Raw genomic sequence first — 56,646 nt, forward strand, 5'->3', positions numbered from 1 at the left:
CGAAGCCGTCAAACTCCTGGTCGATCTGGTCGTCCTCCTTGAGGATGGAAACTGCAGCCGTGGTATCCAGCCGGGCGAAGGCATCGAGTGCCTTGCGCAACAGACCGGACGCAAGATCTGCCGCCACGCCCAACTCAGAGGCTGGCAGCAAGCGGGCCGAGCCGCTGAGAATGATGGACTTGACCATTCGTGCGATTTTTGCAGCCTCATCACCAACCCGCTCCAGGTTGGCTGTCGTCTTGGAAATGGCAATCAACAGGCGCAGATCCCGGGCCGTAGGCTGGCGGCGCGCAATGATGGAAGACAACTCGCGGTCAATGTCTATCTCCATCATGTTTACACGCGCCTCGGTCTCGGCGACCTGGTCAGCGCTTTCCGCATTGAACTGCGACAGCGCGTGAATGGCCAAACGAATCTGAGATTCCACCAATCCGCCCATCTCCATCACGCGTGAAGACACGCCGTTGAGTTCGCTGTCAAACTGGGTGGACAAATGTTTGTCAGGCATACTTTGTTCCTTGATCCTTTTCAGCCGAAGCGGCCGGTAATATAGTCTTCGGTCTCTTTGCGCCTAGGCTTGAAGAAAAGATCTTCCGTCGCGCCGAATTCAACCAGATCCCCCAAGTACATATAGGCTGTGTAGTCACTGCAACGGGCAGCCTGCTGCATATTGTGGGTCACGATAACCACCGTATATTCACTTTTTAACTCGGCGATGAGTTCCTCGATCTTGGCTGTAGAAATCGGATCCAATGCCGAGCAAGGCTCGTCCAGCAGCAGCACTTCCGGCTTGATGGCGATGCCACGCGCAATGCAAAGCCGCTGCTGCTGACCGCCCGACAGGCTGGCGCCGCTCTGATGCAATTTGTCCTTGACCTCTGTCCAAAGAGCGGCCTTGCGCAATGCCCATTCCACCCGCTCATCCAGGTCTGCAGCGTTCAGGCTGTCAAACAACTTTACGCCAAAGGCGATGTTGTCATATATCGACATCGGAAAAGGGGTCGGCTTTTGAAAAACCATGCCTACTTTCGAGCGAATCAGCGCCACGTCCTTTTTGGACGTCAGCAGATTCTCGCCGTCGAATATGATTTCACCTTCCGCGCGCTGCTCCGGATAAAGCTCGTACATACGGTTGAAAATACGCAGTAACGTGGATTTACCGCAGCCCGAAGGGCCAATGAATGCGGTGACTTTCTTTTCAGGAATCTCCAGGTTGATACCTTTCAAAGCGTGAAACTTGCCGTAATAGAAATCGAGATTTTTAACCGATATTTTTGACTGTTGACGCTTTTCGCCAGAGCTATTCATCTTTAACCTTGTCTTATTGTGTTCGTTGAACGGCGATCAGCCTCGCTGTCAGCCTTTAACACGCGTCAACATCCGCGCAAGAATATTCAACCCGAGTACCGCCACTGTAATCAAGAACACGCCCGCCCATGCGAGCTGCTGCCAGTTCTCGTAGGGACTCATCGCAAACTTGAAAATAATCACAGGCAAGCTAGCCATTGGCTGACTTAAATCCGAGTTCCAGAACTGGTTGTTCAATGCCGTGAACAGCAAGGGAGCGGTTTCACCCGCGATACGCGCTACGGCCAGCAATATGCCCGTCACCACCCCCGAGCGGGCGGCCTTGAGCGTGATGCTTGTGATGACCTTCCACTTCGGCGCACCCAATGCGTAAGCCGCCTCACGCAGGCCCGGCGGAACCAGCTGCAGCATATTTTCAGTCGTGCGTATGACCACCGGAATCACAATCAGGGCAAGGGCCAGCACACCCGCCCAGCCAGAGAAGGAATGAAATCGGGACACCACGATCGCGTACACAAACAGACCAATCACGATCGACGGCGCTGACAGCAAAATGTCATTCACGAAGCGAGTCACCGAGGCCAGCCAACCCTTCGTGTTGTATTCAGCAAGGTAGATACCAGCCATGATGCCGATCGGCGTACCCACAAACGTAGCCAGCAGCACCATCAAAAAAGAGCCATAAAGCGCGTTAGCAAGACCGCCCGCTTCGTTGGGTGGAGGCGTCATTTCAGTGAAGGTCGCAAGCGCGATACCGCCAAGGCCCAGTCGTACGGTTTCCCACAGAATCCAGAACAACCAGAATAGGCCAAACGACATGGCTGCCAGGGACAACGCGAGGGCTACCCCATTGATCCGTTTACGACGAGCGAACTTGGCCAAGCGCGCATCACGCATCACGGCGCTCATGATTTGCTTCCTTCATTTTTCCTTAATTGGGCCAGCAGCAGTTTGGACAACGCCAACACCACAAAGGTGATGAAGAACAGAACCAGACCCAGATAAATTAATGCGGCTTGATGCAAGCCTTCAGCCGCCTCGGCGAATTCGTTCGCCAGTGCTGACGTGATGCTGTTGGCTGCCTGAAACAGGCTCAGCGAATCTAACTGGTTGAAGTTCCCGATGACGAAAGTCACTGCCATGGTTTCCCCCAGAGCACGACCTAAGCCCAGCATGATGCCGCCCATCACACCGGCTTTGGTATAGGGCAGCACCACTTTAAAAACCACCTCCCAGGTAGTAGACCCTAAACCGTAGGCCGATTCTTTCAGCAGCACCGGTGTGACTTCAAACACATCGCGCATCACTGAAGCAATGAACGGAATGATCATGATCGCGAGGATGATGCCCGCCGACAAAATACCGATACCCACCGGCGGGCCAGAAAACAGGGCACCGAGGTAAGGCACATTGCCAAAAAGATTTTGCAGGGGTTGCTGCACATAGGTCGCCAGGATGGGACCAAACACCAGCAGCCCCCACATCCCGTAAACAATAGAGGGGACGGCTGCCAGCAGCTCGATGGCTGTCCCCAAAGGCCTCTTGAGCCAAGCCGGCGACAGCTCGGTCAAAAACAGCGCGATGCCAAAACTGACAGGCACCGCGATCAGCACTGCGATCAATGAGGTAGCCAGCGTGCCATAAATCATGACCAGGCCACCGTACTCGTTCTTCACGGGGTCCCAAACGCTGCTGGTCAAAAAACCGAGCCCATACTCGCTGATGGCAGGCCACGCCCCAACGATGAGTGATGCCAGAATGCCGATCAACAGGCCCAGCGTCAGCAAAGCTGCGCCTAGCGCAGCCCAGCTGAAAAGCCGGTCTGCCAAGGGACCTCTGCGCACAGTATTTACGGGAGAAGGCTTAATCATGTCGCGTCCGGTCACTTGTGCCGGCTGGTCAATCAATGCCCGGCTAGCAGGAAGTGTAGAGGACACGTAAAAAACCTTGTAGTTGGTGGCGGAGGATGACAGCTTACTTACTTGTAGGCGATTGCTTTACCGGAGACATCCTTGATATCGCCCCAAGATTTTTCGATGATGGTTTTCACGCTGGCAGGAATGGCCACATAGTCCAGATCGCCCGCGGTCTTGTCGCCGTTTTTGTAAGCCCACTCAAAGAATTTTAGCGATGCAGCCGCTTGCGCCGGTTTGTCTTGTAGCTTGTGCATCAGAATGAAGGTTGCACCCGTGATCGGCCACGCATCTTTGCCTGGCTGTTCCGTCAGGATTTGATAAAAACTCTTGGACCACGCCGCGCCGCCGGCGGCGGCTTTGAAAGCCGCTTCGTCAGGCGACACAAAATTACCGGCAGCGTTCTTCAGTTGGGCGTAGGCCATTTTGCTCTGCTTGACATAGGCATATTCGACAAATCCAATCGAATTAGGCAGGCGACCAACAAACGCGGCCACCCCTTCGTTGCCCTTGCCGCCCGCACCCACTGGCCAGTTCACGGCCGTACCTTCTCCCACTTTGGCCTTCCACTCCGGGTTGACCTTGCTGAGGTAGTTGGTGAAAATAAAACTGGTACCGGAACCGTCCGCGCGGCGAACCGGCGCGATGGCGGCATCAGGCAAAGCGAGCGTAGGGTTCAAAGCCTTGATGGCCGGATCTGTCCACTTGGTGATTTTACCAAGATAGATATCACCGAGAACCTGGCCAGTAAGTTTGAGTTGACCCCCGGTAACGCCTTTGATGTTTACAACTGGAATAACGCCGCCGATCACCGTCGGAAACTGCAACAACCCCTTCTTGGCCAACTCGTCATCCTTGAGGGGCATATCCGATGCACCAAAATCGACCGTTTTGGTATCGATCTGCTTGATGCCAGCGCCCGACCCGACCGATTGATAGTTGATTTTGACGCCAGTGGCCTTGTTGTAGTCAGCAGCCCATTTGAAATAGAGCGGCGCCGGGAAGCTGGCTCCAGCACCCGTTACGCCTTGCGCAGCGGATAGTGTGGAAAACGACATGACAGCAATACCCATCACAGTCATCACAGAAGCTTTGGAACTCAATTTCATCAGAATACCTCTTGGGTTGGTAGGAAAGATGCGTCGACTGTAGAAGTCTTATATGACAAACATGTGACAACTGGCTCGGGATAGCCGATGATTTTCATCATTGTGCGGCGTCATAAAACATTCAAGTTTCCGTCACAAAGTTGTCATTAAGTTCTTCTACGCTTGGCGCTGTCTTAATCAGGAGCTTTATCGCATGTTCAACTGCCGTATTTTGTTTGCCGCTGCAACTATTGCCGCCCTCTCCGGCTGCGCCACCCACTCAACTCCCTTGTCGGTGGCCGACACCATCGCAGCCGAGCCACAACTGAGCACGCTCAACCGCCTGGTTGTCAAAGCCGGCCTGACCGACACGCTCAAAGGCGCAGGGCCCTTTACCATCTTCGCGCCTAGCAACGAGGCTTTCTCCAAAGTAGCGGCCAAAACCATGGACGAATTGGGCAACAACCCTGCGGAACTCAAGGCAGTCCTGAGTTACCACGTTGTTCCGGGGAAGTTCATGGCCGCCGATGTCAAAAATGGCACGATTAAAACCGTCAATGGCGCCAACGTGGCGCTCTCCAAAGCAGGCGAATTTGTCACCATTGAAGAAGCCTTGGTTCAGACTGCCGATATTTCTGCAACCAACGGTGTCGTGCATGTCATAGACAGCGTTCTGATTCCTCCAGCAAAGCACTAGGCGGATGCCAGGCTTTGAAGCCGTGCATAAATCATCTTTCAGGCCAGCATCCTTTAAAAGTTGGTGCTAGCCGCTGCAAATTGCGCAGAATTTCATATCGAACGGCAGGCGCTGCTGCGCCTGGAAATTAGTGACGTCCTTACAGAAATCAGTTTTCAGCCGTCGCCAGATCCTGCAGCATGCGAGCTTGCTAACTGCAGGCGCTGCCGCACCAAACTGGGCTCAGCCTCGCAAGTCGGTCGCCTCATCACACAGCATCATCGTGGCGCAGGTCGTTGATTTTTCTCCAGCACAGCAGGACGTGTCTAAAGATTTCTTGATCGGATCTCGCGCCGCCTGGCAGGACATCAACGCACGCGGCGGGATCCGCGGACGGCCGGTGCAACATCTCGCGCTTGAAACTGACGGCACCCCGGCCAGTTTACGGACTGCCCTGAACTCGGTTAAAGACAACTCTTCCTGCCTCGCCCTTTCGGGCAGTGTCGGCGACCAGATCGCCAGCCAGGTCGTGGCCCTTTCCCGTCAAGGGGAGATCAACATTGCTCACGCCGCACCCTGGCTGCAAAACTCCAGCCTCGAAATCGACGACAAGACCTTCCCCATTTTTGCAGCGCGCCAGCAACAAATTGCCTATGCGCTGAAAACCTTGTCGGTAATGGGTTTGAAGGAGGTGGGGGCAATTTATGGAACTGCCCAAGACCACACCGCTTACCATGTCGAGCTTGAGCGCATAGCGGCAGGCATGCATCTTCGGCTGAAGTCGTTTCACGGTTTGTGGGACCTGCGCCTGCTGAGCCAGAAGTTAAGCGCCAGTACCCCTGCTGTTTTGCTGTTTGTAGGTGGTACGCCGGAACTTGCCGAGTTCACGAAAGGCCTGGAAAAACAGGCACGCCAGCGTTATATCGTGGCACTCGCCGATGTCAACCTGCAGACCCTGCTTCAGATGGGGGCAGCGCGCCACACGCCGGTCATCGCGACTCAGCCGGTGCCGCTGGTCAAGTCCAACCTACCTATCGTCAGGAACTATCGCGAAACGCTCTCGCGTTTATTTGACGAGCCTCCAACCCCGTTGGGCATGGCTGGTTTTATTGCCGCTCGATTCACCTACGAGGTGCTCAATGAAGCAGAAGTCCCGTTGACGCGCCAGAGCGCTCTTGCTGCATTTCAGCGGCGCGCCAGTTTGGATATCGGCGGTTTTCGGGTCAGCTTTAATGCTCAGCGCAGAAGCGGCAGCTACGTCACACAAAGCATGATGACGGTCGATGGTCGGGTGATTGGTTAAACCGAAGGACGACTGATGAGGGTTTCGCGCGAATGCTATGCTGAGTCTGGAAAAAGAACTCTAGACATGCAAAATGGAACCCGCCTCGCCGCTGTAGATCTTGGATCCAACAGTTTTCGCCTCGAAATCGGGCGTCTTGACCACGGACAGATTCACCGAACAGAATATCTCAAGGAGACCGTCCGCCAGGGAAACGGACTGGACGCTGATCGCAACCTGACACCAGAGGCGATGCAGCGTGGCTGGGACTGCCTAGCCCGCTTCGGCGAGCGGCTAGCAGGCTTCAAAAGAACACAGGTCAGGGCGGTGGCCACCCAGACCTTGAGAGAGGCGCGCAATCGCGAAGAGTTTCTGGTGCGCGCTCACAAAATCCTCGGATTCCCGATCGATGTCATTTCGGGTCGTGAAGAAGCCCGGTTGATTTACCAGGGTGTGGCCCACATGCTGCCCCAGTCAGACGAGCGGCGGCTGGTGGTGGATATTGGCGGTCGCTCAACGGAAATGATTCTAGGCAAAGGACTGGATGCGACAGCCATGGAGTCCTACCGCGTTGGCAGCGTGGCCTGGTCGATGAAATACTTCTCCGACGGGCAGTTCAGCCCGCGCGCTTTCGAAATGGCGGAGATTGCAGCCAAAGCGGTGCTGGATGAGGCCGTCGATGCTTACCGCCCTGGCACCTGGGATGTGGCTTACGGCTCCTCCGGCACCATTGGTGCAGTCAGCGATGTACTGACTGCTGCCGGATGGCCCGCCGGCTTGGTCACGCGCGAAGGCCTTGATTGGCTGCTGGATCGGCTGCTCAAAGCGCAAAGCGCTGACCGCCTGAAATTCGATGGCATGAAGGATGACCGGCGTGCCGTCATTGGCGGCGGTGTCAGCGTGCTCCGGGCCGTGTTTGATTTGCTCGACATTGAACAGATGGAAGCAGCGCAAGGCGCGCTTCGTCACGGCGTGCTCTACGATCTGCTGGACCGGGAGCAAGACTTGACAGATTTGCGTTCCACAACAGTGCAACGCCTGTCCAGCAAATTCAACGCCGATGTTACGCAGGCAGAGCGGGTCAGTAAAGTCTCGCGATACCTCTTCCTGATGGCTCGGACGGGAATGCCCATCGCGGAATCAGAACGATTTCAGCGCAAGCTGGAGTGGGCGGCCCAACTCCATGAGATCGGTAGCCAGATTTCTCACAGCGATTACCACAAGCATGGCGCCTACATTTTGGACAATGCCGACGCGCCCGGTTTCGCTCTACCGGAGTTGCACCGCCTGAGCCTGCTCGTATTGGGACATCGGGGTAAATTGCGCAAGCTGGAAGTGGATTTTGAAGATCGCATCTTTGTTCAGCAGCTGCTTTGCTTGCGGTTGGCCGTCATTTTGTGCCATGCCCGGCGGGACCCCGACCTCAAGGGGTTGCAGCTCGAATTCGGCGCCGAGCCCGGCCAGCTTTTCGTGCTGAACTGCAGACCAGGCTGGGGCGAAGCCTTTCCGCAATCAGCGTATTTGCTGCACGAAGAAGTGCTGGCATGGCAAAAAACGCCTTGGACCTTGATCGTTTCCGGCCTGTGAAGCGGCCGCTTTGACGGTCTTTTTCAAATGGTATAAACTGTATAAACAGTTTAATTTAACTACTTATTTAGAAAGATTTTGCCATGACAACCACCAAGAAACCAGCCCTTTCAGCACCCTTGGTTGTAGCCGCACCAACCGCCGCAAAGCGTGATGTACCGGTCAAACAAAAGGCCACCACGTCAACTGCGGCAAAATTGCCTGTTCGCAAAGTCGCTGTCAAAAAAGCTGCTGTAGAAAAAGCGGCACCTCAAAAAGTCGTTGCTCAGGTGCCTCTTTCCAAAGCCTTTGCCTCAGCAAAGCCCGAAAAAATCCAAAAACCTAAAAAACCCAAACTGGTCCGCGACAGCTTTACCATTCCGAAAGCCGAATATCTGGTCCTGGATGAGCTCAAGCAGCGCGCGGCGACATTGACCCGGCCTGCCAAAAAAAGCGAACTACTGCGTGCCGGTATCAAAATCTTGGCCACCCTGTCAGACGCAAGCTTCCTGAATGCCCTGGAGCGGGTTCCCACCATTAAAACAGGCCGCCCTACGCTGAACAAGTAAGCGTACCTCAGAGCACCTCGGGCGACTGTACGGTGACTACGGCAGTCTGGCAACGGCCATCGCGGTCCCGGCTGCGAAGCCACCAGAGCGCGCCTTTTTTAACCGGACAGTCACTTTCCTGAAGCCCTAGAAGCTGCGCGATAGTCTGTCCGAGCGTCGGTTGATGCCCTATCACCAGAATCGGTGATTTGCTAAGGGGCCATTGCACCAGTGCCAGCAACTGCGCGGCTGTTCCACCCGGTGAAAGTTCGGAACGGATTTTGTACTTGCGTCCTAAGGCAAGCGCCGTCTGCTCGCAGCGCCGCGCTGGACTCACCAAAATACGGGCACCCTCAGGCAACTGCCGGTCCAGCCAGTTGGCCATGCGAGAGGCCTGTTTTTCCCCTCGCGCCGTGAGCGTCCGGTCCAGGTCACGGGTTCCGAGCGGATCACTTTCGAATCCCTCTTCCGCCTCTGCATGACGCCATAAAATCAGGTCCATTTTATTTCTCCCGATGGTGGGAAACCGAGTAGCGGGCCATCAAGGCCGCTTGTGCACCATGACGCTGCGCCGGGTCTGGCGGATTCACGCGCGCATAAGTGCCGTCCGGCTGCAAGTCCCAGGCATCGCAGCCATCGTGCAGATAGGCCACCAGGCATTCATCGATGATGCGCTGCCGGAGAGCGTGATCGATCACCGGCCATGCCAGCTCCACCCTGCGCAGCATGTTGCGATTCATCCAGTCGGCGCTTGAAAGGTAGAGAGCTTCTTCCTCTGCGCAGCGAAAATAAAACACGCGCGAGTGCTCAAGGAAACGGCCAATGACCGAACGCACCCGGATGTTGTCTGTGATGCCAGGCACCTGAGCCGGCAGCGTACAGGCACCGCGCACGATCAAATCAATTTTCACCCCGCGCTGGCCCGCCTTGACCAAAGCCACAATGAGGTCTTCGTCGGTTAGCGCATTCATCTTGGCCACAATGCGCGTGTCTTTGCCTTGCAGCGCGGCTTCGCCCAGAAAATCGATTTTTTCCACCAGTTTGTGTTGCAGCTCAAACGGTGCCAGCCAGAGGTGATTCAATCTCGGCAAGCGGCTTTGACTGGCCAGGTGCACAAATACATTGTCAATATCCGAAGTCAACAAAACATCAGCCGTCAGATAACTTACGTCTGTGTACAAGCGGGCCGTGCTTCGGTTGTAGTTGCCGGTTGACAAATGGGCATACCGCTTGAGCCGCTTACCCTCACGCCGCGTGACCAGCAGCATTTTGGCGTGGGTCTTCAGCCCCACCACGCCATAAACCACTTGTGCGCCAATTGACTCCAGCATTTCCGCCCAATTGATATTCGCCTCCTCATCGAAACGCGCCTTCAGCTCCACCACGACCGTGACTTCCTTGCCCCGACGAACAGCCTCCCGCAGCAGCGCCATCAATTGCGAATCAGCGCCCGTGCGGTAAATGGTTTGCTTGATCGCAAGTACTTTGGGATCGTTGACCGCCTCACGAAGGAAATCCAGGACCGCGTCGAAGCTCTCGAACGGTTGGTGGATGGACACATCGCCCTGCTTGAGCCGCTCAAAAAAAGATTGCCCGGGCACCAGTTGCGTGGGGTAGCAGGGGTAGTAACGCGGAAAAAGAAGCCTGGGATCGTTGATCAGGTCCACGAGTTGGGTCAGCCGCACCAGATTGACCGGGCCTTGCACCCGGTACAGGGCGAGAGCTGGCAAGTTGAACTGTTTGAGTAAAAATCCCGATAAATAGTCTGAACAGCCAGAGGACACTTCCAGACGAACCGCTTGCCCGTAGTGGCGCTGCTCCAGGCCTTGCCGTAAAGCGGTGCGAAGGTTTTTTACATCGTCTTCATCCACTGCAAGATCGGAGTGCCGGGTGACCCGGAATTGGGAAAACTGCCCCACATCACGTCCCAAAAACAGCTCGGTCAAGTGAGCCCGAATGACACTAGACAGCGATACAAACAAGCTACCCTGGTTCTTATTTTGGCTAGGCATGTGGATAAAGCGTGGCAATACCCGCGGGATCTTGACGATGGCAATCTCATTTTGACGCCCAAAGGCGTCGTGGCCCCCAAGCCTGACAATGAAGTTCAGGGACTTGTTGGCCACCTGTGGAAACGGATGAGAGGGATCAAGCCCGACCGGAATCAATAGCGGCCTAACTTCCCTCTCAAAATACTGCTTGACCCAACGTCGTTGCGCCGCATCGCGCTCGCCGTGAGACACGATGCGGATACCGTGTAATTCGAAGGCGGGCAACAAGTCGTCGTTATAAAGGGAGTACTGCCGCGCTACCAAGTCGTGTGCGGCGGTCGAAAGCGCCTTGAATGATTGAGCGGTGTACGGGCCTTTTTGCTCGTTAGTTTGGGCCGCTGTCAGGTGCGGAGCGGTGCGGACCTCAAAAAACTCATCCAGATTGGACGACACGATGCACAGAAACCTCAGCCTTTCCAGCAGGGGTACGTCCGGGCGTTTGGCCCAGTCCAGCACCCGCTCGTTGAAAGCAAGAATACTGTGGTCGCGGTCCAGAAACGGGATGGGTGTGTCGGCAGCGGTTAACGGGACGGGAGAAATTGGCAAAGAAGGCATTAACAATAAGAGGCATTTCGATTAAAGATAGTCATTATTGTTTACTTCGTTGATGACCAGGGCGTGACGGTACTTTTCACCAATGGTGCCTTTCTATTTGCCAACTTGCAACTGGCAGTTTTAGCGGGGCTCGTGTCTTTTCGCGCAGCTTCCAAATAGCTCTCAAACAACTGCGCCGAATGTGCCCAACTGAAATCCAGGGCCCTCACACGCGCCTCATGGCGCGGTAACGCAAGTGCGGCGTAGCAAGCCTGCTGTAAATGGGCGTTCATGACGCCACCGTGACAAGTTCCATCCGCTTTTCCCAACACCTCCAGTGGACCGTCCACCGGATAAGCGGCCACCGGCGTGCCGGTTGCCATGGCTTCCAGCATCACCAGGCCAAATGTTTCCGACTTGCTTGGAAACACAAATACATCCGCAGCTGCATACACCTTGGCCAGCTCGTCCCTGGCCAATACGCCCATCCAGAGCACCTCCGGATAGCGTTCCTTGAGCAACCGCTCCAGCGGGCCCACCCCGCAAACAACTTTGGTGCCGGGTAGGTCCAGCCGCAGGAACGCCTCGATGTTTTTCTCGTACGACACGCGCCCCACAAACAAGGAGACAGGGCGTACTAACGCCCCCATGGGAGCGTGCAAACGCGGCTCAGGCTGAAACGCAAAAAGTTGCGTATCTACGCCGTGCGTCCAGCTGCGCAAGTTGCGGAAACCCCGCTGCTCAAGCATGCGCAGCACGCCGTTCGTCGGCACCATCACACCAGAAGACGGCTTGTGAAAGTAGCGAAACAGCGCATAGCCCCACGACAAGGGGATTCTGAGTGCCGCATGGAGGATCTCAGGAAACTTCGTGTGAAAGGCAGTGGTGAAGTTCAGACCGCGTTTGAGGCAATACCGGCGTGCCGCCCATCCGAGCGGACCTTCAGTGGCAATATGGATAGCTTCTGGCTGAAAAGCGTCCAACTGGTGCGTTAGTCCGCGCTTGGGGCGAACGGCCAGGTCAATACCGGCATAGCCGGGGCAAGGCCGGGTGATAAATAGGCCGGGATGAATCACTTCGACAGAGTGCCCCATTTGCTGAAGCTCACGCACCAGTTCCACCAAGGTGGTCACAACGCCGTTAACCTGAGGCGCCCAAGCGTCGGTAATCAGGGCGATTTTCACGCGGCTAGCACCCCAGCAACCTGGCCTCGACCCTGGCTTTCATGGGATGGCGCCCAATGCACCAGTTCGAGGGTGCCATCGAAATGCTCGACCAGCGCGCTGCGGCTTTCAACCCAATCGCCGTCGTTGCAGTACAACACGCCGTTGATGTCGCGCATCTCGGCGCGGTGGATGTGGCCGCAGACCACACCCTGATGGCCACGGCGGCGCGCCTCGTTGGCGACTGCTACTTCAAAATCGGTGACGTAGTTGAGAGCGCTCTTGACCTTTTGCTTCAGATAAGCCGACAGCGACCAGTAAGGCAATCCCATGCGGGCGCGCAGGCTGCTGAGATACCGGTTAAGTTTGAGTGTAAATTCGTAGAGGTTGTCGCCCACGTAGGCAAGCCATTTGGCGCATTGCACCACCGCATCGAAATAGTCGCCGTGAATAATCCACAGCTGACGGCCATCGGCGGTGGTATGGACGGCTTCGCCGGTGACTTCGATACCGCCGAACTGGTTACCGATAAATTCACGCGCAAACTCATCATGGTTGCCAGGAACATAAATGATGCGGCACCCTTTGCGGGCACGTCGCAGCAACTTTTGCACCACATCGTTGTGAGACTGCGGCCAATACCACTTGCGGCGCAGCTGCCAGCCGTCCACGATGTCACCCACCAAGTAGAGACTGTCGCTGGGATGGGCTTTCAGAAAATCCAGCAGAGCTACTGCCTGACAACCAGGTGTGCCCAAGTGAAGGTCGGAAATAAAAATGGCGCGGTAGCGCTGGCGCAGCGCGTCCTCATCGTCGTCATGACTGTTGCCGTCTGACCCCGGTACGATTCCATTGCCAACTGATGCGATCGACCCCAAAGCGTCAAACAGCTTTCGCATCACGAACCCCCAGGTTTGCCCGACAGTGGGCTTCCTGAAAAATGCTTTAAATAGCGCGGCGGCAGGTCGGCAATACGCATCATCATGGGTAAGTCGGCCGAGTTGAAATCCGGGTCCCAGGCCGGTGCACCCAATACTTTGGCGCCCAGCCGCAGGTAGCCCTTGATCAAGGCAGGAGGCTCTACAGCCAGCGAATCATCAAGCAACTCAACCGGCAGAGCCAGCCGCGGCGTCACGCGGTACTCAATGCCAGCCAGGTGGCTTTGTCTTACCTGGCGCCAGATGCTGGCTGCTGCATGGCCGCTGGACACCCCGTTGTGCTGCATCGGAATGCTGGCGCAACCAATCATGGTGTCGAGCTGGTTGCGCGACATGAACTCTGCCAACGCGCCCCAAAGCGCCAGAATCACGCCGCCGTGCCGGTGGTCAACATGCACGCAGCTGCGGCCCAGTTCAACCATCCGCTCCCGTAGGCCCCGCAGCCGGGTCAGGTCGAATTCAATGTCGCTGTAGGTGCTGCCCACACGCTTGGCCTGCGTTGGCGTGAGCACCCGATAAGTACCAATCACCTCGCCGCTGTCCGCATCGCGCACCAGCAGGTGTTCGCAGTAGTCGTCAAACAAATCGACGTCATGCCCAGGCAAGGTTTTCGACAGCGTTGCACCCATCTCAAGCGCAAACACCTGATACCTCAGACGCTGCGCTTGCCGGACCTCATCCTGGTGCCGGGCCCAACTGACCGAGATTTTGCCCACTGAAGGCCTTTGGTCAGGGACTGCGCTGACCGCAGGACAGCTTTGATGAAGTGACCCCCGTGGCATGGCGACGGGCGACAATGCAAAGGTGGGATTGGGCAGTTCTTTCATGGCTAACTCCTTATTTGCTCACTGTTTTAAAACGTTTAAACCCTCTGCAAGCACCAACACCGAACGCGCTGTGAGAAGCTCTTTTTAGGGGGCTTTGACTTTTAATTGCCAGCGGCCCGAAGAACTGCGTTTTCGCGTCTGCCGACGACTGCGGCGGAAGGGGGCGAACAACTTGATAACTGATCGAGCCACGGCCTGCTGCCGGCTTTAAATCGCAAACCGCCCGGACTGCTGGCCATAGCGTGCGCCGTGCAGCGCAAAATGCGCAGGCGCTGCTGGTCGAGGTCGTGAGCGGCAAGGCTAAAGGCCGGACCGACCATTTTTTCTTGTTCACCGACTTGGTTTGAATCCACTCCCATCGCGTACTCCATCGTGCTGGTCATGCAGCGATTCTGAAAGGAGGGAGTGACGCGCCTGTGTCAGTTCAATGGCAGTTGTGTGACAGTGTCCAGCGGGACTCGGCGAATCTGTGTGACCCGTTAGCGCCAGACAATTCCTTGCAGCGGGCCGAAATAAAATTGTTCCTCAAGACGTAGCAAACTATTTTTATAAGTCATGCGTAACGGCGGGCAAACGCCCTCTGCCGCTTGAAGGATCTGGTTGGAAAAATGCTTGGCGCACAAGCTGAAGTGAAAGGTGCACCGACTCACTCGCCTTGATAGCACTTCGGCTTAAAAAACTCGATCGATAGTCGGACGATACGCTGCAAAAATATCACTGGTCAGCAACACGGCCGCCGCGATCATCGATGACTTGCTCGCCATCTTCCTTGGCGAAGGCACCGGTTTGCGGTAGCGCCAGGAGCTCCAGCACGGTCTCTGACGGACGGCACAAGCGGGTGCCCAGCGGTGTCACCACAATCGGCCGATTAATCAAAATCGGATGAGCCAGCATCGCGGTTATCAGCGCGTCATCGCTCAAGCCCGGGTAGTCGAGCTGAAGTTTATCGTAGGGCGTTCCTTTGCGCCTGAGCAGATCCCTGACAGGCATCGCCATCTGCGCAATCAACTCCTGCAGCTTTTCGCGCGTGGGTGGAGTGACCAGGTATTCGACGATGACGGGTTCGACGCCGGTGTTTCTAATCAGCGCCAGCACATTGCGCGACGTTCCGCATTGGGGGTTGTGATAAATCGTGATATTAGACATGTGCGTGAACTCCCGGTGAAAACACTCCCCACAGCTGTGAAGATTGCATTAATTTTATAATTCAATTATATTTGAAGTATGAAAATAATAACACCGCCTACTTCTTCGATCACACTGGATGAGGCCCCCGTCGTTAAGGCACTGGCGGCGCTGGCCCAGGCACAGCGCCTGCGTGCTTTCCGGGCCCTGGTCGTGGCCGGGCCAGAGGGACTGACGCCCAGCGTTATGGCCGAGCAGTTGGGCGTGGCGCCTAGCGCGCTGTCTTTCCATCTGAAAGAACTGGCTCACTCGGGACTGGTCAGCAGCGAGGCACGCGGCCGCTACCTGATTTACCGCGCGAACTTTGATCAGATGAATGCTCTGCTGGCTTACTTGACGGAACACTGCTGTAACGGAGGCGCCTGCAACGCGGGCACAGCAATCGCGCGCAAAGCCTGCTAAAAATCCCATGCAATTTAAGCGTTCCGCGCCAAGTAGAGCCGACGAACGCCCGTCAGTGACGACCCACCACATGACGAGTTACCGCGTCACCTCATCGCAGACCTTCCACCGCCCCAAAAAAGAAAACTGAAAATGCTCGCTGCCGTCCTTATTTTTCTCGTCACCCTGATTCTGGTCATCTGGCAGCCACGCGGCATGGGCATCGGCTGGAGCGCCACGCTCGGTGCGTTGCTGGCGCTGCTGTTTGGCGTGGTGCATCTTGGCGACATTCCCACGGTCTGGCAGATCGTTTGGAATGCAACGGCCACGTTCATCGCGGTGATCATCATTAGCCTGATACTCGACGAGGCAGGCTTTTTCGAGTGGGCCGCATTGCACGTCGCCCGCTGGGGCGGCGGGCGCGGGCGATGGTTATTTGCACTCATCGTATTGCTGGGTGCTGCCGTAGCCGCACTCTTCGCCAACGATGGCGCAGCGCTGATACTGACACCGATCGTGATGGCAATGTTGCTGGCGCTCGGCTTCAGTTCAACAGCGACGCTGGCCTTTGTGATGGCGGCCGGCTTCATTGCAGACACCGCCAGCTTGCCGCTGGTCGTGTCCAACCTCGTCAATATCGTTTCAGCAGATTTCTTCAAGATCGGCTTCAATCACTATGCCTCCATCATGGTAGGGGTAGACCTCACCGCGATCGCCGCGAGTCTCGCCGTGCTGCTGCTTTATTACCGCAAAAGCATTCCGGGACACTACGTGGTGTCTCAGCTCAAACAACCGCGCGAGGCGATCCATGATCTCGCGACGTTTCGGGCCGGATGGGTGGTGCTGGCGTTGCTGCTCGTCGGCTTTTTTGGTCTTGAGCCCATCGGCGTGCCGGTCAGCGCTATCGCAGCGGTCGGCGCGCTCGTGCTGCTGGTGATTGCGGGCCGAGGCAGCGCGATTTCCACTCGTAAAGTGCTGCGTGAAGCACCCTGGCAGATCGTCGTGTTCTCGCTCGGAATGTATTTGGTTGTTTACGGTCTGCGCAACGTCGGCCTGACGACGGAGATCGCCAAACTTCTGGACTTTTTCGCCCAAGGCGGCGTGTGGGGTGCGACTTTCGGCACCGGGGTGCTCTCCGCACTTCTCTCGTCGGTGATGAACAATTTACCCACGGTGCTGGTCGGAGCGCTTTCGGTCGAGGCGAGCGGCTCGACGGGCGTGATCCGTGAAGCGATGATTTACGCGAATGTGATCGGCTGCGATCTGGGACCAAAAATTACGCCGATCGGTAGCCTGGCAACCTTACTTTGGCTTCACGTGCTTGCGCGCAAGGGTATGACCATTACGTGGGGCTACTATTTCAGAACGGGCATCGTACTGACCCTGCCGGTGCTGCTCGTGACGCTTGCCATGCTGGCGATCCGACTAAGCACATCGTGAGCGTCAGAGGGTAAACCAACCCGAGCCAAAAAAAACGCTACTACTCTGGCAACCATCAATCCAGCCACTTATGAAAAAACTGCGCGTAGCCCATGGCGGGATCCAGTTGGTAGCCCGCGAAGCCCACGCGCTCATAGAGCTTGATCGCACTGGTGTTGCCTTGCAATACCTCCAGCGTCAACTTGCAGGCGCCTCGCTCACGGGCAATCTGGTCGACTAGCGTCAGCATCTGCTCGCCAACCCGTTGGCCACGGTGCCCAGGCAGCACCACCACGTCATGAATGTTGACCAGTGGACGACAGGCGAAGGTCGAAAACCCTTCAATGCAATTGATTAAACCGATGGGCTGTCCAGCGTCGAACGCGAGCACGCTGAAGGCCTGAGGGCGTGCGGCCAGTTCCTTGACAAGGTGATTTTTTACAAACTCACTTAGTGGCTTCCCGCCGCCCGCCAAGTCCTGCGCATAAGCGTCCAGTAAATGGACCAGCGCGCCGGCATGGACGGCGTTGTTGTAATCAGCCTGGCAAATGCGAAGCTGGGGCGTGCGGGTGCTAGCGGAAGAAGATTCAGATTCAGATACAAATTTGGTCACTCGGTGTTTCCTCGGTGCAGAAAAGATAGTGCAATTTTAAAGTCGATGTTGGCGCTCCTATTTAGCAGGGCGCCTGCACTTCTCTAGCCATCCCAGCCCCGCCGACGTACCACCCGGGTGTGCGCCTAAGCGGGGGTGATATTCGCAACCGATCCAGCCTTGCCAGCCACAGGCCTGTGATACGTCGTCAATCACCTGACACAGGTAGGCGTAGTTCAACTCGCCGACGTCCGGCTCAAAGCGTTCGGGAACGCCCGCAATCTGGAAATGCCCGACCTGGCCTGTAGGCAGGTACTGGCGGATCTTCATGGCCACGTCGCCCTCCACAATTTGACAGTGGTACAGATCCATCTGCACTTTTACGTTGGGCGCGCCGACAAGCCGGATAATTTCATGCGCGTGGTCCTGGTGGTTCAGGAAAAATCCCGGGATAGTGCGGCTGTTGATGGGCTCTATCAGCACATCAAGTCCCGCTTTGGCGGCTTCAGCGGCAGCGTATTGGAGGTTAGCGAGGTAGCTGGGCTGCACGCTCGCACGGTCCACGCCGGCCGCTATCAGCCCTGCCATCACATGGATTCGCGGACAGGCCAGCGCCAGCGCGTAGTCGATGGCGCTGGCCATGCTGTTTCGAAAGTCCGCCTCGCGGCCGGGCAGGCAAGCGATGCCGCGTTCACCCTTTTCCCAGTCACCTGGCGGGCAATTGAACAGCACTTGTTGCAGACCGTTAAGCTCGAGTCGCGCCTTGAGGTCGGCCATTGGATACGCATAAGGAAACAAAAACTCGACCGCCTTAAAGCCGTCTTTGGCGGCCGCCTCGAAGCGGTCGAGAAAGCGATGCTCTGGGTACATCATGGAAAGATTGGCGGCAAATTGGGGCATGGCTGTGTGATTCGAAACACCATTGAAAAATCAAACGGACGGCCCGCAATTGCATCACAAAGTAGATCGAAAGCGCTTGCAGCAGCTCTATCGCGTTGGCCGACAGCCTTCAGGACGGCATGCCGGCGCCGCCGCTTCCGGCTTGGACAAGCTGCTAATTTTCATACAAAACCGGCTAGAGCCTTCTAGATTCGGACCGTAAGTGCTATGGTTTTCACCAGGATGCAGGCACGAAAGCTTTACTTTACCGCATATTTACCGGGCCCTTTCAAGCCGCACACCGGCCCTCGGCAGCTTGCTGTGATAATTATTTGCAGCTGCAAAGCAGGTCGCTCGGTGAACACCGACCTCCTGCCAGCCAAGCAGGTGAGATGATCCCATCCAACCCAAAAAAAATACCCCGATCAGTCGCGGCGGCCAACAAGGACAGGTGATGGACCCGAAACCCGAAATGCCGCACACCGGCTCCAATCCGACTCTGCGGCACCGTTTAAGCCGCCGTGCGTCCATTATTGGCAGCATTGTGGCAATCCTTGCTTTGGCGGGCATGGGCTGGCTGGCCTGGTACTTAACCCATCCTTCTTCCGAAGCGGCAAGCACAGCAGCCGGGCCAGGCGGCCCAGGTGCGGCTGGCAGGCGCGGTCCACCACCCACGACGGTGGGCGTGGCGACAGCCGAGCGGGCCAGCGTTCCCATTATTCTGGAAGCCCTTGGTACCGTCACGCCGCAGGCCACCGTGAAGGTGCGCCCCCAGGTTTCCGGCGTGATGGAAAAAGTGCTGTTCAAAGAAGGCCAAATGGTGCGTGCCGGTGAACTGCTGGCCACGATTGACCCCCGTCAATTCGAGTTGGCGCAGATGCAGGCAACGGGCCAGCGCCAGCGCGATGAGGCGCAACTAGACAGCGCCCGAGTGACCTTGCAGCGCTTTAAAACTCTGCTCGAACAGGATTCGATTGCCCGCCAGGAAGTTGACACACAAGCCGCACTGGTGAAGCAACTTGAAGGCACGGTCGTGATTGACAAAGCCGCAGAAGGCACCGCCAGGTTGAACCTAGGCTACACGCGGGTAGTGGCACCAGTCAGTGGGCGCGTCGGTTTGCGCACTGTAGACGTCGGTAACGTAGTGAGCACCAGCGACGTCAACGGCATCGCATTAATTACGCAGGTCATGCCGATTGATGTGGTGTTCGCCGTCCCCCAGGACCAGGCCGGCGAGCTACAGCAGAGGACAGTCGGCGGGGCTGTGATGAAGGTCACCGCGCTCGACAGGACCCGCTCTAGCACGCTGGACACGGGCGTATTTGCCTCACTGGACAACCAGGTCGATACACAAACGGGAACGGTCAAGGCCAAAGCACGCTTTGCCAATACCAAACTCGTGCTGTTTCCGAGTCAATTTGTAAACGTGCAGCTGGTGGTGAAAACCATCGAGAACGCGGTCGTGGTACCCGTGACCGGCCTGCGCCATGGCAGCACCGGGGACTATGTCTATGTGCTGAATGGCGCTGAACGCACGGTGTCACTGCGGCCGGTTCGGGCGGGACAAATGACGGCTGAAAAGATCGTGATCGCTTCTGGCTTGCAGGCCGGCGAGCGCGTGATCACGGAAGGCGCCGATCGGCTTAAAGACGGTGCCAAGGTGGTGCTGCCGGGCGACTCTTCCAAAGGCGGAGGCGGCGCTGGGACAGCAGCTGCGGGTGGTAAACGCCAGGGCCAGAGCACCAAACCTGACGCGCCGGCAAGCCAGGCCTCCAGTCCGCAACGCCGCCGCAGCGCCTCGCAAGCCCAAGGCTCTTGAGTCAGGTAATGGCGTCTATCTCTTCAGAGCAGCACCACGCCATGAGTCCTTCGCGTCCTTTTATCCTCCGTCCGGTGGCCACGTCGCTGCTGATGGTGGCCATCGTGCTGGCGGGCTTGGTCGGGTTCAAGTTTTTGCCGCTGTCGGCCTTGCCACAGGTGGATTACCCGACGATTCAGGTTCAGACGCTTTACCCCGGGGCCAGCCCCGAGGTCATGGCGCAAACCGTCACCGCGCCCTTGGAGCGCCAGTTCGGGCAAATGGCCGGACTCCAGCGGATGAGTTCCACCAGCGCCGCCGGTGTGTCCATCGTGACGCTGCAGTTCGGCCTTGGCCTCACCCTAGATGTGGCGGAGCAAGAGGTCCAGGCGGCCATCAATGCCGGGGGTTCCCTGCTACCGGCCGACCTGCCTGCTCCACCGGTGTATGCCAAGGTGAATCCGGCAGACGCACCGGTTCTGACGCTCGCGATCACGTCCGACACGCTGCCGTTGACGGAAGTGCAGAACATCGTCAATACCCGGCTGGCCCTCAAAATCAGCCAGGTCAACGGTGTCGGCCTGGTGTCGCTCAGCGGAGGCCAGCGCCCCGCTGTTCGCATCCAGGCGGACACGCGTGCTCTGGCGTCCTACGGACTTGCACTCGACTCGCTGCGAACCGCCATTTCAGCTGCAAACGCGAATGGCGCCAAGGGCAGCATTGACGGTCCGACCCGCGCCTACTCGATCAATTCCAACGACCAGTTGCTGGCGGCAGCCGACTATAAAAACTTGATCATCGCCTACCGCAACGGCGCGGCCGTGCGGGTGTCCGATGTTGCGCAAGTGGTCGACAGTGCCGAAAACATCAAGCTCGGGGCCTGGAGCGGCCTTAAACCCGCCATCATTCTGGATGTGCAGCGCCAACCAGGCGCCAATGTGATCGCGACGGTTGATGCCATTAAGGCGCGCTTACCCGAATTACAGTCCGGCTTACCCGGCTCCATTAAAGTGGCTGTGCTGAGCGACCGCACCACCGGCATACGCGCCTCGGTGATGCACGTCGAAATAGAACTGCTGCTGGCAGTATTGCTGGTAGTGCTCGTGATTTTTGCTTTTTTACACAGCTTGCGCGCTACCGTGATTGCCAGCCTGGCGGTGCCAATTTCGCTCATCGGCACCTGTGGCGCGATGTACTTGCTGGGTTACAGCCTGAACAACCTCAGCCTGATGGCACTGACCATTGCGACCGGCTTCGTGGTCGACGATGCCATCGTAATGATCGAGAACATCTCGCGCTATATCGAGGAAGGCGAAGAACCCATGCTGGCCGCGCTCAAGGGTGCCAAGCAGATCGGTTTCACCATTATTTCGTTGACGGTTTCGCTGATTGCGGTGCTGATCCCCCTGCTTTTTATGGGCGATGTGGTGGGTCGCCTGTTTCGCGAATTCGCCATGACGCTGGCCATCACGATCTTGATTTCGGCGGTCGTCTCGCTGACGCTGGTGCCCATGATGTCGGCGCGCTGGCTCAAGCACGTTCCCCAAGCCCAAGGCAGCAAAATCGGCGCTCGGTTGCAGCAGTTTTTTGACGGTGTCATTACGCGTTATGACCGCTGGTTGAGCTGGGTCTTAAAGCGTCAAGGCGCGACGCTGCTGGTGGCGCTGGCAACGCTGCTGCTGACGGTGCTGCTGTATGTACTGATTCCCAAGGGACTCTTTCCGACGCAGGACACGGGCCAACTGCAAGCCCGGATTGAAACCGCCCAGTCGGTGTCGTATGCGCGCATGGCCGACTTGCAGCAGGCGGCGGCCAAAGCCATTCTCGAAGACCCCGACGTGGAAACGCTGAGTTCTTTCATCGGGGTGGATGCGGCAAACAACACCATGCTGCACACCGGCCGCATGTTGATCAACCTCAAGCGCACGCGCACCGGAAGCCAGCAGGCGACCATGGACCGGTTGCGCCTACGCGTGGGCCAGGTTGCGGGTGTCACCCTGTACCTGCAGCCCACGCAGGACCTGACCATCGACGCCGAGACCGGCCCGACTCAATTCCGCGTCTCTCTGGAAGGTTCGGACAACGCCACCGTGGTCGAATGGGCGACACGCCTGACGCAGCGCATGCAGCAGCTGGCCGATCTGCGTAACGTGGCGTCGGATGCCGGCGCCAAGGGAGCGGCCGCCTTCATCACCGTGGACCGCGACACCGCGTCACGTCTGGCCATCACCACTTCGTCGATTGACGACGCGCTTTACAGCGCGTTTGGCCAGCGCATCGTCTCGACGATTTTTACCGAAACCAACCAATACCGCGTGATTCTGGAGGCGCTTCCCGACCCCTCAACGACCGTGGCCACTTTGGGCGAGCTTCCTCTTAAAACCGGGTCAGGCAGCACCACGCCACTGTCGGCAATCGCCACCATCAGGGAAGTGCCTGCACCGCTGCAAATCACCCATGTGGCCCAGTACCCAGCCACCACATTGGGCTTTGACACGGCGCCGGGTGTGTCGCTGGGCAAGGCGGTAGACGATATCAAGCAGGCGGCCCAGGACCTCGCCTTGCCCGCCAGCGTGACCCTGACCTTCCTGGGTGCCGCCGGGGCTTACCAGTCTTCCCTGTCCAACCAGCTGTGGCTGATTCTGGCCGCCGTGGTCTGTGTCTATATCGTGCTCGGGGTTCTGTATGAAAGCTACATCCACCCGCTGACCATTCTCTCTACCCTCCCCTCCGCCGGTGTGGGCGCCCTGCTGGCATTGATCATTAGCGGCTCGGATCTCGGCGTGATTGGCATCATCGGCATTATTCTTCTCATCGGCATTGTCAAGAAGAACGCCATCATGATGATCGACTTTGCAATCGACGCCGAACGCAATCAGGGCAAGTCCCCGCAGGAAGCCATTCATCAGGCCGCGTTGCTGCGTTTTCGGCCGATTCTGATGACCACGCTGGCGGCCTTGTTTGCCGCCGTACCGCTGATGCTCGGCTGGGGCGACGGTGCCGAGTTGCGCCGCCCGCTAGGCCTCGCCATCTTCGGCGGCTTGATTGTCAGTCAGGTACTCACCCTGTTCACCACGCCGGTCATCTACCTCGGCTTCGACCGGATGGCCGCGAAAGTCAGGCGCTGGACCGGCCAGTCGGCTTCCGGCCCAGGGGTTGAAGAGAACGCTACGCCATGAACCTGTCCGAGCCTTTTGTTCGCAGGCCCGTCGCGACGGTGCTGCTGACCATTGGGCTGGCGCTGGCGGGTATTGGCGCTTTGTTCGTGCTGCCGGTTTCCCCGCTGCCGCAGGTTGACTTCCCGGCCATTTCAGTCAGCGCCTCAGTGCCTGGCGCCAGCCCCACTACCATGGCCAGCAGCGTCGCCACGCCGCTAGAGCGGCGGCTGGGCAGCATCGCGGGTGTCAATGAAATAACGTCCAACAGCGGCACCGGATCGACTCGCATCAGCCTGCAGTTTGATTTGAATCGCCAGATTGATGCCGCCGCACGCGAAGTGCAGGCCGCCATCAATGCGGCCCGCGCCGACCTGCCCGCGACACTTCGCAGTAACCCGACTTACCGCAAAGCCAACCCGGCTTCTTCGCCCGTCATGATCCTGGCGCTGACCTCCAAGACCCGCTCACCGGGCCAGATCTATGACGAGGTTTCCAATCTTGTGCAGCAAAAAATTGCACAGGTGCCCGGTGTCGGCGATGTGGAGCTGGGGGGCGGCTCCTTGCCTGCCGTGCGTGTCGAGCTGATTCCGTTCTCTCTGAACCGCTACGGCGTCAGCATGGAAGACGTGCGCGCAGCCCTTCAAGCTTCCAACGCCAACCGACCCAAGGGCGCAATTGAAGGCAACGGCCAGCGCTTGCAGATTTACACCGCCGCGAACACGGCCACGGGCGGCCTTCGGGCCGCAGACTATCAGGGACTGGTGGTGGCCTGGCGCAATGGCGCCGCCATACGGCTGGGCGATGTTGCCGAGGTCATCGATGGCGTCGAAAATTCCAACACCTTGGGTCTTTTTAACGGCGAGGCCGCCGTCATCGTGCTGGTCACTCGCCAACCCGGTGCCAATGTGATTGAAACGGTGGACGGCGTGCGCGCCTTGCTGCCGGAATTGCAGGCGCAGTTGCCTGCCGATGTGCAGCTCCAGGTAGCCTCGGACAGCACCAACTCTATCCGCACGTCGCTGCACGACATTGAGATCACGCTGCTAATCTCAATTGCGCTGGTGGTGCTGGTCGTCAGCGCTTTTTTGCGCAGCGCCCGCGCCACCCTCATTCCCGCCGTGGCGACCGTGGTATCGCTGCTGGGCACGTTTAGCGTCATGTATTTGCTGGGCTTCAGTCTCAACAACTTGAGCCTCATGGCACTTACCGTGGCCACGGGCTTTGTGGTGGACGACGCCATCGTCGTGCTGGAGAACACCAGCCGCCACATCGAAGCGGGCATGGACCGTTTCAAGGCAGCGCTGCTGGGCGCACGAGAAGTCGGCTTCACCGTGCTGTCCATCAGTCTCTCGCTGGTGGCGGTGTTCATCCCCTTACTCTTCATGGGGGGGCAGCTCGGGCGGCTGTTCCGGGAATTCGCCGTGACGCTGTCCGTCGCCGTACTGATCTCTCTGGTGATTTCGCTTACCACCACGCCCATGATGTGCGCCTGGCTGCTCAAGCCCCATGTCGGCGGCAAGCCACCGGATCGCCTCGCAACGGGTTTTGGAAACGCATTTAAACGCGTGCTCCGAATTTACGAAATCAGTCTCGACTGGGCGCTCGGCAGGAAGCTGCTGGTGATGCTGATATTGCTCGCGGTCATCGCGCTGAATGTTTACCTGTATGTGAAGGTTCCCAAAGGTTTTTTTCCGCAGCAAGACACCGGGCAGATCAGCGGAGGACTGCGCGCCGACCGAAGCATTTCCTTCCAGGCGCTACAGGGAAAACTCAGGCAGTTGGTCGACATCATCCGGCGCGACCCGGCGGTGGACACGGTGGTTGGATTCACGGGCGGTTCGCGCTCGGGCGGTGGGTTCATGTTTATCAACCTTAAACCGGTCGCGCAGCGCACCGACGCAGGCCAGGCTGTTATTGCACGCCTGCGTCCCCAGCTGGCACGGGTCACGGGGGTGACCCTTTTCCTCAATCCCGTACAAGACCTTCGCGGTGGTGGCCGCCAGAGCAATTCAACCTATCAATACACGCTCAAAAGCGACAACGCGGCCGATTTGAGCCTGTGGGCCACCCGCCTTGCCGACCAGATGAAACGACAGAGCGCGCTGACCGACGTAGACACCGACCAGGAAGAAAATGGTGTCGAAACCATGGTCTCAGTGGACAAGCAGAGCGCGGCGCGCCTGGGTATCAGTTCCCGGGATATTGACAACGCGCTTTACAACGGCTTTGGGCAGCGCCAGGTGGCGACCATTTACGCCGAATTAAACCAATATCACGTGATCATGGAGGTTGCGCCGCGCTTTACCCGCAGTCCCGAGTCGCTCAAGGATATCTACATTCCAGCCAAAGGCGGCACGGGCACGACGCTGGCCACTGCAATGTCCAGCGCCACGGCAAATGTGGTGAATCCGGCCTTGCGCGACCCCTCCACCGGTCAAGCGCTTAGCTCGTCCGCCACCACCATGGTGCCGCTGTCGGCTATTGCACGCTTTAGCGAAGGCGCCACCGCCGCTTCAGTCAGCCACGAGGACGGCGAACTTTCGACCACAGTGTCTTACAACCTGGCCGCGGGCAGCACCATCAGCGATGCCGAGACGGCCGTGCAGCAAGCTGAAGCCACCATCGGCCTACCCAATAATGTGCGCGGCAGTTTTTCGGGCACGGCACGCAGCGCGCAAGAGTCGCAGGGGCAACAACCGCTGCTGATTTTGGCCGCACTGGTGGTGATTTATATCGTGCTGGGTATTCTTTACGAAAGCCTGGTGCATCCAGTAACCGTGATCTCTACCCTGCCCTCCGCCGGCGTTGGCGCCGTGCTGGCGCTGATGACGTTCAAGATGGAGTTTTCAATCATTGCCTTGATCGGCGTTTTTCTGCTGATAGGCATCGTCAAGAAGAACGCGATTTTGATCATCGATTTCGCCCTCGAAGCCGAGCGTGCGCGCGACATTTCTGCAGTGGAAGCAGTACGTGAAGCCTGCCTGCTGCGTTTTCGCCCTATCTTGATGACCACGCTGGCTGCTATCCTGGGCGCCTTGCCATTGGCCATCGGGTTTGGGGAGGGTGCCGAATTGCGGCGCCCGCTCGGCATCGCCATTATTGGCGGGCTGATTGCCAGCCAGTTGCTGACCTTGTTGACCACACCCGTGGTTTATGTCTTGCTCGACAAGCTGCGTCGCCTTAGCCCATCCGAGCGCGACCTGAGCCGTCATCCAGACGATCCTTCCTCCAGCGAACCACTCGCGGGTCACACGCTCCAACTGTAATGAGTTACTCCATGCGCCCAAGCTTTCCCTCTCACTTGATAGCTTCCGCCGCAATGATCCTGCTCGCCTCGTCAATATCAGGCTGCGCGGTGGGTCCGGACTACCGACGTCCAGTGAGCACGGACGTCAGCGCTTTTAAAGAAGCCGAAGGCTGGGTGCCCGCAGTGCCCGCAGATGCGCTGGAGCGTGGGCCGTGGTGGTCGCTGTTTAACGATCCGGCGCTCGACCAACTTGCTACACGCGTTGAGGTATCCAACCAGAATGTCGCCATTGCCGTCGCCGCCTATGCCCAGGCAAGGGCGCTTGTGCGTGAGCAGCGAGCTGGGCTGTTCCCTTCGGTCAACCTGGATGGCGGCGCCAGCCGTTCGGGTAGCAGTAGCAGTAGCAGTAGCAGTAGCAGCGCCAGCACCAGCGGCGGACGCGTGGGAAATAACTACCAGCTCAGCGTTGGGGGCAGTTGGGAGCCAGATGTGTGGGGTCGCTTGGGGCGTGCGGTCGATGGCGCCTCGGCCGGCGCACAAGCCAGCGCAGCAGATCTGGCATCGGCCCGACTGGCCGCTCAAGGCGAACTCGCCGTTAACTATTTTTCGTTGCGCCAAAGCGATGCGCAAAATGCACTGCTCTCCAGCACCATCGTCGGCTACCAGCGCGCTCTTGAAATCACGCAAAACCGCTACTCCGCAGGCATCGCCGCTAAAACCGATGTGCTTCAAGCGCAAACCCAGTTGGCCAATGCACAGGCGGAAGCGGCCGGACTGGTACGCCAACGCGCCCAGTTCGAACACGCGATTGCGGTGCTTATCGGTGAGGCACCGGGCAACTTTTCTCTGGTCTCTGCGGCCTGGAACCCCGTGGTGCCAGAAGTTCCTGTGGGCGTGCCCTCCACGCTGCTTCAGCGGCGGCCCGACATTGCCGCCGCAGAACGCCGCGTGGCCGCCGCCAACGAACAGATCGGTATCGCCAGAAGCGCTTTTTACCCCAAACTCGGCCTAAGCGCATCCTATGGGTTAGGCGCCAGCCATGTGGCAGATTTGTTCAGTGCATCCAGCAGCGTTTGGTCGATGGGCCTCTCAGCCGCGCAAGTGCTTTTTAACGCGGGGGCCACCAGCGCTCGCGTTGAAGGCAGCGAGGCCGCGCACGCGCAGGCCGTGGCGCGTTACCGGCAAACCGTCCTTGCAGCCTTCCAGGGTGTTGAAGACCAACTCGCGGCCACCCGCGTGCTGCTGACCCAGCAGGCACTACGCCGACAGGCGTCGTTGGCCGCAGATCAGGTGGAGCAACAAGTCCTTAACCGCTACCGCAGCGGCCAGGTGGGCTATACCGAAGTCATCACCGCACAGGGCACGGCGCTAACCGCGCGCCGCGCCTTGGTACAGGCCATGGCGGACCGCCAGACCACCGCGGTGGCATTGATCCAGTCTTTGGGTGGCGGTTGGCAGGTCGGGCAGTGAGCTTGTTTTTCGCTCTTGAATGGCAGGTCTGAAGCAGACTTTCAGAACGAATTTTCAGAGCCGCACGGTGTCCGCGACCCGCTCGGCGCAGGACTTGGCCTGCGCGGCATCGCGCGCTTCAACCATCACCCGAAGCAGAGGCTCGGTACCGCTGGGGCGAATCAACAAGCGTCCGGTATCGCCAAGTTCGGCCTCGACGGTTTGGGTCACTGCTGCCAGCCTTGCGCTGGTTTTCCAGTCCTGTCCGGGCTTGAGTCGCACATTAATCAGGGTCTGCGGAAACAACACCACATCGCTCAGCAGGTCAGCCAGTGTCTTTTTGCCACGAACGCAAGCTTGCAGCACTTGCAGCGCGCTGATCAGGCCGTCGCCAGTAGTGTGTTTATCCAGCGCCAACAGGTGACCCGAACCCTCCCCTCCCAGCAACCAGCCGCGCTTGGCGAGTTCCTCAAGTACATAACGGTCGCCGACCTTGGCGCGAACAAACTCGACGCCCTTGGCCTTTAAGGCTACTTCCACGGCCATGTTGGTCATCAGGGTACCCACAGCGCCCGGCACTTTTTCGCCCCGCGCCAGCCGTTCGTTGACCATTAGATACAACACTTCATCGCCGTTAAACAGCCGCCCTTCGGCGTCCACTATCTGCAAGCGGTCGGCGTCTCCATCCAGCGCAATTCCGTAATCCGCTTTGTGGGCCTTGACCGCAGCAATCAGGGCTTCCGGGTGGGTGGCGCCGACCTGGTCATTGATGTTCAGGCCATCCGGCGCGCAACCGATGGCGATGACTTCGGCACCCAGCTCATGAAAGACCTTGGGCGCAATGTGATAGGCCGCGCCATGGGCACCATCGACCACGATTTTCAGCCCCTTGAGCGTCAGGTCATTCGCAAACGTGCTTTTGCAAAATTCAATATAACGGCCTGCCGCATCGTCAAGGCGTTTTGTCTTGCCGAGGTTGGGCGAATCGACCCACACCGGGGGTTCTTCAAGCGCGCTTTCCACCGCTTGTTCCCAAGCGTCGGGGAGCTTGCTGCCCAACGCGCTGAAAAACTTGATCCCGTTGTCGGAGAAGGGATTGTGGCTGGCACTGATCACCACCCCGAGGCTGGCCCGCTGGGCTCGGGTGAGGTAAGCCACACCTGGCGTAGGAAGCGGTCCCAGCAGCACGACATCCACGCCGGCCGAATTGAAGCCAGACTCCAACGCACTTTCCAGCATATAGCCGGAAATGCGGGTGTCCTTGCCGATCAGTACCGTTGGACGCGATTCGGTCCTTCGAAGGACGCGGCCCACGGCATGCGCGAGCCGCAGCACAAAGTCGGGCGTAATAGGCGGCTGGCCCACCGTGCCGCGAATGCCATCGGTGCCAAAGTATTTTCTTGTCATGGTGCTTTTCTGTGTAATGCCGCGGTACGTTGGCCTGCTGTAAGACATTTAAAACTATTTTAAATGCTCGCTAGGGCTTACTTTCGGCAAAGCGCTCGGCGTTGTTGAGGGTAAGCGCGCAGGGGATCGGCCTGACTTTATCGCGCAACCGCCCACACTTTAAGGGCCTGCACGGTTTCGCGCACGTCGTGTACCCGCACGATGCGAGCACCCCGGTCAACGGCCAGCAAGGCAGCCGCTAAGCTGGGCACGAGGCGGTCTTCGCTCTCCAGCCGGCCCTCGGCAGCCCGCGAGGAACCGCTCATGGCAGCAAGTGACGACTTGCGAGACCAGGCGGCCAGCAGCGGATAGCCAGCGGCGAGAAACTCCTTTTGCCGCGCCAGCAGCGAAAAGTTTTGGGCCACGGTTTTACCGAAACCGATGCCCACGTCGAGCACTATTCGTGCGCTGTCAACGCCAGCGCTTTGCAAATCGTGCGCAGCGCGTTCCAAAAAAGTTAGGACCTGAGCCACCACGTCACCTTCCATGGGAGCCCTCTGCATGGTTAGAGGTTCGCGGTGCATGTGCATGAGGCAGACTCCGCAACTCGGATGCTTTGCCACCACCTGCGCCGCGCCGGGCTGGCGCAGGGCCCAGACGTCATTGATGATGTCGGCGCCCAAGTCCAGCACGGCCTGCATGACCTCGGGCTTATAGGTATCTACCGACACCGGGACACCGAGCTTGACCGCATGGCGAACCACAGGCAACACGCGCGCAAGCTCCTCCGCCAGCGACAACGGCACAGCCCCGGGGCGGGTCGACTCACCGCCAATATCCAGCAAATCGGCACCGTCACTGATCAACTGGTCGCAGTGCGCGAAGACGTCGGAAAAATTTCCGGGTTGCGTGAAGTACTTGCCGCCGTCAAAAAATGAATCAGGCGTGACATTAACAATCCCCATGACGCGCGGTTGCGACAAATCAATCTGAAAACGAGAGGTTTGCCAAATCACCGTAGGACCTTCCTTTACATCTATTCACTGCGGTACAGCACAAAGCTGCACGCAAAGAAAAACCGGGGACTGGCCCCGGTTTTCATGATTCTAAAACTGTCTTACCGTCTCTTCAGGCCACCGTCGGTGCCGGATCAGTATTCACAGCGGGGGTGCCGCCACTCGGGCCGCCGCTACCGCCCACGGAGGGGTTGCGAGGTGTCCAATCCTTTGGCGGGCGGGGTGCCTTGCCAGCCATGATGTCGTCAAGTTGATCGACATCGATGGTTTCCCACTCGAGCAGGGCTTTGGCCATGGCGTGCACCTTGTCCTTGTTGTCTTCGATCAGCTTACGCGCCTCGGCGTACTGCTGGTCGATGATGCGGCGCACTTCCCCATCAACCTTCTGCATCGTCGACTCGCTCATGTTGGTGGTCTTGGTAACCGAACGGCCCAAGAACACTTCACCTTCGTTTTCGGCATACACCATGGGACCCAAAGCCTCGGTCATACCGTAACGCGTGACCATATCCCGGGCCAATGCCGTGGCACGTTCGAAGTCGTTGCTGGCGCCGGTGGTCATCTGGTTCATGAACACCTCTTCCGCAATGCGGCCGCCGAACAACATGCTGATCTGGCTGAGCATGTATCCGCGGTCGTAGCTGTAGCGGTCTTGTGCGGGCAGGCTCATCGTCACGCCCAGTGCGCGGCCACGAGGAATGATGGTGACTTTATGCACTGGATCGCACTTCGGAAGCATTTTGCCAAGCAAGGCATGACCGGACTCGTGGTAAGCGGTATTTCTGCGCTCTTCTTCAGGCATGACCATGCTCTTGCGCTCGGGACCCATCAAAATTTTGTCCTTGGCCTTTTCGAAGTCCTGCATCTCCACCACCCGCGCACTGCGACGGGCCGCCATGAGAGCAGCTTCATTGCAAAGGTTTGCCAAGTCCGCACCCGACATGCCGGGGGTACCACGGGCAATCACGCTGGCGTTCACGTCCTGGCCAAGTGGCACCTTGCGCATGTGTACGTTCAGAATCTGTTCGCGGCCACGAATATCCGGCAGGGTGACATACACCTGACGGTCAAAACGGCCAGGGCGGAGTAAGGCGGCATCCAGAATGTCAGGCCGGTTGGTGGCCGCAACCACAATCACGCCTACGTTGGTTTCGAAGCCATCCATCTCGACCAGCATCTGATTCAGCGTCTGTTCACGCTCGTCGTTGCCACCACCCACGCCGGCACCACGCTGCCGACCAACGGCATCAATTTCGTCGATAAAGATAATGCACGGCGCATTTTTCTTGGCGTTGTCGAACATGTCGCGCACACGCGCCGCACCGACACCAACAAACATTTCAACGAAGTCGGAGCCTGAAATCGAGAAAAAGGGCACTTTGGCTTCGCCGGCAATACCTTTGGCCAACAATGTTTTACCAGTGCCTGGAGGGCCTACCAACAACAAGCCACGGGGAATGCGACCACCGAGCTTTTGAAACTTTGCAGGATCTTTCAGGAAATCAACAACTTCCTTGACCTCTTCCTTCGCCTCGTCGCAACCGGCCACGTCGGCAAAGGTCACGGGATTCGTCGACTCGTCGAGCATACGGGCTTTGGATTTACCAAAACTGAACGCGCCGCCTTTGCCGCCGCCCTGCATTTGGCGCATGAAATAGATCCAGACGCCAATCAGCAGAAGCATGGGACCCCAGCTCACCAGCAGGGTCATCAGCAACGACCCTTCTTCGCGGGCTTTCACGTCGAACTTCACGTCGTTAGCGATCAAGTCTCCTACCAAACCGCGATCCAGGTAAGTCGCTGTCGTGCGAATTTTCCGATCGTCCGTAGTAAGGGCGGATATTTCGGTGCCGCCCTGGCCCTCCGCAATCGTTGCCGTCTTGATGTGCCTGCCGCGCACTTCTTCAAGAAAATCGGAGTAACCCATGTAGTTGGACCCTCCGCTACCGCGTGTATCAAATTGTTTGAACACGGTAAACAGCACCATAGCGATTACCAGCCAGATTGCAATTTTCGAAAACCACTGATTGTTCAAGGATTACTCCGATGTAAGAACCCAAAGCCTATGGGATGGCACATGAGTCTGATTTTAGGCGTTTCAAGAGCCAAAACCGCAGGACGCAGGTTGCGTCCCTAGGCTTGAAGCGGATTTAGGCAAATTTCTTTGTCTCAAGTCCCTTGTTCCCCGCCGTGATCGCGATTTTTCAGCCCCTTGCCGACCAAAAAAGTTTCCGACGAATTGGAACGTGAAGCCTTGGGCTTCATCGGTTTGACCACCTTGAACGAAGCCCGAAAGAGCTTGACCAGCTCGTCATAGCCGCTTCCATGGAAAAGTTTGACGACGATCGAACCATCCGGTTTCATCTTATTTTGGGCAAACTCCACCGCCAGTTCAACCAGATGGGCGATGCGCGCGGCGTCCGCTGATTCAATCCCCGAGAGATTGGGAGCCATGTCCGAAATAACAAGGTCAACTTTGCCATGACCCTGGTTTGCAAGCAAAGCTTGCTCTAGTTTTTGTAGCACTTCGGGCTCGCGAAAATCTCCGAGAATGAAACTCACACCTTCGATCGGGTCCATCGGCAGCATGTCCAGTCCGATGATGCGTCCATTGAGTGCGCCCGCCGCGGCACCGCCTGGCGAGAGTTTGCGTCGCACATACTGGCTCCAGGCGCCCGGCGTACTTCCCAAGTCGACGACGCAGTCACCCGGCTTGATAAGCCCTAACGTTTCATCCATTTCCTTCAATTTATAGGCGGCGCGGGCACGGTAGCCGTCTTTTCGGGCTTGTTTGACATAGGGATCGTTGATGTGGTCATGCAGCCACGCTTTATTAACTTTTTTGCCCTTGGGATTGCCTTTCGCACTCACCTTCGCGCTTACTTTCGCTGCCGTGTTCAAGTCTGGCTTTGTATTTACTTTCATCTGGCCTATTGTCCTCTGGTGGACTCCACCGATAATTGGGCCATGGCTCAAATACAACTTACCCCTGCCCAGCGCAAAGATCACCGTGCCGAGGCGCATCACCTCAACGCGGTCGTGATGATTGGCTCTGACGGACTGACTGATGCCGTCAAGAAGGAGACCGACGCAGCGCTTAACGCGCACGGATTGATCAAAGTGCGGGTGCAATCCGACGATCGAGCCGGGCGCGAGCAGATTTTTCAAACGCTCGCCAACGAGCTGGCTGCGGCCCCTATCCAACACATTGGCAAGTTACTGGTGCTGTGGCGCCCAATGCCGGAAAAAGAAAAAAAGAGCAACGAAGACCGCATGCCCGGCCCGCGAGATATAAAAGTACTGAAAAACAGTTCACGTTATGGTCAGCGGCCCGAGGTCAAAACCTTGCGCGTGCTCGGCAACCAGCGCCTGACGCCGGGTGGCACCGTAAAACGAGCCAAGCCTAAGCAGCGCAGTGTGAAGAAAAGTTCACAGGACTGAACCGTCGTCCGCGACTGACTTTCCGGCAGGTTTTGGGCTTCCTGGGTCTGCCGCCCTTTAGATTCAACCCACCCGCCCACAGTTAAACGTCATGAATAATCCACTCCTCGACTTTTCTGACCTTCCGCTGTTTGACCGTATCCTGCCTGAGCATGTTGCCCCGGCGGTGACTGTATTGCTGGGCAAGGCAGACGCCGCGTTGGAGCAGGTGACTGCGCCTGATTTCCCCGCTTCGTGGGGAGACATCGCCCGCGTGTTGGACGTCGCCACCGAAAACCTGGGTCGTGCCTGGGGCGCCGTAGGTCACCTCAACAGTGTTGCGGACACGCCCGAGTTGCGAGCCGCTTACAACGCAGCCCTTGTGCGCGTGACCGAGTTCGGGACGCGGCTGGGCGCCGATGAGCGCCTGTATGCCAAATACAAAGCCATCGACACAGGCAGCCTGAATACCGAGCAACGTCAGGCACACAAGAACGCCATCCGCAACTTTGTGCTGTCGGGGGCAGAGCTCACCGGCGACGCCAAGGAACGATTTGCAAAAATCCAGGAGCGTCAAGCCGAACTGAGTCAGAAATTCAGCGAAAACGCACTGGATGCCACAGATGCCTTTGCTTACTACGCCACAGAAGATGAAGTGGCAGGTATTCCCCAGGACGTCCTTCAAACGGCACGGGAACAAGCACAGGCCGAAGGCAAGACGGGCTATCGGCTCAGCCTGAAAATGCCGAGCTATCTGCCCACCATGCAATTCGCGAGCAGCAGCGCTTTGCGCGAAACGCTTTACAAGGCCTACACCACACGTGCCAGCGACCAGGCGCCGGCAGAGTTTTTGCAGTTTGACAACAGCCCCATCATGCGGGAGATTCTTGCGCTGCGGCTGGAAGAAGCGCAACTGTTGGGCTATCCCAATTTTGGAGCCGTGTCCGTGGTGGCCAAAATGGCGCAGTCGCCCGAAGACGTTGTCACGTTTCTACGTGATCTGGCCAAACGGGCCCGTCCTTATGCAGAAAAAGACGTGTCTGATTTGCTCGCTTTTGCGGCTGAAAATTTGCACCAGCCCAGCCCCCAGCCCTGGGACTTCGCCTACATTGGCGAAAAACTCAAGGAAGCCCGTTACGCCTTCAGTGAGCAGGAGGTGAAGCAGTACTTCACGGCGCCCAAAGTGCTTGCGGGCCTTTTCAAGATTGTTGAAACCTTGTTCGAAGTGGCGATTCGCAACGACTCGGCCCCGGTCTGGAAGCCCGGCGTGGAGTTCTACCGCATTGAACGCAACGGTGAGCTGGTAGGTCAGTTCTACCTCGACCAGCCCGCCCGCACGGGTAAGCGCGGCGGCGCCTGGATGGATGACGTACGGGCCCGCTGGCTGCGCCCCGACACAGGAAAACTCCAGACACCCGTAGCACATTTGGTCTGCAATTTTGCAGACGGTGTGGGCAACAAGCCTGCATTACTCACCCACGACGACGTAACCACCCTGTTTCATGAATTCGGCCACGGCCTGCATCACATGCTTACCCAGGTGAACGAGCGCGATGTCTCGGGCATTAGCGGTGTTGAATGGGACGCGGTCGAGTTGCCGAGCCAGTTCATGGAGAACTTCTGCTGGGAATGGGATGTCCTCAAGCAGATGACAGCCCATGTCGACACGGGAGAGCCGCTCCCCCGCGCTTTGTTTGAAAAAATGCTTGCCGCCAAAAACTTCCAGAGCGGAATGCAGACACTTCGCCAAGTGGAATTTTCACTCTTCGACATGCTCTTGCACACCTCGCACAACCCAGCGGACGACTTGATGGGCTTGCTGCGCACGGTGCGAAATGAAACGGCGGTGATTTCTGCCCCGGCTTATAGCCGTACACCGCATACTTTTAGCCACATCTTTTCGGGCGGGTATGCGGCAGGGTATTACAGCTACAAATGGGCCGAAGTGCTGTCTGCCGACGCTTATGCCGCGTTTGAGGAAACTGCCTCCGATGCAGGGGAAGATTCCGGTAAAACAACCGTGACGGTGGAAACCGGCAGAAAATACCGGCAGGCCATTCTGGAAGCAGGCGGTAGCCGCCCGGCCATGGAGTCGTTCAAAGCCTTCAGAGGCCGTGCGCCGTCTATCGACGCCTTGCTGCGTCATCAGGGGATGGCATGAACGAGTTAAAACTTTGTAAAAAAGGTGATTGGGTTAAAAATGAGTTTTTTTACCTTTAAATTTTTACCCGTCAGCGCCTCCGTCCTTTTGGTGGCAGTTCTTTGGACCTCCTTGGCGCAGGCTCAGCCGGTTTACCGGTCTGTAGGGGCGGACGGGAAAGTGACCTTTTCCGACAAGCCGCCAAGCACCGAAAGCAATGCGAAGGCCAGCCCTGCCAATGCCAGCTCAGCGGGAGGCAACGCTTCAGTCGGCCTGCCTTTTGAGCTGCGACAGGTTGCAATCAAATATCCGGTCACCTTGTACACCGGCGACAACTGCACGCCTTGCGGCGCAGGCCGCAGCATGCTGACAAGCCGCGGCATTCCTTTTACGGAAAAAACCGTCACCACCTCGGAAGATGCTGAAGCCCTCAAGCGATTGAGTGGCGAAAATTCGCTGCCCCTCATGACCATAGGAAGCCAGCAGCTCAAGGGTTATTCTGATTCGGAGTGGACGCAATTCCTGAATGCCGCTGGTTACCCACCGTCATCGGCATTGCCCAACAGCTACCACCGCCCGGGACCCATGCCGTTGGTGGCTGTCGCCACAGTCCCGGCAGCCGGAGCGTCCGCCGCAGGCGCCACGGCCAGCAAAAAAGGCATCACCGAGCGCCCGGTCCGTCCCGTAGTGCAGCCTGGCAACAACCCGGCGGGCATCCAGTTCTGAAGCGCCTTTCCGGGTTCTGGTTCGGGGTTAGAACACAAGGGTCTTAACCCCGTCCGCCGTTCCCAACAGGCACACATCGGCTTTCTGGAATGCGAATACACCCACCGTCACCACGCCAGGCCATTGGTTCACCTGGGATTCAAATGCGAGCGGATCGGTAATCTTCAGGCCGATAACATCCAGAATGTGCTGCCCGTTGTCAGTGACCAGCGACGTACCGTCTTTAAGACGCAAGGTCGCCATGCCACCCAGCACGGCGAATTGCCGCGCGATGTGTAGTGCAGCCATTGGAATCACCTCCACCGGAAGAGGAAAGTTGCCAAGGGTTGCAACGTATTTGGACTCATCAGCAATGCAGATAAATTTACGCGACTGGGCCGCCACGATTTTTTCGCGCGTCAACGCCGCCCCGCCGCCCTTGATCATGTAACCCGCGTGGTCAATCTCGTCTGCACCGTCGATGTAAACCGCCAGTTCTTCCACCTGCGTCGCATCGAACACCTTGATACCCAGCGCCTGCAAGCGTTCTGTGGACGCCACCGAGCTCGATACCGCTCCCGCAATGCGGTCCTTGATGGTTGCCAGCGCATCGATGAATTTATTGACCGTGGAGCCAGTGCCAACGCCGACAATGCTGTTGGCTTCTACATACTGCAGCGCGGCCAGGCCGACCAATGTTTTGAGTTCGTCTTGGGTCATAGGTGTCTTTATGGTGAGTTAAGTTTGTTTTTGCGACAATTCAAAATTAATTTCCAAATTATCCGATGTCTCTTATCCCCTACGCACTCGCCCGACCCTTTTTATTTGGACTCGACCCCGAAACCGCCCACGAACTGACGATGGCTTCGCTGGCACGCACCCAAGGCACCCCCCTGTCGCTGGCCTACTGTGCCAGCCGGGTGAGCGATCCCCTAGAACTGGCCGGTTTAAAGTTTTCCAACCGGGTTGGTCTGGCGGCCGGTCTGGATAAAAACGCTCGCTGTATTGACGGCCTCGCGGCGATGGGTTTTGGCTTTATTGAGGTCGGCACTGTCACGCCAAAAGCGCAATCAGGCAACCCCAAGCCGCGCATGTTCCGGCTGCCGGAAGCGCATGCGCTGATTAACCGTCTGGGCTTCAATAACGACGGACTGGATGCTTTTATCGCCAACGTGCAAAAGTCCACGTGTCGCCGGCAGCAGGCTAAAAGTGCCCTGTTGCTGGGCCTGAACATCGGGAAAAACGCCGCAACACCGATGGAAAACGCGGTAGACGACTACCTCCTTTGCCTCGACGGCGTATACCCGCATGCTGACTATGTCACCGTTAACATCTCCAGTCCCAACACCAAAAACCTGCGCGCATTGCAAGGCGACGACGCGCTCGATGCTTTGTTGGGCCGCATTGCCGAGCGCCGAGAACTACTGCTTAAGCGTCACAGCAAGCGGGTGCCTATATTTGTGAAAATTGCACCAGATCTCGATGAAACCCAAGTCGAGGTGATTGCCGCCACCTTGAAGCGTCATGCCATGGACGGCGTGGTCGCGACCAACACCACGCTCAGCCGCGACGCTGTCAAGGGGATGCGGCATGCCGAAGAGGCCGGAGGCTTAAGTGGTGCGCCGGTGCTGGAAGCCAGCAACCGCGTCATTCGCCAGCTGCGTGCGGCCCTCGGCGCGCGCTTTCCCATTATCGGTGTAGGCGGTGTCATGAGTGGCGCCGATGCGGTCTCGAAAATCAAGGCCGGTGCTGACGTGGTGCAGATTTACACGGGAATCATTTATCAGGGCCCGGCGCTGGTCACCGAGGTCGCGCTTGCACTAAAAAAATCTCGTTCGCGCTAGCCAGGCTTAGAGAATCAGCTATCAGGTTAATAGCAAGCCCTGAACAAAAAAAATTTGAGCGCCTAATCTGGAACGAATTCAGCTTTGAATTTCAACTCGTCTTCCGGCAGTTCAAGCGTGACCACTTGTCCCATCTTGTTGTCGGCCAGTCGGCAAGCCGCAAACAGGCTGTACTTGCCGTTGAAGTGATAGCTTTCCAAGTCAATCAGCATGTAGGGGTGCGGCACAAAAACCTCATGCAGAAAAATCGTCCGGTGCCGATTGTGCGGCGAAGGGAAAAGCTTGTAGAGGTCGGTAGTGATGGTTTGGGATGAGGCCATGAGGGTTTTAGTCAAAGTAATGCTCACGCACGGGGCTGTAAGCTCTACCTCTATTTTCATCCATGGAAGCCTATGACCGAGCGTCTTTTAACTCCAGCCAAAGAACAGATCGCGTTGCTCGCGCCTTTTGACCGCTTGGGGCTGAGCCAGATTCAGGTGATTGCGACCCCGCAGCAGGCTGCTGGCGCGTTGCACGAACTGGAAAGCACTGCGGTTTTGGGGTTTGATACCGAGTCAAAACCCACCTTTGCCAAAAACGAGGTCTCCCACGGACCACATATCGTGCAGCTTTCTACGCTGGACAAGGCCTATATCTTTCAGCTTGAAGACGCCGACTGCCGCCGTACCGTGGCGTTGCTGCTGCAGTTGCCGAGAATTATCAAGGCCGGCTTTGGCCTCGGAGATGACCGCAGGCGCATCATCAGCAAACTCGGGGTGGAGCCGGAGGGCGTGCTGGACCTCAACACCGTCTTTAGGGAACGGGGCTACCGAAAAGACATGGGCGTACGCGGTGCCGTGGCCGTAATGTTCAATCAACGCTTTATAAAATCCAGAAAAGCGACCACTTCCAACTGGGCTAACGCCTGCTTATCAGACGCCCAGGTTATTTACGCTGCGAACGACGCCTATGCCGCCTTGCGGGTGTTCAAGGCTTTGGGGTTGGACTGAACCCAGCGTCAGGGCTTGCCAGCGGGTTTCAGCGCCGCGAATCGTTGCCAGAGCTTGCCAAGTTTATGCACATCCCGCTCCGTGCTGACCAACAGATAGCCCCTGACGAAGCCGGCGCTGTGCGCCAAATCCGGAAAAGTTTGCGCCAGGTGCTTCAGCAATCCATCGCCAACGCTGACGTCGTTGAGCCAGCCAAATGCATCCTGCAGGCTGGTTAAAGCGAGGACATAGGGCTGCACGCGCTTAGCGGGATAAAGGGACTCAAAAAACTCGGTCGCATAGCGTAATTTCTTCGCTGCTAAACGTATTGAGTGGCGCGTCGCGGCGGTCCCGTCTTTCAGCTTTTTACCCCGGTGTTTCAGGGTGCGGTGCCGGTGGACAAGGGTTTGCTTGGCGAACGTGGCGAGCGGCGTCGCTAGCGCGTCCCGCCCGGTTTGGTCCAGCGTGTCACGCCAATGCGCACCTTGCATCCAGCCGCCGAAGGACAGCAGCAACCGCGCGTAGCGCACAGAACTTACGGAAGCCGCCGCCTTTTGCCGGTTTTTACCCGCCACGTGAAACGCTGTCTGCTGCAGCAACGCCAATCCCGACTCTTCTGAGCAACTGGCGATCACCTTGTCCAACGTGCCACTGGCAAACGCCTCCCAGTCCCGGGCAGCGCTCAACTCTTTTGACAACCAACTGAATTCTTCTTGAAGTGCGTCAGGGCAGCCAGTGATCTTGCGCCACAGCCCGAGCGCCGCGCGCAAACGGCGCAGGCCGACCCGCATCTGGTGCACGCTCTCCGGGTCGCTCCCCTGAGAAACCCCGACCTCGTTGCCCTGAATCTGAGCCAGGCAGTTGGCGACAATCGCCTGAAATCCCTGCTCTACGGTCAACTCGGTAGGGAGATCAATGCGCGCTGCCTTAATCACAGCGGGTGGCTGCGGGGCGTACAACGCATAGCCGCGCTCGGCTTTGCTGATATTGCCGGCTCGCAGCGGCACCGCCTCTTGCAGCGCCAGCGCAAAATCGAATAACTCGCCGGGATCGCCGGACTTAAGTTCCAGTTCGATCTCGCTAATCGGCACTTGCGTTGCATCGTGCTGTACCTCCCCCTGGTCCAACGCCAACTCGACCTCGGCCCCGCGCGGCAATCGCAGCTGCCAAACCGTGCGCCGGAACCGGGTGGTGAACACAGGCATCAGCCGATCGGCAAGCGCCTGGGCAGTCAGGGCTTTCGCCCAAACTGAATCACGTCCGAGCAAGGTGCTCAGCGTAACCAAATCGGGCCGAGGTCCAGGAACGCGGGATTCCCACTCTTGTCGCTGGTGCAGCCCCGCAGCCACCTCGCTCCCGGCTTTCAAAGTCTGGATCCAATTGCGGCCCACCAAGCGCACCCGCAACGCGGCTTCGTGCTGTCTGAAATGAAGATCGGGGGTATCGAAATAGACGCTGGTGAGTTGCTGTTGGCGCGGTTTGGTGATTGCATGCTGCTTCACCAGAGGGTGGCGGCGAAAAGCCGCGACGTCCGCCGGCGCAAGCAGTAGCTTCAATTCGATTTCCATGTTTGTCACCACCGAAAAATTAACGCTGCGATGAATCTTCAGTCCTACCTCAGCTGGCAAAAACTGTCGAATCGGGTGCCTGAGGAAGGAGGCCATCCATCAGCGATCCGTTATTTCAGATAAATGATACAAGAGCGGGTCTTAGAAGTCGACCATTGCAGGTTGAACTGCGGACGGGAGAAATACTCACTGGCACGGGTAAAAAGCCACAGCAGGCGAAGCGTAGGCCCTGGGCGGTTCAGCGAAGGCGAGACACCCATTTGGCACGCTTCGGCTACACTTATTTAGTCAGGAGAGAGTTTTCACCTCGAAAACCGCCGAAGGCGCATGCTGCACCCTCAATGGTGCGCTGAACGCTCAGGCAAAAGGACTGGCAACCGTTTTTCAGCAGATGCCGCTGGAAGACGTTCCCTACTGGAGAGAGGTCGTTTTTCAAAGCGATCCACCGAAGGAGCAAACCTGCATCGCCAGGTGAATCTCTCAGGTAAAGTGGACAGCAGGGGCAGCCCATGAGCCAAGCTCGTGGATTCATGTTTGCCCCGGAGAAACCCATGTCCGATACGTCTTCCAGCGCCTCTTCTGTTTCTTCCGAGCCACTTTTAAAAACGCCGCTGCATGAGCTGCATCTCGAACTCGGCGCGCGCATGGTGCCGTTTGCCGGATACAGCATGCCGGTGCAATACCCAGCAGGCCTGATGGCCGAACACCACCACACCCGCAACGCTGCCGGCCTGTTCGATGTATCCCACATGGGTCAGTTGCGCCTGGTGGGTCCACAGTCCGCGGCAGCGCTTGAAACCCTGATTCCCGTCGATGTGATCGACCTTCCCGTCGGCAAACAGCGCTACGGCTTGCTGCTCGATAGCGATGGCGGCATCCTGGACGACTTGATGTTTTTTAACCGGGATTACGCCGTTAACGGTGATGGCGGCGACATTTTCATCATCGTTAACGGCGCCTGCAAGGTAGGCGACATCGCCCATATCCAGAACAAGATTGGTGCGCTTTGTAAAGTCATTCCGATGCCCGAAATGGCACTGCTGGCGCTACAGGGTCCTCAGGCCGTCTCCGCCCTGCAACGTCTGGCGCCTGGGGTTGAAAAACTGGTGTTCATGACCGGTGGCCGATTCATGGTGGCTGGCTGCGATTGTTTCCTTACCCGCAGCGGCTACACCGGCGAAGACGGCTTCGAAATTTCTGTTCCGGCGTCGCAGGCGGACACCCTGGCGAGAGCCCTGCTGCGGCAACCGGAGGTTAAACCGGTGGGCTTAGGCGCGCGCAATTCGCTCCGTTTAGAGGCCGGCCTGTGCCTCTATGGCAACGACATCGACACGACCACGACGCCGGTGGAAGCCAATCTCAACTGGGCCATTCAAAAAGTGCGCCGTACCGGTGGCGCGCGGGCTGGCGGTTTTCCAGGCGCTGAGAAAATTCTCGCCCAGCTGGATGACCCTACCACCACCGTTAGAAAGAAACGCGTCGGCTTGATGGCGCTTGAACGCATTCCCGTGCGCGACCACACCGCGCTGTGCAGTCTGGACGGCACGCCCATTGGCGAGGTGACCAGCGGCTTGCTCGGCCCCAGTATTAATCAGCCGATCGCCATGGGATATGTGTCCCCGGAATTCACTGCCATTGGCACGCGGATGAACGCCATGGTGCGCGGCAAACGGGTGCCCATGGAAGTTTCCGCCATGCCTTTTGTGCCTAACCGCTACTACCGCGGTTGAGTTTGTTTTTTACCACTTGATTTTTCTTAACTGACCTCCCGGAGAACGCCCATGACGATCAAATACACCGAAGACCACGAATGGCTCAACATTGAAGGTGACACGGCCACTGTCGGCATCACCGTTCACGCACAAGACGCACTGGGCGATGTGGTCTTCGTAGAGCTGCCCGCCATCGGTACCGTCTTTGCCCAAAAGGAAACCGCCGGCGTGGTGGAGTCGGTCAAAGCCGCTGCGGATGTGTACATGCCGGTCAGCGGCGAAGTCGTGCAAGTCAACGAAGCGCTGCGCGACGATCCGTCGTTGGCCAATAGCGACCCGCTGGGCGCTGGCTGGTTCTTCAAGATCAAGGTATCTGACCCCTCCCAGCTGGACGCCTTGATGGACGAAACCAGCTACACGACTTTCTCGGCCGCCTAATTTTTCTCCAACGCTTTACACGGACACTCGACATGTTGATGCAATCCGCCAGGCCTCTGGGCGATCTAGAAAATCCTTCCGAATTTATTGCCCGTCACATCGGCATTGATGAGGCCGATGAAGCGCATATGCTTAGTGTGGTGGGCGCTGCCTCACGCCGCGCGCTGATCGACGGCATTGTGCCGCGCTCCATTGCGCGCAGCAGTGCCATGGCGATTCCACCACCCGTAACGGAAGCGGCGGCGCTGCATCAGCTGCAGGCGATTGCCGCAAAAAATCAGGTCTTTAAAAGCTTTATCGGCCAGGGCTACTATGGCACCTACACGCCTGGCGTCATCCTGCGCAACGTTCTCGAAAACCCGGCCTGGTACACCGCCTACACCCCCTACCAGGCGGAAATTTCACAAGGTCGCCTGGAAGCGCTTATCAACTTCCAGACCATGGTTTGCGACTTGACCGGCATGCCGGTTGCCAACGCCTCCATGCTCGATGAAGCCACGGCTGCTGCGGAGGCCATGACGCTGGCCAAGCGCAGCGTCAAAAACAAAAGCAATGTCTTTCTCGTGTCGGGAGATTGCCATCCCCAAACGATTGAAGTCATTCAAACCCGGGCAACCCCGCTGGGCATTGAAGTGAAGATCAGCACTGCAGCGGCCACCTTGCCACAGTTGATGGCGGAGGGCAATTACTTTGGCGTGCTAGCCCAATACCCGGCTACAACCGGCAGCATTCACGACTTGCGGCCGCTGGCTGGGCAGGCTCACGTCGACGGCGCCGTGCTGTGCGTTGCCGCTGATTTGCTGGCGCTGACGCTGCTTGCCCCCCCCGGCGAGTGGGACGCCGACATTGTGCTCGGCAGCACGCAGCGCTTTGGCATGCCTATGGGCAACGGCGGTCCTCATGCGGCCTATCTCGCTTGCCGCGACGAGCTCAAGCGCTCATTGCCTGGCCGGCTCGTCGGCGTGAGCGTTGATAGCCACGGCAACCCGACCTACCGCCTGGCGCTCCAGACCCGCGAGCAGCACATTCGCCGCGAAAAAGCGACGTCCAACATCTGCACCGCGCAGGTGCTGCCAGCCGTGATCGCCAGCATGTTTGCGGTCTACCACGGGCCGCAAGGTTTACGGCGAATTGCAGAACGCATCGCTGCCTACACCGCGATATTTGTACGCGGGCTGCAGGAGCTGGGTTACGAGATCTCCAGCAAGGGGGCCTTTGACTCCGTCACCGTCAAGACTGGCGATGCAACTAATTTGATAGCGGACCGGGCACATCAGTCGGGCGCCAACCTCCGTAACCGCCTCAACAACCACTTGGGCGTGTCGTTGGACGAAACCACCAGCCGCAGCGATATTGAGTTGCTCTGGTCGTTTTTTGCCAAGCCTGGCCAGTCCGTGCCGGTTGTCAGTGCCTTCGAAAAGGGCATTGAATCCCTGATTCCTGCAGACTTGCGCCGCACCAGCAAATTTCTGACTCATCCGGTGTTCAATACCCACCATTCGGAAACCAGCATGCTGCGCTACATCCGCATGCTCGGCGACAAGGACCTGGCGCTGGACCGCAGCATGATTCCTTTGGGCAGCTGCACTATGAAGCTCAACGCGACCAGTGAGATGATGCCCATCACCTGGCCCGAGTTTGCCAACATTCATCCCTTCGCGCCGCCGATCCAGTTACAAGGTTACGCCGAACTCGACCAGCAATTGCGCGACTGGTTGTGTCAGGCCACCGGCTACGCGGGTGTCAGTTTGCAACCCAATGCCGGCTCTCAGGGCGAATACGCCGGCTTGCTGGTCATCAAGGCCTTCCTTGAGGCCAACGGACAAGGTCACCGAAACATCTGCCTGATTCCCGCGTCGGCCCACGGCACCAACCCGGCCAGCGCACACATGGCGGGCATGACGGTAGTCGTGACCGCCTGCGATGCGCAGGGCAACGTGGACATGGTCGACCTCCGAGCCAAATGTGAACAGCACAGCGCCAACCTCGCTGCGGTGATGATTACTTACCCGAGTACCCACGGCGTATTCGAAACGCATGTCAAAGAACTCTGCCAGCTGGTGCATTCCCATGGCGGGCGAGTGTATGTGGACGGCGCCAACATGAACGCGCTGGTGGGTGTGGCGGCACCGGGCGAGTTCGGCGGCGACGTGAGCCACCTCAATTTGCATAAAACTTTTTGTATTCCACACGGTGGCGGTGGGCCTGGCATCGGGCCTGTGTGCGTGGTGGCCGATCTGGTGCCTTACCTGCCCGGTCATGCCACCGCAGGTATTCCGGTCAACGGTGTGGGCGCAATTTCGGCGGCCCCGCTGGGCAACGCGGCGGTACTTCCGATCAGCTGGATGTACTGCCGCATGATGGGCCCCGAGGGGCTAAAGCAGGCGACCGAAATCGCCATTTTGAGCGCCAATTACATCAGTGCACGACTCAAGGACCACTACCCTACCCTCTACGCCAGTGACAACGGGCACGTGGCGCACGAGTGCATTCTGGATTTGCGCCCGATGAAAGAAACGTCTGGCGTCACTGCCGAAGATGTCGCCAAGCGACTGATGGACTATGGCTTTCATGCGCCGACACTCAGTTTTCCGGTGCCAGGAACGCTGATGGTGGAGCCGACCGAAAGCGAAACCCTCGCCGAGCTGGACCGCTTTATTAACGCGATGATTGCGATTCGGGAAGAGATCCGAAAAGTTGAGGACGGTCAATGGCCGCAACACAACAACCCGCTGAAACATGCGCCGCACACCGCCGCCAGCCTGATGGGCGTCGACTGGGACCGTCCGTATTCACGCGAAATCGGCGCTTTTCCGTTGGCTACCCTGAAACAGGTCAAATACTGGCCGCCAGTCGGGCGCGTGGACAACGTCTATGGTGACCGTAACCTCGTTTGCTGCTGCCCGCCCCTGAGCGACCCCACCTGAGGACGCCACGGCAGGGGACGGGAGCCGTCGACCCATTACAGACGCGCAACGATCGCAGGCCGCCCGAAGTTCCCGCCCCCTAACCGTCATTCGAAAAGCGGCTAGATCCCGGTACCTGTGGCAGCGTTCAGATGACGCCGTTCTCAAGATATTTGTCGCTGCACGACTCACTTATCCGAGTTCGTTTCCACCAGTCAGAAAAGCTTCGGCAGTACACATTGACGGGGTCGAACAGGCAAAGCGGCTTGTAGGGCGCTGGAGATATAAGCCCCGCGCCATTCAACTGGTTGCGAAGCTGTTCAAGCACAGGGTCCACATGCGGGTCTGATTGCCATTGCACCGACCTGGCGGTCTGTAGCGCGAGTGCCATGCGTTCCACGCCGCCCCACCAAAGATTTTCTGTTTGAGTCCGCAGACCCTGGGTGATGAAGTTCCAGCGGCCTTCGCTCCAGGGTGTGGCGGCGTGGCAGGCATCAAAGCCAACACCGATGCGCACGGCATCCACTGGCATGCGGTCTTGGGCAGCGCCCAGCGACCAGGGGTGTAGCAGCCAGACATCGCGGCCGGAGACGGCAGCGCTGTCGGGTGGCAACCACCCGGTATGAGGCGGCGGCGTCACTCGGCGGGGGGGCTCGCCCATTCCCGAACCTGCATGACGTGCATCTTGCTTGTTGATGATGGGTTTGGTGTCGCGGGCAAACCGGTCCATGGTTTCATAGCTGGTGTCCAGCACCGTACCCGGGCTGTGCCAGTCAGAGGGTGCGAACTTGGCCACATTCCCGGCATTGAACAGGTAGGGCTTGCTGCTGCCGGTACCGGCCACCCACTGCCAGCTCAGGTAGTTGCTGGCGACATCGCCATCAAGCAGGTGGCCCAGCATCCACTGACCGCCGGTATGCCAGTGCACCTTGCGCAGGTGCACCAGGTAGCTGGCCAGCCACATGCGGGCATGGTTGTGCACATAGCCCGTGGCATACAGCTCGCGTACCGCCAGATCGATGGCGGGAATGCCGGTGCGGGCCTCAAGCACATCGATGGGCATTTCGTATTGGTAGGCATCGTCGGGCAGTAGCCCGGGGCGCAGCGATTGGTGAATGCCGTCGCCCAGCTGCGCCCACACATGCCGGAAGTAGGCGCGCCAGCCGAGCTCGAACACGAACTTGTGTTGGGCGTGCAGCGGGTGGCGCGCATGTACTGCGGCAAACACCTCGGGCAAGCCCAGAAAACCGTGGGTCAGGTAAGGCGACAGCCTGGTGACTGCGCCGTCCAGCGCATTGCGGGTGCGGGCATAGTCATCGGGTTGCACCGCCGCCAGGCGCACTTGGGCAGCCTGCCGGGTGGGTTCAAAGCTGGGCATGGCGGTGTGCGGTCGCTTGGGTGGTGATGGCGTCGCGCGCCGGACCCTCCAGCCGCGCCAGGTTTTTTAGTTGCATGGCCATGCGCGGGTTTTTTTTGAGCAGACTTTCGTGTCGAATCAAAAAGTCCCAGTACAGCGTGGTGTAGGGGCAGGCGGTTGCGCCGGTGGATTGCGCCGGGTCGTACTGGCAGCCCTTGCAGTGGTTGCTCATGCGCTGGATGTATTTTCCGCTGGCCACATAGGGCTTGCTGGCCATCAGCCCGCCATCGCCAAACTGACTCATGCCCAGGGTGTTGGGAAGCTCCACCCACTCGACGGCATCAACATAGACACTGAGGTACCAGGCATGCACGGCCTGCGGCTTCACGCCCAGCAGCAGGGCATACAGCCCGGTCACCATCAGCCGCTGGATGTGGTGGGCGTAGCCGTGTTCCAGGGTTTGGCTAATGGCATCTTTCAAGCAAGCCATGTCGGTGTCGCCAGTCCAGTACCACGCGGGCAGCGCAGCCTGTGCATCCAGCGCATTGCGTTCCAGGTAGCTGGGCATCTGCGTCCAGTAAATTCCGCGCACAAACTCGCGCCAGCCCAAAATTTGCCGGACAAAGCCTTCCACCGCCGCCAGCGGCGCGTCGCCCGCCCGCAAGGCTTCTTCGGCGGCTTGAACCACCTCGCGCGGGTTCAAGAGCTTGAGGTTGAGCGCGCTGCTCAAGTGGGAGTGGTAGAGCCAGGCCTCGCCCGACCACATGGCGTCTTCATACTGACCAAAGAGCGGCAAGCGTTGTGCAATGAAAGTTTGCAGGGCCTTCAAAGCCTGGACGCGGGTAACCGGCCAGCCAAAGCTGTGCAGCGTACCCGGGTGGCTGGCAAATTGGGTGTTGATCATTGCGATCACTTCCTGCGTGGTGGCATCCGGCGCAAAGCGGGTCGGGGGCGGCAGGTTCTGCGGCCCCGTCTTGCCAAAGGATTCACGGTTGTCGGCATCAAAGTTCCACTTTCCGCCCACCGGTTCTTTCCCCTCCATCAGGATCCCGTGTTCGCGCCGCAGTTCGCGGTACCAGTACTCCAGACGCAGTTGTTTGCGGTCTTTTGCATGCACCGCGAACTCGCGTACGGTGCTAAAAAAATGGGTGTCGTCACGCAACTCCAGGTCTAACTGGTGCTGGGTTGCCACGGCGCGCAGGCTTTGCAGCACGCGCCAGTCGCCCGGGGCCGTCAGGATCAGCGCAGCCGGTTGCAGCTGCGCTATCGCCTTGCCAAGTTCCAGCGGCAGCGAGCCCAGGTTGCCCCCATCGTCCAGCCGGGTGTAGTGCACTGGCATCCTTTGCGTGCGCAGGTGTTCGGCAAAGTGACGCATGGCGCTTAAAAACACCGCAATGCGCTGTTTGGCCGACCAGACGTGGGTGGACTCCTCTGCCACCTCAGCCATCCAGACAACATCTTGGGACGCGTCAAAGTCCTTTAGAGCGGTGGACTGCTCATCAAGCTGGTCGCCCAACACGATGACGAGATGGCGCACCTTGGCAGGAAGCGAAGTGGAACTTGCTTTGGCTTTAGCCATGTTTAACCTTTTCGTTTTTTTTGGCTCGGCAGGCATCCGAGCAGTACAACACCGAGTCCCAGTTCTTGGCCCAGGCTTTGCGCCAGGTCATGCTGCGGCCGCACACCAGGCACAGCTTGCTGGGGAGGGATTGTTTGTTGCCCTTGAAATCGTTTTTCATGGGGGTGTATCAAGCGACCAGCGCCGCTTACTGCCGCGTATGGCTTGCGCGATGGCGCAGCATTCCGACGCTGCGCAGTCCAGCATGTTTGGTCACACGGCCCGCCATCCGCTTGCGCCACATCCTGAAGGAGGAAGGCTTCATCTGAAGCCGCATGAGCGAAACTACCGCAGACTCGTTCAGCCCAAACTGCACCTCAATCGCCTCGAAAGTGGTGCGGTCTTCCCAGGCCATCTCCACGATACGGGAGATGTCCGCATCAGTGAGCAGCGCCATGGCTGCGTCAAGGCTAGGCATCCAGAAGATGCCCTGTTTTCACCAGTATCAGGCAGCCTTCACGGCTGAATGGCTGGTGCTGGCTTAGGTGGGGGCTACGCAGCCAGCTACCCTGCGGGTAGTGGCCATGCTCATCCGAGAAGACGCCTTCCAGCACAAAAATTTCTTCACCACCGTAATGCCGATGGGGGTTGAAATAGGTGTCGGGCGCCCACCGCACCAGGGCAGTGTGACAGGTGCCGAACTCGTTCAGGGGCAAAACGGTGAGTCCCGGCACCATACCTTGACGCCACGGTGACTGCCGCGTCGGCACGACTACACGCGTTTGATCCTGCGGATCCAGGTGGCGCAGTTTCACAAACAGGATGCAGCCATCTTCCGAAAAAGGTGCATGCGCGGAACCGGGCGGGTTCTTGAGATAGGTACCCGGCCCGTAGACACCCGATTCGTCGCTCAAGGTGCCTTCCAGCACCAGGATTTCTTCGCCCAAGTCGTGGCTGTGGGCATCAAAGCGGGCACCAGCGGTGTAGCGAACCACAGAGGTTGCACGCGCCACTTCGCCGCCGATACGCTCGAGCAAGCGGCGATGCACCAGCGGCGATGGCGAGGCCTGCCATGGCAGGCTGTTGCTGTCCACGACGCAACGCTGCGAAAAGTCGGCATTCAATTGCAGCTCGTTCATTGGATCACTCCCCTCGCACCCACATTGCAAAAAAGACGGACAACCAGGGCGAGCACCCGCCGAGGTCGCAGTGGATAGCCCCCCATAAAGCTCAGACTAGTTGCGCCGTAGCCGGGCCCCTGAGCCCATTCGGTTGGGTGCTTAAGTACTGTTGCGGGCATTGGGTTTTGCTTCCTGATTCAGTTGCTTGTGCAGCGCCTCGGGCGCTAAAAAAGGGGCACCGCTTTGGCTGGGTCGACACATTTTTTCCCCGTTCCACTGTTGGCCGCACCAGCAGTGTCCCTGGGCATCGATGATGCAGGTACCGCTACCACAGCAGCGTTTGTCGTCTTCCATATTCGGCTCTCGATAGGTGTTTGGCTAGATTGTTTGAATGCCCGCAAGAACCAAGCTGGTATGGGCCCTATGGCAGCATTCATGCTTCGGCAATTTTGCCCGTTTCCGGATTTCGCAGCCGGGTTTGAGGATATTGAATCGACATGACTGCATTGAACGTCCTGGGCGGCCCGCTGGCAGCCTGCTCTTTTGACCCGTTGACCGGGTTCTTTCGGGATGGCTGTTGCCAGACGGACGAACAGGACCACGGAACCCATGTGGTGTGCGCGCGGGTTACGGCAACGTTTCTGGCGTATTCCCTCAGGCGCGGCAATGATCTGACCACGCCCCGCCCGCAGAACCGGTTTGCTGGATTAAAGCCTGGAGACCGTTGGTGTTTGTGCGCACTGCGCTGGAAAGAAGCTTTGCTGGCGGGTGTTGCGCCTCCGGTTCATCTGGAGGCAACCCACTCCAAGGCACTGGAGATCGTGACGCTGGAACAACTGAAGCAGAATGCTGTTTAAACGTTTTTCAGAACTTTATGAACCCCTTGCACCCCAAGAAGCTGCTATTGACAAAATGGACGGCAGTCAAGCCGGTGTCCAGAAACAAGCATTTCCTCGTCTCCAAGGTGATAGCACCGGAACCGCCCGAGTTGGTGATCGAGTGGGTGGAATTGGAAGCGGTGTATTCAAAAGCAGTGACCCGCATTAACTGGCGGGAACTGCGGGACGAGACGCTTTGGCGTCAGGGCTGGGTTTGAAACAGGGCTCGACTTGCATACCTGGTTGAAAGATCAACTTCCGCTCCGGGCATGGACAGGTTGATAGTCGACAACGGCAAAGAGGGCCTGCCGGACTAGGCCATCCAGGGCGCGAGCTCGCGTTGTTCGACTTGGGCTTGTCCACCAACCCACCACGAAGATTCGAGCGGTATCGACAAGCCATGCTTCGGTGGTCCGCCTACTCCGTGCAGCCCGAACCGGGTGGATCGCATGCGATCCACCAAATCAAACACAATGACCGCAACCAACCCTAAAAACATGCGGGCATTGATGCTGGCCACCCTGGTTTCAGTCGCCCGGTCTAACTAGCCTGCCGGGCTTCTGTATCCAAGGTCTTATGGATTGCGCTTGGCAATTTCATTGCCGAGGTATCCGCCACCCACAGCCCCGGCGATAGTGGCCAGGGTCTTGCCATTGCCACCACCCACCTGATTGCCCAGCAGTCCTCCGACCACCGCGCCTACGCCAATGCCAATAGGGCTATTTTGTGCAACCGGTGCCGCAGGCGCGGGTTGTCGGTAGGCAGGGGCCTGGGAATACTGTTGGCCGGACTGCGCCTGTGCGGGCTGAGCTGTGTGGTGATGCACCACCGTTTTGTGCATTTCGCCCTCGTAGCGGGCGGCCGGAGCCGCTGCAAGTTGCTGCGTGGGTGCAGCTATCGGCGCGACGGCCGGGGCCTGTGCAGTCACAGGCGCGGTTTGTGCAGCGGTGGCATGCGAATTCGGTAAAACGCCAGTGATAGCTGCAACGCCCAGCAAGCTCACGAGCATTACCGACACGGCCGCGCCCGCCATCAAGGGGTGGATGCGGTTCGAGGGTTGATTCATTTCCATTTGATACTCCAGTTGATCAGCCTGCTTGACGGCCTGTAGATTCACAACGCGCGACTCCGCGGGAAAAGTGACGCAAAAGACATTTCAGATGTAACGGAGTTCAACAAATACCCAACCCAGAGGGCTCGCCTGCCCGCATCAAGTTTTTGGTCAGCAAAGTGGCGTCGATTTCTATAATCCGGGCACCCGTCATCGACCCTGAGTGGGTGTTCGCCAAGGTCCAAGTCACCCGTGACCAGTCAGTGGCAACGGCTTTACTAGATAGCTGCGAAAAGTTGGAACACAGCTGCCATTTCATAAAACATTCATGCTGCATTCACCTGGGTGACACAGTGAACGATGAAACTGGTTCGACTCCAATTGGGAGCTTTCAGGAAAACCTCATGCTCGAAAAGAAATGCGTTCACTTTGGGTCGTTATTCCCAGCGCTGATATTTATTCTGACGTTCCTAAGTGGTTGCGGCGGGACGGATGTAGCCACCCTACCCGCCAACACGACAGCAACTATGGCGGTGCTAGAAACCACCGATATGCATACCAATGTCATGAGCTATGACTACTTCAAACTTGCTGAAGACAAATCGCTTGGGTTCGAACGAGTCGCGACGCTGATCAACAACGCACGAGCAGAATTTCCCAACAACGTCTTATTGGACAATGGCGACACAATCCAGGGTACGGCTTTAGCTGACTACCAGGCACTGATTAAACCGGTATCCTGCAGCGAAACGCTGGCGATGTACAAAGTGATGAACCAGTTCAAGTACGACGGTGGGGGTGTTGGCAACCATGAGTTCAATTACGGCCTGCCCTCCTTGAACCAGGTAACCGGTAGCCACTTTGACGTTGAAGGTGTGACCAACGGTGCAACCCCTTGCGCCGGGCCGAACTTCCCGCTGGTATTGGCTAACATCTATAGCGTCAAGTCCAAAGCTCCGTTATTTGCGCCTTATCAAATCGTTACCAAAACAATTACCGCAACGTCACCCGACGGAAAAACTGTGACGGCGCCACTCAAAGTAGGCATCATTGGTTTTGCGCCTCCCGCTATCACCGCATGGGACAAACGCTGGCTCGAAGGAAAAATCTATACCGAAGGCTTTGTCGAAGCTGCCAACAAATACATCCCTGAAATGCGCAGTAAAGGTGCCGAACTTGTGGTGGCACTGGCGCATGGTGGCATAGACAATTCAGCCTACTCACAAACCATGGAGAGCCCCAACTGGTATTTGTCCCAAGTGGCTGGAATTGATGCCCTGTTAATGGGACATTCCCATCAGCTATTCCCAAATGCAACCAGCACTGTGGGGCAATTCAACTTGCCTGGGGTAGATAAAGTCAAAGGGACGGTCAACGGGGTACCAACCGTCATGGCGAATTACTGGGGCAAAGCCTTGGGTGTCATCAAACTGAAATTAGTTTATGACGGCAGCAAATGGACGGTGGACAAAACAGGTACAACCGTCGAAGCCCGCTCGATTCAAAATGCAGACAAGTCCTATGTAGTGGTCGACAGCGTCGTAGCAGCGACCATAGCGACCGAGCATATTGCCACCATTGCGTACGTCAAGACACCTATCGGCAGTACTAATTTTGGCATGCACAGCTACTTCGCTGACGTTGGAGATGTATCGGCTATCGAGGTTGTCAATCAGGCACAAGCCAGTTATGTGGCTGACTACGTGAATGCCAATCTGCCCCAATACAAGTCATTGCCGGTTCTGTCAGTGAGCGCTCCGTTTAAGAGCGGCTTTGCTGGCGGAAGCGACTTTACAGATGTAGCGCAAGGCAATGTGGCAATCAACAATGCTGCAGACTTGTATCTCTACCCCAATACCGTTTACGCGGTGCGCGTGCAAGGCAGCGACATAAAGAATTGGCTGGAAACCGCTGCCAAACGTTTTAACCGGATTGATCTGGCCAAGGCGACGGATCAAGCACTGGTCAGCACCTTCCCGGGCTATAACTTTGATATGTTTAGCTCGCCAGACATCAAGTATGAGATTGATGTCACACAAGCTTTAAATTCCCGCATTAAAAATCTCACTTACAAGGGTGCGGCGATTGACTCAGCGGCGTACTTCATCATCGCCACCAACAACTACCGCGCCAGTGGTGGTGGCAGCGTCCCGGGCATCGATGGCAGCAAGACGATTTATGCCTCACCAGATGCCAACCGTGACGTGCTGATCAATTACATCAAAACTACCAAAGCGTTGACACTGACTAATAACGGCTCGGACCGGAGCTGGAGTTTCACCAAAGTCACTCCAGCGGGACGCGTAACGTTTAAATCAGCGCCAAATAAACTATCGCTCGCAGCAGCTGCCGGGCTGACCAATATCTCATCCCTCAATAATGACGATGGTAGCGGAAGAAATTTGGCTGACTACGCCATTGATCTTTCAAGGTGACAAGGCCGCAACATTGTCAGCCACAAGGCCAGCGCGGAATGCCATACGCCATACGCAATACTCGAAGATGGCGTAACACGATCTGCGTTTGACATCATTCTCATTTTCCTGGATACCCCTCTGGGGATACACAAGAAACCGCCCAGTTTTAAAGCCGACTGTCGCGAGCGATTGGTGTGAACACGCTTCAGTCAATCAATCACGGCACCCCGCAGTCAACCCAGACACAAGAAAAATCTGCCGACAGTCCAAACGGGACCGCTGCAAAAAGCTATTTATTCGATCGCATTTCCAGTCCGTCGGCAGCCGGCACGCAGAGGGCTTTAAGCCACTGCATGGCAACACTTGCCGCAAGGCGGATTGCATCAGCACGCACCAGCCGAGGATAATTGAGCTGGACGGCATCAACCGCGCTCACCTTCCATCCCGCAACCAACCACCCACAGTCAAAATGAAAACTATGAAATCAACGCTTACCCTGCTCGCCCTCGCCGCCTTGGCGTCCAACGCTGTTGCTGTTTCTGCGCCTGAAACACTTCCGTCGGGCGTAAAGATTGTTCACACCGTCGATGGCACCGGGCCACTGCCAAAAGCCTCAGACTCCGTCAAGGTGCACTACCGTGGAACGCTGGCCGATGGCAAAGAGTTTGACAGTTCCTACAAGCGCGGCACCCCCGCCACTTTCCCGCTCAATCGGGTCGTGCCCTGCTGGACCGAAGGCCTGCAAAAAATCAAGGTCGGTGGTAAAGCCACGCTAACCTGCCCGCCAGCTACCGCCTATGGCGAGCGCGGCGCTGGCGGTGTGGTTCCCCCCAACGCCACGCTGACGTTTGAAGTCGAGCTGCTGGCCATCGAAAAGTAAAAAGCAGCATCAGCCGGTTTATGTTGAAGGGTTCCCGCTCAGTCGCTGATTTTTCCGCGCTGGTTCTTGATACTTGAGCGCTGGCTTTTGCTTTCAAGGCGGCGCTGCCGGGAGCCGTAGGTAGGTTTGGTCGCACGCCTCGGTTTGGGCGGGTTGGAGACGCCGTCCACCACGTCCTGCAAACGTGCCAATGCATCCGAACGGTTCATCTCCTGGGTGCGATGTTGCTGCGCCTTAAGAATCAATACGCCGTCCTGGCTGATGCGGCTGTCGCTAAGCGCGAGCAGCCGGCCTTTGATCTCATCGGGCAGCGACGAGGCAGCAATGTCGAAGCGCAGGTGCACCGCGCTCGAGACCTTGTTGACGTTCTGGCCACCGGCACCTTGCGCCCGGATGGCATTGAATTCCACCTCGCGCTCGTCCACCGGAAACTTTAGTGGCAGTGGCATAGGGTCAGGGCCTGGCAGGTTTTATCAAGCGGTTCAGATTGGTTCGGCCAACTCTGCGAGGCCAGCAATGGCCAGAGCGTAACCTTTGATGCCGAATCCGGCCATCACGGCTTTCGCCGCCGGTGCGATATAGGAGTGGTGACGAAATGACTCGCGCGCATGCACGTTGCTGATGTGCAGTTCAATCAGCGTCACGCCGGCGCCCTTAATCGCGTCATGCAGCGCAACACTGGTGTGTGTGTAGGCTCCGGCGTTAAGCACCACACCGGCCAGCGTGCCGGCAGCCTGAGCCCGCCCGGCCTCGTGAATCGCGTCGATCAGCGTGCCCTCGTGGTTGCTCTGCCTGAAGTCGAGTTTGAAGCCATGGGCGGCGCAAGCCTCGGCGCACAGCGCCTCCACATCCGCCAGCGTTTGCGAACCGTACACAGCGGGTTCGCGCGTCCCGAGTAAATTGAGATTCGGGCCGTTCAGGACCAAGGCGGTTTTCATGACGAAGGTCTTTCCAGTATGTTTTTCCGATATCACTATAACTTTTATAGCTGATGACGCCCAGTCCACTTGCGCTACTGGTCAGTCTGACTCAAAAAAAAACTGTTTTATTGTGAGTCAGCGGCGCGCTCGCATGATGTCAGGCGTGGCCACCTGCACGTCGGCATTTTGCGCACGCTGGCGCAGCGCATGCTCCATCACAACCAGCGCCAGCATGGCTTCGGCGATTGGCGTGGCGCGAATGCCGACGCACGGGTCGTGCCGGCCCTTGGTCACCACTTCTGCGGGATGGCCTGCCGTGTCAATCGACTGGCGTGGCGTGAGAATGGAGCTGGTGGGCT

The 56,646-nt window shown here is 57.9% G+C and carries 54 protein-coding genes and 2 riboswitches (2 of these 56 cut by a window edge); of the genes, 22 read left to right on the forward strand and 32 right to left on the reverse strand.

The genetic code is table 11. The features are described 5' to 3' along the window. The 5 genes from phoU to pstS all read right to left on the reverse strand — a co-directional run. A protein-coding gene (gene phoU / locus HHJ16_RS03405; RefSeq protein ID WP_293640607.1) for a phosphate signaling complex protein PhoU crosses the window boundary here: on the reverse strand, nt 1-508 show its 5' portion. The gene continues 194 nt to the left of window position 1, outside the view; 508 of the gene's 702 nt are visible here — the first part of the coding sequence; it begins with the start codon at nt 506-508; its stop codon lies off the left edge, out of view. 20 nt (nt 509-528) lie between these two features. Next, entirely contained in the window at nt 529-1,308 is a 780-nt protein-coding gene (gene pstB / locus HHJ16_RS03410) for a phosphate ABC transporter ATP-binding protein PstB (RefSeq protein WP_293640608.1), read from the reverse strand. A 48-nt stretch (nt 1,309-1,356) separates the two neighbouring features. Continuing rightward, nucleotides 1,357-2,217, reverse strand: a complete 861-nt coding sequence (gene pstA, locus HHJ16_RS03415) for a phosphate ABC transporter permease PstA (protein WP_293640610.1) — start codon at nt 2,215-2,217, stop codon at nt 1,357-1,359. Next, a complete protein-coding gene (gene pstC / locus HHJ16_RS03420) occupies nt 2,214-3,179 on the reverse strand; it encodes a phosphate ABC transporter permease subunit PstC (RefSeq protein WP_293640798.1) in 966 nt (321 codons plus the stop codon). The genes pstA and pstC overlap by 4 nt, the downstream gene beginning before the upstream one ends. A 107-nt stretch (nt 3,180-3,286) precedes the next feature. Then, a complete protein-coding gene (gene pstS / locus HHJ16_RS03425) occupies nt 3,287-4,330 on the reverse strand; it encodes a phosphate ABC transporter substrate-binding protein PstS (protein WP_293640612.1) in 1,044 nt (347 codons plus the stop codon). A 193-nt stretch (nt 4,331-4,523) separates the two neighbouring features. Here pstS and HHJ16_RS03430 point away from each other — a divergent pair, with 193 nt between their 5' ends. The 4 genes from HHJ16_RS03430 to HHJ16_RS03445 all read left to right on the forward strand — a co-directional run bounded on the left by HHJ16_RS03430 (nt 4,524) and on the right by HHJ16_RS03445 (nt 8,402). Continuing rightward, nucleotides 4,524-5,006 carry a fasciclin domain-containing protein gene (locus HHJ16_RS03430; RefSeq protein WP_293640614.1) on the forward strand — a complete coding sequence of 161 codons (483 nt, stop codon included), beginning with the start codon at nt 4,524-4,526 and terminating at the stop codon, nt 5,004-5,006. Nucleotides 5,007-5,136: 130 nt separating this feature from the next. Next, nucleotides 5,137-6,288, forward strand: coding sequence for an ABC transporter substrate-binding protein (locus tag HHJ16_RS03435; RefSeq protein ID WP_293640616.1), 1,152 nt, complete (start codon nt 5,137-5,139; stop codon nt 6,286-6,288). A 66-nt stretch (nt 6,289-6,354) separates the two neighbouring features. Next, entirely contained in the window at nt 6,355-7,854 is a 1,500-nt protein-coding gene (ppx, locus tag HHJ16_RS03440) for an exopolyphosphatase (protein ID WP_293640617.1), read from the forward strand. Between the two features lie 83 nt (nt 7,855-7,937). Beyond that, nucleotides 7,938-8,402, forward strand: coding sequence for a hypothetical protein (locus tag HHJ16_RS03445; protein WP_293640618.1), 465 nt, complete (start codon nt 7,938-7,940; stop codon nt 8,400-8,402). A gap of 7 nt (nt 8,403-8,409) precedes the next feature. Here HHJ16_RS03445 and HHJ16_RS03450 read toward each other — a convergent pair whose 3' ends face one another. The 7 genes from HHJ16_RS03450 to arsC form a co-directional block, all read right to left on the reverse strand. Beyond that, a complete protein-coding gene (locus tag HHJ16_RS03450) occupies nt 8,410-8,883 on the reverse strand; it encodes a histidine phosphatase family protein (protein ID WP_293640621.1) in 474 nt (157 codons plus the stop codon). 1 nt (nt 8,884) lies between these two features. Then, nucleotides 8,885-10,987, reverse strand: coding sequence for a polyphosphate kinase 1 (gene ppk1, locus HHJ16_RS03455; RefSeq protein ID WP_293640624.1), 2,103 nt, complete (start codon nt 10,985-10,987; stop codon nt 8,885-8,887). A gap of 41 nt (nt 10,988-11,028) precedes the next feature. Continuing rightward, nucleotides 11,029-12,150 (reverse strand): glycosyltransferase family 1 protein, encoded by a 1,122-nt coding sequence (locus HHJ16_RS03460; protein WP_293640627.1) that lies wholly within the window; start codon nt 12,148-12,150, stop codon nt 11,029-11,031. Next, nucleotides 12,147-13,028 carry a UDP-2,3-diacylglucosamine diphosphatase gene (locus HHJ16_RS03465; RefSeq protein ID WP_293640630.1) on the reverse strand — a complete coding sequence of 294 codons (882 nt, stop codon included), beginning with the start codon at nt 13,026-13,028 and terminating at the stop codon, nt 12,147-12,149. The genes HHJ16_RS03460 and HHJ16_RS03465 overlap by 4 nt, the downstream gene beginning before the upstream one ends. Then, nucleotides 13,028-13,894 carry a GNAT family N-acyltransferase gene (locus HHJ16_RS03470; protein ID WP_293640633.1) on the reverse strand — a complete coding sequence of 289 codons (867 nt, stop codon included), beginning with the start codon at nt 13,892-13,894 and terminating at the stop codon, nt 13,028-13,030. The genes HHJ16_RS03465 and HHJ16_RS03470 overlap by 1 nt, the downstream gene beginning before the upstream one ends. A 101-nt stretch (nt 13,895-13,995) precedes the next feature. Then, nucleotides 13,996-14,277: a hypothetical protein gene (locus HHJ16_RS03475; RefSeq protein WP_293640636.1), complete on the reverse strand. Its 282-nt coding sequence runs from the start codon at nt 14,275-14,277 to the stop codon at nt 13,996-13,998. A 331-nt stretch (nt 14,278-14,608) separates the two neighbouring features. Further along, nucleotides 14,609-15,040, reverse strand: a complete 432-nt coding sequence (arsC, locus tag HHJ16_RS03480) for an arsenate reductase (glutaredoxin) (RefSeq protein ID WP_293640639.1) — start codon at nt 15,038-15,040, stop codon at nt 14,609-14,611. Nucleotides 15,041-15,154: 114 nt separating this feature from the next. On the opposite strand from arsC, the gene HHJ16_RS03485 reads away from it, so the two are divergent. Next, nucleotides 15,155-15,481: a metalloregulator ArsR/SmtB family transcription factor gene (locus tag HHJ16_RS03485; RefSeq protein WP_293640800.1), complete on the forward strand. Its 327-nt coding sequence runs from the start codon at nt 15,155-15,157 to the stop codon at nt 15,479-15,481. A 132-nt stretch (nt 15,482-15,613) separates the two neighbouring features. Continuing rightward, entirely contained in the window at nt 15,614-16,900 is a 1,287-nt protein-coding gene (locus tag HHJ16_RS03490) for an arsenic transporter (RefSeq protein WP_293640642.1), read from the forward strand. Between the two features lie 55 nt (nt 16,901-16,955). On the opposite strand, the gene HHJ16_RS03495 is transcribed toward HHJ16_RS03490, so the two are convergent. Both HHJ16_RS03495 and otnI read right to left on the reverse strand, forming a co-directional pair. Next, a complete protein-coding gene (locus tag HHJ16_RS03495; RefSeq protein WP_293640645.1) occupies nt 16,956-17,492 on the reverse strand; it encodes a GNAT family N-acetyltransferase in 537 nt (178 codons plus the stop codon). Between the two features lie 57 nt (nt 17,493-17,549). Then, a complete protein-coding gene (gene otnI / locus HHJ16_RS03500) occupies nt 17,550-18,371 on the reverse strand; it encodes a 2-oxo-tetronate isomerase (RefSeq protein WP_293640648.1) in 822 nt (273 codons plus the stop codon). 433 nt (nt 18,372-18,804) lie between these two features. Between otnI and HHJ16_RS03505 the strand changes: the two genes are divergently transcribed. From HHJ16_RS03505 to HHJ16_RS03520, 4 genes are read left to right on the forward strand one after another with little or no spacing between them, the layout of a single operon-like run. Then, on the forward strand, nt 18,805-20,169 hold the full coding sequence (locus HHJ16_RS03505; RefSeq protein WP_293640651.1) for an efflux RND transporter periplasmic adaptor subunit: 1,365 nt from the start codon (nt 18,805-18,807) through the stop codon (nt 20,167-20,169). Nucleotides 20,170-20,210: 41 nt separating this feature from the next. Next, nucleotides 20,211-23,327, forward strand: a complete 3,117-nt coding sequence (locus HHJ16_RS03510) for an efflux RND transporter permease subunit (RefSeq protein ID WP_293640802.1) — start codon at nt 20,211-20,213, stop codon at nt 23,325-23,327. Next, the gene (locus HHJ16_RS03515; protein ID WP_293640654.1) at nt 23,324-26,572 is read left to right on the forward strand and encodes an efflux RND transporter permease subunit; all 3,249 of its coding nucleotides are present in this window, start codon (nt 23,324-23,326) and stop codon (nt 26,570-26,572) included. The genes HHJ16_RS03510 and HHJ16_RS03515 overlap by 4 nt, the downstream gene beginning before the upstream one ends. An 11-nt stretch (nt 26,573-26,583) precedes the next feature. Then, complete coding sequence (locus HHJ16_RS03520; protein ID WP_293640657.1) at nt 26,584-28,023, forward strand: efflux transporter outer membrane subunit; 1,440 nt, start codon at nt 26,584-26,586, stop codon at nt 28,021-28,023. 54 nt (nt 28,024-28,077) lie between these two features. Here HHJ16_RS03520 and glmM read toward each other — a convergent pair whose 3' ends face one another. From glmM to HHJ16_RS03540, 4 genes are all read right to left on the reverse strand, one after another. Further along, entirely contained in the window at nt 28,078-29,409 is a 1,332-nt protein-coding gene (gene glmM, locus HHJ16_RS03525) for a phosphoglucosamine mutase (RefSeq protein ID WP_293640659.1), read from the reverse strand. Between the two features lie 137 nt (nt 29,410-29,546). Further along, nucleotides 29,547-30,404 carry a dihydropteroate synthase gene (gene folP / locus HHJ16_RS03530; protein WP_293640661.1) on the reverse strand — a complete coding sequence of 286 codons (858 nt, stop codon included), beginning with the start codon at nt 30,402-30,404 and terminating at the stop codon, nt 29,547-29,549. Between the two features lie 112 nt (nt 30,405-30,516). Then, complete coding sequence (gene ftsH, locus HHJ16_RS03535; RefSeq protein WP_293640663.1) at nt 30,517-32,439, reverse strand: ATP-dependent zinc metalloprotease FtsH; 1,923 nt, start codon at nt 32,437-32,439, stop codon at nt 30,517-30,519. Nucleotides 32,440-32,573: 134 nt separating this feature from the next. After that, nucleotides 32,574-33,329: an RlmE family RNA methyltransferase gene (locus HHJ16_RS03540; protein WP_293640666.1), complete on the reverse strand. Its 756-nt coding sequence runs from the start codon at nt 33,327-33,329 to the stop codon at nt 32,574-32,576. Nucleotides 33,330-33,371: 42 nt separating this feature from the next. Here HHJ16_RS03540 and HHJ16_RS03545 point away from each other — a divergent pair, with 42 nt between their 5' ends. The 3 genes from HHJ16_RS03545 (at nt 33,372) to HHJ16_RS03555 (ending at nt 36,690) form a co-directional block, all read left to right on the forward strand. Further along, nucleotides 33,372-33,845 (forward strand): YhbY family RNA-binding protein, encoded by a 474-nt coding sequence (locus tag HHJ16_RS03545; RefSeq protein ID WP_293640669.1) that lies wholly within the window; start codon nt 33,372-33,374, stop codon nt 33,843-33,845. Nucleotides 33,846-33,936: 91 nt separating this feature from the next. Continuing rightward, the gene (locus HHJ16_RS03550; RefSeq protein ID WP_293640672.1) at nt 33,937-35,985 is read left to right on the forward strand and encodes a M3 family metallopeptidase; all 2,049 of its coding nucleotides are present in this window, start codon (nt 33,937-33,939) and stop codon (nt 35,983-35,985) included. Nucleotides 35,986-36,024: 39 nt separating this feature from the next. After that, nucleotides 36,025-36,690, forward strand: a complete 666-nt coding sequence (locus HHJ16_RS03555) for a glutaredoxin family protein (RefSeq protein WP_293640675.1) — start codon at nt 36,025-36,027, stop codon at nt 36,688-36,690. Nucleotides 36,691-36,717: 27 nt separating this feature from the next. On the opposite strand, the gene rpiA is transcribed toward HHJ16_RS03555, so the two are convergent. After that, nucleotides 36,718-37,389 carry a ribose-5-phosphate isomerase RpiA gene (rpiA, locus tag HHJ16_RS03560; protein WP_293640677.1) on the reverse strand — a complete coding sequence of 224 codons (672 nt, stop codon included), beginning with the start codon at nt 37,387-37,389 and terminating at the stop codon, nt 36,718-36,720. Between the two features lie 65 nt (nt 37,390-37,454). Between rpiA and HHJ16_RS03565 the strand changes: the two genes are divergently transcribed. Then, nucleotides 37,455-38,513 (forward strand): quinone-dependent dihydroorotate dehydrogenase, encoded by a 1,059-nt coding sequence (locus tag HHJ16_RS03565; RefSeq protein WP_293640679.1) that lies wholly within the window; start codon nt 37,455-37,457, stop codon nt 38,511-38,513. A gap of 62 nt (nt 38,514-38,575) precedes the next feature. Here HHJ16_RS03565 and HHJ16_RS03570 read toward each other — a convergent pair whose 3' ends face one another. After that, nucleotides 38,576-38,833: a hypothetical protein gene (locus HHJ16_RS03570; RefSeq protein WP_293640681.1), complete on the reverse strand. Its 258-nt coding sequence runs from the start codon at nt 38,831-38,833 to the stop codon at nt 38,576-38,578. Nucleotides 38,834-38,905: 72 nt separating this feature from the next. Between HHJ16_RS03570 and HHJ16_RS03575 the strand changes: the two genes are divergently transcribed. Next, nucleotides 38,906-39,502 carry a 3'-5' exonuclease gene (locus tag HHJ16_RS03575; RefSeq protein ID WP_293640683.1) on the forward strand — a complete coding sequence of 199 codons (597 nt, stop codon included), beginning with the start codon at nt 38,906-38,908 and terminating at the stop codon, nt 39,500-39,502. Between the two features lie 8 nt (nt 39,503-39,510). On the opposite strand, the gene HHJ16_RS03580 is transcribed toward HHJ16_RS03575, so the two are convergent. After that, nucleotides 39,511-41,049: a CYTH and CHAD domain-containing protein gene (locus HHJ16_RS03580; RefSeq protein ID WP_293640685.1), complete on the reverse strand. Its 1,539-nt coding sequence runs from the start codon at nt 41,047-41,049 to the stop codon at nt 39,511-39,513. Between the two features lie 279 nt (nt 41,050-41,328). Then, nucleotides 41,329-41,432: riboswitch (glycine riboswitch) on the forward strand. A gap of 21 nt (nt 41,433-41,453) precedes the next feature. After that, nucleotides 41,454-41,556, forward strand: a riboswitch (glycine riboswitch). 44 nt (nt 41,557-41,600) lie between these two features. Here HHJ16_RS03580 and gcvT point away from each other — a divergent pair. From gcvT to gcvP, 3 genes are read left to right on the forward strand one after another with little or no spacing between them, the layout of a single operon-like run. Then, nucleotides 41,601-42,779, forward strand: coding sequence for a glycine cleavage system aminomethyltransferase GcvT (gcvT, locus tag HHJ16_RS03585; protein WP_293640687.1), 1,179 nt, complete (start codon nt 41,601-41,603; stop codon nt 42,777-42,779). A 51-nt stretch (nt 42,780-42,830) separates the two neighbouring features. Further along, nucleotides 42,831-43,199, forward strand: coding sequence for a glycine cleavage system protein GcvH (gene gcvH / locus HHJ16_RS03590; protein ID WP_293640688.1), 369 nt, complete (start codon nt 42,831-42,833; stop codon nt 43,197-43,199). A 32-nt stretch (nt 43,200-43,231) separates the two neighbouring features. Then, complete coding sequence (gene gcvP, locus HHJ16_RS03595; RefSeq protein ID WP_293640690.1) at nt 43,232-46,126, forward strand: aminomethyl-transferring glycine dehydrogenase; 2,895 nt, start codon at nt 43,232-43,234, stop codon at nt 46,124-46,126. 127 nt (nt 46,127-46,253) lie between these two features. Here gcvP and HHJ16_RS03600 read toward each other — a convergent pair whose 3' ends face one another. From HHJ16_RS03600 to HHJ16_RS03625, 6 genes are all read right to left on the reverse strand, one after another. Continuing rightward, nucleotides 46,254-47,483, reverse strand: a complete 1,230-nt coding sequence (locus HHJ16_RS03600) for an FAD-binding domain-containing protein (RefSeq protein ID WP_293640693.1) — start codon at nt 47,481-47,483, stop codon at nt 46,254-46,256. Further along, nucleotides 47,470-49,041: a cryptochrome/photolyase family protein gene (locus tag HHJ16_RS03605; protein WP_293640696.1), complete on the reverse strand. Its 1,572-nt coding sequence runs from the start codon at nt 49,039-49,041 to the stop codon at nt 47,470-47,472. Before HHJ16_RS03605 ends, HHJ16_RS03600 begins: the two co-directional genes overlap by 14 nt. Beyond that, complete coding sequence (locus HHJ16_RS03610) at nt 49,034-49,201, reverse strand: DUF2256 domain-containing protein (protein ID WP_293640698.1); 168 nt, start codon at nt 49,199-49,201, stop codon at nt 49,034-49,036. Before HHJ16_RS03610 ends, HHJ16_RS03605 begins: the two co-directional genes overlap by 8 nt. A gap of 27 nt (nt 49,202-49,228) precedes the next feature. Then, entirely contained in the window at nt 49,229-49,498 is a 270-nt protein-coding gene (locus HHJ16_RS03615) for a TIGR03643 family protein (RefSeq protein WP_293640701.1), read from the reverse strand. After that, nucleotides 49,491-50,150 (reverse strand): cupin domain-containing protein, encoded by a 660-nt coding sequence (locus tag HHJ16_RS03620; RefSeq protein WP_293640804.1) that lies wholly within the window; start codon nt 50,148-50,150, stop codon nt 49,491-49,493. Before HHJ16_RS03620 ends, HHJ16_RS03615 begins: the two co-directional genes overlap by 8 nt. Nucleotides 50,151-50,300: 150 nt before the next feature. Further along, the gene (locus HHJ16_RS03625) at nt 50,301-50,495 is read right to left on the reverse strand and encodes a hypothetical protein (protein WP_293640704.1); all 195 of its coding nucleotides are present in this window, start codon (nt 50,493-50,495) and stop codon (nt 50,301-50,303) included. Between the two features lie 143 nt (nt 50,496-50,638). Between HHJ16_RS03625 and HHJ16_RS03630 the strand changes: the two genes are divergently transcribed. Together HHJ16_RS03630 and HHJ16_RS03635 are read left to right on the forward strand one after the other, a co-directional pair. Beyond that, on the forward strand, nt 50,639-50,998 hold the full coding sequence (locus tag HHJ16_RS03630) for a DUF2237 domain-containing protein (protein ID WP_293640706.1): 360 nt from the start codon (nt 50,639-50,641) through the stop codon (nt 50,996-50,998). Nucleotides 50,999-51,015: 17 nt separating this feature from the next. Next, entirely contained in the window at nt 51,016-51,237 is a 222-nt protein-coding gene (locus tag HHJ16_RS03635) for a TIGR02450 family Trp-rich protein (protein ID WP_293640708.1), read from the forward strand. Between the two features lie 95 nt (nt 51,238-51,332). Here the strand turns inward: HHJ16_RS03635 and HHJ16_RS03640 are convergent, their stop codons facing one another. Together HHJ16_RS03640 and HHJ16_RS03645 are read right to left on the reverse strand one after the other, a co-directional pair. After that, nucleotides 51,333-51,539 carry a hypothetical protein gene (locus HHJ16_RS03640; protein WP_293640710.1) on the reverse strand — a complete coding sequence of 69 codons (207 nt, stop codon included), beginning with the start codon at nt 51,537-51,539 and terminating at the stop codon, nt 51,333-51,335. Nucleotides 51,540-51,593: 54 nt separating this feature from the next. After that, entirely contained in the window at nt 51,594-52,091 is a 498-nt protein-coding gene (locus tag HHJ16_RS03645) for a glycine zipper 2TM domain-containing protein (RefSeq protein WP_293640712.1), read from the reverse strand. A gap of 383 nt (nt 52,092-52,474) precedes the next feature. Between HHJ16_RS03645 and HHJ16_RS03650 the strand changes: the two genes are divergently transcribed. Next, a complete protein-coding gene (locus tag HHJ16_RS03650; RefSeq protein ID WP_293640806.1) occupies nt 52,475-54,505 on the forward strand; it encodes a bifunctional 2',3'-cyclic-nucleotide 2'-phosphodiesterase/3'-nucleotidase in 2,031 nt (676 codons plus the stop codon). A 451-nt stretch (nt 54,506-54,956) separates the two neighbouring features. Further along, a complete protein-coding gene (locus HHJ16_RS03655; RefSeq protein WP_293640714.1) occupies nt 54,957-55,367 on the forward strand; it encodes an FKBP-type peptidyl-prolyl cis-trans isomerase in 411 nt (136 codons plus the stop codon). Nucleotides 55,368-55,405: 38 nt separating this feature from the next. On the opposite strand, the gene arfB is transcribed toward HHJ16_RS03655, so the two are convergent. From arfB to aroC, 3 genes are all read right to left on the reverse strand, one after another. Continuing rightward, complete coding sequence (gene arfB, locus HHJ16_RS03660; protein WP_293640716.1) at nt 55,406-55,816, reverse strand: alternative ribosome rescue aminoacyl-tRNA hydrolase ArfB; 411 nt, start codon at nt 55,814-55,816, stop codon at nt 55,406-55,408. Nucleotides 55,817-55,849: 33 nt separating this feature from the next. After that, a complete protein-coding gene (gene aroQ, locus HHJ16_RS03665) occupies nt 55,850-56,305 on the reverse strand; it encodes a type II 3-dehydroquinate dehydratase (protein ID WP_293640718.1) in 456 nt (151 codons plus the stop codon). Nucleotides 56,306-56,422: 117 nt separating this feature from the next. Next, nucleotides 56,423-56,646, reverse strand: the end of a protein-coding gene (gene aroC / locus HHJ16_RS03670) for a chorismate synthase (protein ID WP_293640720.1). 874 nt of this gene lie beyond the right edge of the window; the window shows 224 of its 1,098 coding nt (coding positions 875-1,098); its start codon lies off the right edge, out of view; its stop codon occupies nt 56,423-56,425.

It is taken from the genome of Polaromonas sp., assembly GCF_012927485.1.
Lineage (GTDB): Bacteria > Pseudomonadota > Gammaproteobacteria > Burkholderiales > Burkholderiaceae_C > Polaromonas.

What these genes read in the sequence shown, in the direction of transcription:
- arsC (WP_293640639.1), bottom strand. Translation starts at nt 15,040, where the DNA reads ATGTCTAATATCACGATTTATCACAACCCCCAATGCGGAACGTCGCGC.
- HHJ16_RS03465 (WP_293640630.1), bottom strand. Translation starts at nt 13,028, where the DNA reads ATGCGAAAGCTGTTTGACGCTTTGGGGTCGATCGCATCAGTTGGCAAT.
- HHJ16_RS03580 (WP_293640685.1), bottom strand. Translation starts at nt 41,049, where the DNA reads ATGGAAATCGAATTGAAGCTACTGCTTGCGCCGGCGGACGTCGCGGCT.
- HHJ16_RS03510 (WP_293640802.1), top strand. Translation starts at nt 20,211, where the DNA reads ATGAGTCCTTCGCGTCCTTTTATCCTCCGTCCGGTGGCCACGTCGCTG.
- HHJ16_RS03475 (WP_293640636.1), bottom strand. Translation starts at nt 14,277, where the DNA reads ATGACCAGCACGATGGAGTACGCGATGGGAGTGGATTCAAACCAAGTC.
- HHJ16_RS03610 (WP_293640698.1), bottom strand. Translation starts at nt 49,201, where the DNA reads ATGAAAAACGATTTCAAGGGCAACAAACAATCCCTCCCCAGCAAGCTG.
- HHJ16_RS03570 (WP_293640681.1), bottom strand. Translation starts at nt 38,833, where the DNA reads ATGGCCTCATCCCAAACCATCACTACCGACCTCTACAAGCTTTTCCCT.
- pstS (WP_293640612.1), bottom strand. Translation starts at nt 4,330, where the DNA reads ATGAAATTGAGTTCCAAAGCTTCTGTGATGACTGTGATGGGTATTGCT.
- ppx (WP_293640617.1), top strand. Translation starts at nt 6,355, where the DNA reads ATGCAAAATGGAACCCGCCTCGCCGCTGTAGATCTTGGATCCAACAGT.
- HHJ16_RS03520 (WP_293640657.1), top strand. Translation starts at nt 26,584, where the DNA reads ATGCGCCCAAGCTTTCCCTCTCACTTGATAGCTTCCGCCGCAATGATC.
- rpiA (WP_293640677.1), bottom strand. Translation starts at nt 37,389, where the DNA reads ATGACCCAAGACGAACTCAAAACATTGGTCGGCCTGGCCGCGCTGCAG.
- HHJ16_RS03615 (WP_293640701.1), bottom strand. Translation starts at nt 49,498, where the DNA reads ATGCCTAGCCTTGACGCAGCCATGGCGCTGCTCACTGATGCGGACATC.
- HHJ16_RS03450 (WP_293640621.1), bottom strand. Translation starts at nt 8,883, where the DNA reads ATGGACCTGATTTTATGGCGTCATGCAGAGGCGGAAGAGGGATTCGAA.
- pstC (WP_293640798.1), bottom strand. Translation starts at nt 3,179, where the DNA reads ATGATTAAGCCTTCTCCCGTAAATACTGTGCGCAGAGGTCCCTTGGCA.
- HHJ16_RS03545 (WP_293640669.1), top strand. Translation starts at nt 33,372, where the DNA reads ATGGCTCAAATACAACTTACCCCTGCCCAGCGCAAAGATCACCGTGCC.
- arfB (WP_293640716.1), bottom strand. Translation starts at nt 55,816, where the DNA reads ATGCCACTGCCACTAAAGTTTCCGGTGGACGAGCGCGAGGTGGAATTC.
- HHJ16_RS03575 (WP_293640683.1), top strand. Translation starts at nt 38,906, where the DNA reads ATGACCGAGCGTCTTTTAACTCCAGCCAAAGAACAGATCGCGTTGCTC.
- HHJ16_RS03470 (WP_293640633.1), bottom strand. Translation starts at nt 13,894, where the DNA reads ATGAAAGAACTGCCCAATCCCACCTTTGCATTGTCGCCCGTCGCCATG.
- HHJ16_RS03505 (WP_293640651.1), top strand. Translation starts at nt 18,805, where the DNA reads ATGGACCCGAAACCCGAAATGCCGCACACCGGCTCCAATCCGACTCTG.
- HHJ16_RS03650 (WP_293640806.1), top strand. Translation starts at nt 52,475, where the DNA reads ATGCTCGAAAAGAAATGCGTTCACTTTGGGTCGTTATTCCCAGCGCTG.
- HHJ16_RS03515 (WP_293640654.1), top strand. Translation starts at nt 23,324, where the DNA reads ATGAACCTGTCCGAGCCTTTTGTTCGCAGGCCCGTCGCGACGGTGCTG.
- HHJ16_RS03540 (WP_293640666.1), bottom strand. Translation starts at nt 33,329, where the DNA reads ATGAAAGTAAATACAAAGCCAGACTTGAACACGGCAGCGAAAGTAAGC.
- pstA (WP_293640610.1), bottom strand. Translation starts at nt 2,217, where the DNA reads ATGAGCGCCGTGATGCGTGATGCGCGCTTGGCCAAGTTCGCTCGTCGT.
- otnI (WP_293640648.1), bottom strand. Translation starts at nt 18,371, where the DNA reads ATGCCCCAATTTGCCGCCAATCTTTCCATGATGTACCCAGAGCATCGC.
- gcvT (WP_293640687.1), top strand. Translation starts at nt 41,601, where the DNA reads ATGTCCGATACGTCTTCCAGCGCCTCTTCTGTTTCTTCCGAGCCACTT.
- gcvH (WP_293640688.1), top strand. Translation starts at nt 42,831, where the DNA reads ATGACGATCAAATACACCGAAGACCACGAATGGCTCAACATTGAAGGT.
- HHJ16_RS03430 (WP_293640614.1), top strand. Translation starts at nt 4,524, where the DNA reads ATGTTCAACTGCCGTATTTTGTTTGCCGCTGCAACTATTGCCGCCCTC.
- HHJ16_RS03630 (WP_293640706.1), top strand. Translation starts at nt 50,639, where the DNA reads ATGACTGCATTGAACGTCCTGGGCGGCCCGCTGGCAGCCTGCTCTTTT.
- aroQ (WP_293640718.1), bottom strand. Translation starts at nt 56,305, where the DNA reads ATGAAAACCGCCTTGGTCCTGAACGGCCCGAATCTCAATTTACTCGGG.
- HHJ16_RS03600 (WP_293640693.1), bottom strand. Translation starts at nt 47,483, where the DNA reads ATGCCCAGCTTTGAACCCACCCGGCAGGCTGCCCAAGTGCGCCTGGCG.
- HHJ16_RS03605 (WP_293640696.1), bottom strand. Translation starts at nt 49,041, where the DNA reads ATGGCTAAAGCCAAAGCAAGTTCCACTTCGCTTCCTGCCAAGGTGCGC.
- ppk1 (WP_293640624.1), bottom strand. Translation starts at nt 10,987, where the DNA reads ATGCCTTCTTTGCCAATTTCTCCCGTCCCGTTAACCGCTGCCGACACA.
- HHJ16_RS03565 (WP_293640679.1), top strand. Translation starts at nt 37,455, where the DNA reads ATGTCTCTTATCCCCTACGCACTCGCCCGACCCTTTTTATTTGGACTC.
- HHJ16_RS03555 (WP_293640675.1), top strand. Translation starts at nt 36,025, where the DNA reads ATGAGTTTTTTTACCTTTAAATTTTTACCCGTCAGCGCCTCCGTCCTT.
- HHJ16_RS03490 (WP_293640642.1), top strand. Translation starts at nt 15,614, where the DNA reads ATGCTCGCTGCCGTCCTTATTTTTCTCGTCACCCTGATTCTGGTCATC.
- glmM (WP_293640659.1), bottom strand. Translation starts at nt 29,409, where the DNA reads ATGACAAGAAAATACTTTGGCACCGATGGCATTCGCGGCACGGTGGGC.
- HHJ16_RS03655 (WP_293640714.1), top strand. Translation starts at nt 54,957, where the DNA reads ATGAAAACTATGAAATCAACGCTTACCCTGCTCGCCCTCGCCGCCTTG.
- HHJ16_RS03550 (WP_293640672.1), top strand. Translation starts at nt 33,937, where the DNA reads ATGAATAATCCACTCCTCGACTTTTCTGACCTTCCGCTGTTTGACCGT.
- HHJ16_RS03645 (WP_293640712.1), bottom strand. Translation starts at nt 52,091, where the DNA reads ATGGAAATGAATCAACCCTCGAACCGCATCCACCCCTTGATGGCGGGC.
- HHJ16_RS03625 (WP_293640704.1), bottom strand. Translation starts at nt 50,495, where the DNA reads ATGGAAGACGACAAACGCTGCTGTGGTAGCGGTACCTGCATCATCGAT.
- pstB (WP_293640608.1), bottom strand. Translation starts at nt 1,308, where the DNA reads ATGAATAGCTCTGGCGAAAAGCGTCAACAGTCAAAAATATCGGTTAAA.
- gcvP (WP_293640690.1), top strand. Translation starts at nt 43,232, where the DNA reads ATGTTGATGCAATCCGCCAGGCCTCTGGGCGATCTAGAAAATCCTTCC.
- HHJ16_RS03445 (WP_293640618.1), top strand. Translation starts at nt 7,938, where the DNA reads ATGACAACCACCAAGAAACCAGCCCTTTCAGCACCCTTGGTTGTAGCC.
- HHJ16_RS03635 (WP_293640708.1), top strand. Translation starts at nt 51,016, where the DNA reads ATGAACCCCTTGCACCCCAAGAAGCTGCTATTGACAAAATGGACGGCA.